The 57,671-nt window shown below is 55.1% G+C and carries 41 protein-coding genes, 3 tRNA genes and 1 pseudogene (2 of these 45 running past the window's edge); 21 read left to right on the top strand and 24 right to left on the bottom strand.

The window, feature by feature from the left end:
• A protein-coding gene (locus tag EDF81_RS05515) for a cation-transporting P-type ATPase (RefSeq protein WP_123346995.1) crosses the window boundary here: on the top strand, positions 1–326 show its end. Its footprint begins 2,362 nt before the window's first position; the window shows 326 of its 2,688 coding nt (coding positions 2,363–2,688); the start codon falls outside the window, past its left edge; the stop codon is at positions 324–326.
• A 61-nt stretch (positions 327–387) separates the two neighbouring features.
• Here the strand turns inward: EDF81_RS05515 and EDF81_RS05510 are convergent, their stop codons facing one another.
• The 9 genes from EDF81_RS05510 to EDF81_RS05470 form a co-directional block, all read right to left on the bottom strand.
• Positions 388–1,800, bottom strand: a complete 1,413-nt coding sequence (locus EDF81_RS05510; RefSeq protein ID WP_123346993.1) for a hypothetical protein — start codon at positions 1,798–1,800, stop codon at positions 388–390.
• Positions 1,784–3,697: a hypothetical protein gene (locus EDF81_RS05505; RefSeq protein WP_123346991.1), complete on the bottom strand. Its 1,914-nt coding sequence runs from the start codon at positions 3,695–3,697 to the stop codon at positions 1,784–1,786. The genes EDF81_RS05510 and EDF81_RS05505 overlap by 17 nt, the downstream gene beginning before the upstream one ends.
• The gene (locus tag EDF81_RS05500) at positions 3,690–5,420 is read right to left on the bottom strand and encodes a hypothetical protein (protein WP_123346989.1); all 1,731 of its coding nucleotides are present in this window, start codon (positions 5,418–5,420) and stop codon (positions 3,690–3,692) included. Before EDF81_RS05500 ends, EDF81_RS05505 begins: the two co-directional genes overlap by 8 nt.
• Positions 5,421–5,429: 9 nt before the next feature.
• The gene (locus EDF81_RS05495) at positions 5,430–7,265 is read right to left on the bottom strand and encodes a hypothetical protein (RefSeq protein WP_123346987.1); all 1,836 of its coding nucleotides are present in this window, start codon (positions 7,263–7,265) and stop codon (positions 5,430–5,432) included.
• 67 nt (positions 7,266–7,332) lie between these two features.
• Positions 7,333–9,477: a hypothetical protein gene (locus EDF81_RS05490; protein ID WP_123346985.1), complete on the bottom strand. Its 2,145-nt coding sequence runs from the start codon at positions 9,475–9,477 to the stop codon at positions 7,333–7,335.
• A 21-nt stretch (positions 9,478–9,498) separates the two neighbouring features.
• Positions 9,499–10,932, bottom strand: a complete 1,434-nt coding sequence (locus EDF81_RS05485) for a hypothetical protein (RefSeq protein WP_123346983.1) — start codon at positions 10,930–10,932, stop codon at positions 9,499–9,501.
• A 2-nt stretch (positions 10,933–10,934) separates the two neighbouring features.
• Positions 10,935–12,680 (bottom strand): hypothetical protein, encoded by a 1,746-nt coding sequence (locus EDF81_RS05480; RefSeq protein ID WP_123346981.1) that lies wholly within the window; start codon positions 12,678–12,680, stop codon positions 10,935–10,937.
• A 4-nt stretch (positions 12,681–12,684) separates the two neighbouring features.
• Positions 12,685–14,274, bottom strand: coding sequence for a Hint domain-containing protein (locus EDF81_RS05475; RefSeq protein WP_123346979.1), 1,590 nt, complete (start codon positions 14,272–14,274; stop codon positions 12,685–12,687).
• Positions 14,275–15,083: 809 nt separating this feature from the next.
• Positions 15,084–15,159: transfer RNA gene (locus tag EDF81_RS05470), tRNA-Asn, on the bottom strand.
• Positions 15,160–15,617: 458 nt separating this feature from the next.
• Here EDF81_RS05470 and nac point away from each other — a divergent pair.
• Both nac and cbl read left to right on the top strand, forming a co-directional pair.
• Positions 15,618–16,535, top strand: coding sequence for a nitrogen assimilation transcriptional regulator NAC (gene nac / locus EDF81_RS05465; protein WP_123346977.1), 918 nt, complete (start codon positions 15,618–15,620; stop codon positions 16,533–16,535).
• Between the two features lie 105 nt (positions 16,536–16,640).
• The gene (gene cbl, locus EDF81_RS05460) at positions 16,641–17,591 is read left to right on the top strand and encodes an HTH-type transcriptional regulator Cbl (protein WP_123346975.1); all 951 of its coding nucleotides are present in this window, start codon (positions 16,641–16,643) and stop codon (positions 17,589–17,591) included.
• A 40-nt stretch (positions 17,592–17,631) separates the two neighbouring features.
• Here the strand turns inward: cbl and EDF81_RS05455 are convergent, their stop codons facing one another.
• Complete coding sequence (locus tag EDF81_RS05455; RefSeq protein WP_123346973.1) at positions 17,632–19,830, bottom strand: TonB-dependent siderophore receptor; 2,199 nt, start codon at positions 19,828–19,830, stop codon at positions 17,632–17,634.
• Between the two features lie 204 nt (positions 19,831–20,034).
• Between EDF81_RS05455 and EDF81_RS05450 the strand changes: the two genes are divergently transcribed.
• Entirely contained in the window at positions 20,035–20,928 is an 894-nt protein-coding gene (locus EDF81_RS05450; RefSeq protein WP_123346971.1) for a siderophore-interacting protein, read from the top strand.
• Positions 20,929–20,965: 37 nt separating this feature from the next.
• On the opposite strand, the gene EDF81_RS05445 is transcribed toward EDF81_RS05450, so the two are convergent.
• On the bottom strand, positions 20,966–22,063 hold the full coding sequence (locus EDF81_RS05445) for an NADH:flavin oxidoreductase (RefSeq protein WP_123346969.1): 1,098 nt from the start codon (positions 22,061–22,063) through the stop codon (positions 20,966–20,968).
• Positions 22,064–22,191: 128 nt separating this feature from the next.
• Here EDF81_RS05445 and EDF81_RS05440 point away from each other — a divergent pair, with 128 nt between their 5' ends.
• Positions 22,192–23,067 (top strand): LysR family transcriptional regulator, encoded by an 876-nt coding sequence (locus tag EDF81_RS05440; RefSeq protein ID WP_123346967.1) that lies wholly within the window; start codon positions 22,192–22,194, stop codon positions 23,065–23,067.
• Positions 23,068–23,157: 90 nt separating this feature from the next.
• Here EDF81_RS05440 and EDF81_RS05435 read toward each other — a convergent pair whose 3' ends face one another.
• Positions 23,158–23,415 carry a colicin E3-like toxin immunity protein gene (locus EDF81_RS05435; RefSeq protein WP_123346966.1) on the bottom strand — a complete coding sequence of 86 codons (258 nt, stop codon included), beginning with the start codon at positions 23,413–23,415 and terminating at the stop codon, positions 23,158–23,160.
• Positions 23,416–23,821: 406 nt separating this feature from the next.
• Here EDF81_RS05435 and EDF81_RS05425 point away from each other — a divergent pair, with 406 nt between their 5' ends.
• The gene (locus EDF81_RS05425; protein WP_123346961.1) at positions 23,822–24,304 is read left to right on the top strand and encodes a cold-shock protein; all 483 of its coding nucleotides are present in this window, start codon (positions 23,822–23,824) and stop codon (positions 24,302–24,304) included.
• A gap of 41 nt (positions 24,305–24,345) precedes the next feature.
• Positions 24,346–24,591 carry a YmjA family protein gene (locus EDF81_RS05420; protein ID WP_123346959.1) on the top strand — a complete coding sequence of 82 codons (246 nt, stop codon included), beginning with the start codon at positions 24,346–24,348 and terminating at the stop codon, positions 24,589–24,591.
• A 101-nt stretch (positions 24,592–24,692) separates the two neighbouring features.
• Here the strand turns inward: EDF81_RS05420 and EDF81_RS05415 are convergent.
• Both EDF81_RS05415 and mtfA read right to left on the bottom strand, forming a co-directional pair.
• Positions 24,693–24,768 (bottom strand) — tRNA-Asn (locus tag EDF81_RS05415).
• A 100-nt stretch (positions 24,769–24,868) separates the two neighbouring features.
• The gene (mtfA, locus tag EDF81_RS05410) at positions 24,869–25,666 is read right to left on the bottom strand and encodes a DgsA anti-repressor MtfA (protein ID WP_123346957.1); all 798 of its coding nucleotides are present in this window, start codon (positions 25,664–25,666) and stop codon (positions 24,869–24,871) included.
• A gap of 92 nt (positions 25,667–25,758) precedes the next feature.
• Between mtfA and EDF81_RS05405 the strand changes: the two genes are divergently transcribed.
• From EDF81_RS05405 to EDF81_RS05390, 4 genes are all read left to right on the top strand, one after another.
• Positions 25,759–25,848, top strand: a tRNA-Ser gene (locus EDF81_RS05405).
• 357 nt (positions 25,849–26,205) lie between these two features.
• Positions 26,206–29,421, top strand: a complete 3,216-nt coding sequence (locus tag EDF81_RS05400; RefSeq protein ID WP_123346955.1) for a molybdopterin cofactor-binding domain-containing protein — start codon at positions 26,206–26,208, stop codon at positions 29,419–29,421.
• A 12-nt stretch (positions 29,422–29,433) separates the two neighbouring features.
• Entirely contained in the window at positions 29,434–29,892 is a 459-nt protein-coding gene (locus EDF81_RS05395; protein ID WP_123346953.1) for a (2Fe-2S)-binding protein, read from the top strand.
• Between the two features lie 44 nt (positions 29,893–29,936).
• Positions 29,937–30,527, top strand: coding sequence for an NTP transferase domain-containing protein (locus EDF81_RS05390; RefSeq protein WP_404851473.1), 591 nt, complete (start codon positions 29,937–29,939; stop codon positions 30,525–30,527).
• A gap of 59 nt (positions 30,528–30,586) precedes the next feature.
• Here EDF81_RS05390 and EDF81_RS05385 read toward each other — a convergent pair whose 3' ends face one another.
• Positions 30,587–32,062: a nucleobase:cation symporter-2 family protein gene (locus EDF81_RS05385; RefSeq protein ID WP_123346949.1), complete on the bottom strand. Its 1,476-nt coding sequence runs from the start codon at positions 32,060–32,062 to the stop codon at positions 30,587–30,589.
• Between the two features lie 461 nt (positions 32,063–32,523).
• Here EDF81_RS05385 and ygfT point away from each other — a divergent pair, with 461 nt between their 5' ends.
• Both ygfT and EDF81_RS05375 read left to right on the top strand, forming a co-directional pair.
• Positions 32,524–34,464, top strand: coding sequence for a formate-dependent uric acid utilization protein YgfT (gene ygfT / locus EDF81_RS05380; protein WP_123346946.1), 1,941 nt, complete (start codon positions 32,524–32,526; stop codon positions 34,462–34,464).
• Entirely contained in the window at positions 34,461–34,937 is a 477-nt protein-coding gene (locus tag EDF81_RS05375; protein ID WP_123346944.1) for a 4Fe-4S dicluster domain-containing protein, read from the top strand. Before ygfT ends, EDF81_RS05375 begins: the two co-directional genes overlap by 4 nt.
• 65 nt (positions 34,938–35,002) lie before the next feature.
• On the opposite strand, the gene ssnA is transcribed toward EDF81_RS05375, so the two are convergent.
• Entirely contained in the window at positions 35,003–36,331 is a 1,329-nt protein-coding gene (gene ssnA, locus EDF81_RS05370; protein ID WP_184999483.1) for a putative aminohydrolase SsnA, read from the bottom strand.
• Between the two features lie 2 nt (positions 36,332–36,333).
• Complete coding sequence (gene ygfK, locus EDF81_RS05365; RefSeq protein ID WP_123346940.1) at positions 36,334–39,438, bottom strand: putative selenate reductase subunit YgfK; 3,105 nt, start codon at positions 39,436–39,438, stop codon at positions 36,334–36,336.
• A 522-nt stretch (positions 39,439–39,960) separates the two neighbouring features.
• Here ygfK and EDF81_RS05360 point away from each other — a divergent pair.
• Positions 39,961–40,782: pseudogene (locus tag EDF81_RS05360) on the top strand (XdhC family protein); the annotation flags it as partial.
• A 48-nt stretch (positions 40,783–40,830) separates the two neighbouring features.
• Here the strand turns inward: EDF81_RS05360 and arcC are convergent.
• The 5 genes from arcC to ygeW form a co-directional block, all read right to left on the bottom strand.
• Positions 40,831–41,763: a carbamate kinase gene (gene arcC, locus EDF81_RS05355; RefSeq protein WP_123346938.1), complete on the bottom strand. Its 933-nt coding sequence runs from the start codon at positions 41,761–41,763 to the stop codon at positions 40,831–40,833.
• 12 nt (positions 41,764–41,775) lie between these two features.
• On the bottom strand, positions 41,776–43,182 hold the full coding sequence (gene hydA / locus EDF81_RS05350) for a dihydropyrimidinase (protein WP_123346936.1): 1,407 nt from the start codon (positions 43,180–43,182) through the stop codon (positions 41,776–41,778).
• A 53-nt stretch (positions 43,183–43,235) separates the two neighbouring features.
• Positions 43,236–44,447: a YgeY family selenium metabolism-linked hydrolase gene (locus EDF81_RS05345; RefSeq protein WP_123346934.1), complete on the bottom strand. Its 1,212-nt coding sequence runs from the start codon at positions 44,445–44,447 to the stop codon at positions 43,236–43,238.
• A 31-nt stretch (positions 44,448–44,478) separates the two neighbouring features.
• Positions 44,479–45,678 carry a diaminopropionate ammonia-lyase gene (gene dpaL, locus EDF81_RS05340; protein ID WP_123346931.1) on the bottom strand — a complete coding sequence of 400 codons (1,200 nt, stop codon included), beginning with the start codon at positions 45,676–45,678 and terminating at the stop codon, positions 44,479–44,481.
• Positions 45,679–45,741: 63 nt separating this feature from the next.
• The gene (gene ygeW / locus EDF81_RS05335) at positions 45,742–46,929 is read right to left on the bottom strand and encodes a knotted carbamoyltransferase YgeW (protein WP_123346929.1); all 1,188 of its coding nucleotides are present in this window, start codon (positions 46,927–46,929) and stop codon (positions 45,742–45,744) included.
• Positions 46,930–47,413: 484 nt separating this feature from the next.
• Here ygeW and EDF81_RS05330 point away from each other — a divergent pair, with 484 nt between their 5' ends.
• From EDF81_RS05330 to EDF81_RS05315, 4 genes are all read left to right on the top strand, one after another.
• Positions 47,414–49,189 (top strand): sigma-54-dependent Fis family transcriptional regulator, encoded by a 1,776-nt coding sequence (locus tag EDF81_RS05330; RefSeq protein WP_123346927.1) that lies wholly within the window; start codon positions 47,414–47,416, stop codon positions 49,187–49,189.
• Positions 49,190–49,324: 135 nt separating this feature from the next.
• Positions 49,325–50,422, top strand: a complete 1,098-nt coding sequence (locus tag EDF81_RS05325; protein ID WP_123346925.1) for an ABC transporter substrate-binding protein — start codon at positions 49,325–49,327, stop codon at positions 50,420–50,422.
• Between the two features lie 55 nt (positions 50,423–50,477).
• Positions 50,478–51,533, top strand: a complete 1,056-nt coding sequence (locus EDF81_RS05320; RefSeq protein ID WP_123346923.1) for an iron ABC transporter permease — start codon at positions 50,478–50,480, stop codon at positions 51,531–51,533.
• Positions 51,533–52,336, top strand: a complete 804-nt coding sequence (locus tag EDF81_RS05315; RefSeq protein WP_123346921.1) for an ABC transporter ATP-binding protein — start codon at positions 51,533–51,535, stop codon at positions 52,334–52,336. Before EDF81_RS05320 ends, EDF81_RS05315 begins: the two co-directional genes overlap by 1 nt.
• 87 nt (positions 52,337–52,423) lie before the next feature.
• On the opposite strand, the gene EDF81_RS05310 is transcribed toward EDF81_RS05315, so the two are convergent.
• Entirely contained in the window at positions 52,424–54,208 is a 1,785-nt protein-coding gene (locus EDF81_RS05310; protein WP_123346919.1) for a right-handed parallel beta-helix repeat-containing protein, read from the bottom strand.
• Between the two features lie 2 nt (positions 54,209–54,210).
• Positions 54,211–54,756 carry a YfaZ family outer membrane protein gene (locus EDF81_RS05305; RefSeq protein ID WP_123346917.1) on the bottom strand — a complete coding sequence of 182 codons (546 nt, stop codon included), beginning with the start codon at positions 54,754–54,756 and terminating at the stop codon, positions 54,211–54,213.
• Between the two features lie 358 nt (positions 54,757–55,114).
• Between EDF81_RS05305 and EDF81_RS05300 the strand changes: the two genes are divergently transcribed.
• The 3 genes in view from EDF81_RS05300 to EDF81_RS05290 are tightly spaced (at most 51 nt apart) and all read left to right on the top strand, a layout consistent with a single transcriptional unit that may run on beyond the window.
• Positions 55,115–55,810: a phosphohydrolase gene (locus EDF81_RS05300; protein ID WP_123346915.1), complete on the top strand. Its 696-nt coding sequence runs from the start codon at positions 55,115–55,117 to the stop codon at positions 55,808–55,810.
• A 51-nt stretch (positions 55,811–55,861) separates the two neighbouring features.
• The gene (locus EDF81_RS05295; RefSeq protein WP_123346913.1) at positions 55,862–57,292 is read left to right on the top strand and encodes a DNA cytosine methyltransferase; all 1,431 of its coding nucleotides are present in this window, start codon (positions 55,862–55,864) and stop codon (positions 57,290–57,292) included.
• Positions 57,273–57,671, top strand: the 5' portion of a protein-coding gene (locus EDF81_RS05290; protein WP_123346911.1) for a very short patch repair endonuclease. Its footprint extends 123 nt past the window's final position; only the first 399 of its 522 coding nucleotides appear in the window; its start codon is at positions 57,273–57,275; its stop codon lies off the right edge, out of view. The genes EDF81_RS05295 and EDF81_RS05290 overlap by 20 nt, the downstream gene beginning before the upstream one ends.

Here is a 57,671-nt window from a genome sequence, read left to right as displayed (position 1 = left end):
AGCCGCGCGGCTACTCGCCGGAGTTTATCCGTACCGTGCTGCTCCAGACCCTGGTGACCGCCCAGTGGTTCTATATGCTCAACTGCCGCGTCTCTGACGGCTTCTCGCTTAGCAAAGGCCTGCTGATGAACAAAGGCATCTGGATTGTCAGCGGCGTGCTGCTGGTGCTGCAGCTGCTGATCATCTACGCGCCCTTTATGCAACTGCTGTTCGGCACCGAATCCCTGCCGTTCCGCTACTGGGTTATCACCTTTATTATCGGCTTTGTGATGTTCCTGATTGTGGAAGTGGAAAAACCGCTGACCCGGAGATGGCGTACGGGGTGACGGTGAGTGAGAGCGTAAAAAGCCTGCTTGTGTCAAAGCAGGCTTTTTTACGGGTAGCCCTTCAGGGCACGTAGATAATTTCAAACTGGGTTTTCAGGTGGTCGCGGTTGATCTTGCCGCCATCGGCATAGTGAATTTCCAGACTGTACTCGTAGGTCGGTTGCCAGTTCGGGTCGATAAACCGCTCGATAACCGGCGTTTTCACCTTAACCTCGCGGTTCGGGTTCGCTTCATCCAGCTCAAAAGTTTGTCCGCTGATATTGACCAGTATGCTTGCGACAGGCCGTGGTCCTGAGTGGCTGTAAGTACCCGGGGAGCTTTTGAAGGTCAGCGTAGTGGTAATATTCACTGGTGCAGGCTGGGTAAGAAAATCGAGCGGCTTGTTCTTATACTGGCTATCGAGCGCGATCTTCACCGGCAGTCTGTCCGGCGGGAGGCCAGTGAACTGCACCGCCAGTTCGCCTCTGAGTAACAGGCCGCCGGAAAACAGAGCATCCCAGAGCGTCACAAATTGTCGGGCAGGCAGGGTGAACGAGTCGGCAATGCCGCTTTGCAGGTTGATAATCGCATTTTTCTCGTCGGTCTTGCCTGCAGGCAGCTCTAGTTCCAGCGTCAGCGTACTGGCGCTGGCAAAGGGGACCAGCCTGCCGGCGGGCTGCTCTTTTAAGAATTGATCCCGGGCGCTGGCAATGCGCCCCTGATCGACTTTCGGTACTAAAAAATAGTCAAAGGTGACTCTGACCTCATCCATATTGGTGGCATCTTCCGGAGCGGAGAAGGAATACGAGAGCATCGGTTTACCCTTGTCATCCGCGCCCAGTACAAAGTTGTTGGGCAGATAGTAGAGAGTGTTTTTGAGGTTATAGTCCTGGTAGTAGTTGTAGTAAACATGCTGATATTCGAGCGGTCTGGGCAGCAGCTCCCAGCGCGGCGGCGGTGGCAGGAGACCCCGGTAGATATAGGGATAGTAGTCCTTGGGGAAGAAGAACGTCTTAGGATCGGTGATGGTATTGGTAATGCTGTGGTCGGTGGTAATGGCGACGACCAGCGTTGTTTGCGAATTGAGATCCGACAGGGCACGCAGTAGCGCATCGCGCTGGTCCAGACGATGCAGGTCAAGTACTGCACGATAACGGTTCTCCGTTTCCGTCTGCATCACCTGATCAAACCTCATCTCTTCGGCGTTATCGAGGGTGGAAAAACTGAGCACCACCCAGGGGATCTCAGGCACCGGCTGGCTCAGGGTAAAGAAGAGCTCCAGCGCCCAGCTCGAGCCATCTCCGCTCGTTGCTATCCGGTAGCGCGTCTCTCCCGATACGATTTCGGTGCAGACTTCGGCGAGCAAATCCTCAGCCAGCGTAGCCGGTGCGGCGCGGTAACGCAGCGGTCCGCCTGAAACCTCGGGAAATTGTTCGCTGGCATTCTGGAGAATAACCTGGTTCAGCGTCACCAGATTTTTAAGAAATATATTCATAGCGTTCCTCAGTGTGTTCCGATTGGGCCAGGGTTCTGAAGGCGTTCAGACAGGGCGACGTCCAGAGAAAGCACCCGTCGTGGCGTTGATACAGCGGGCTTTCCTGGCAACGGGCAGGAAGCTGCCAGCGGGCCAGGTCATTGATGACCGGCGAGAGGTCCGGTACACCGCGCCGTCGGGCGTACACCAGGGTGGTGAGCCATTCAGCGGGATGGGCGTAGTAGGGGATAAGCGCGCTGAGCCGGTCATAGCTTTCTCCGCTCCACTGCACCGCCTGGTTCAGCATCTGAATAATGCGCCGATACGCTGGCGGCACGATGCCGCTCTCGGCTGCCAGGATATGAAGCAGAATCAGCGCGTTGGTGTTGACGCAGCAGTCCAGGTGGCGGATGTCGTTGTCTTCCTGCATCCAGGTATAAAAACTCAGGCACTCTGCCCACTGGTGCTGTTCGGCCTTTAAGCGGGGATCGACCCGCTGCAGCCGGTAGCTGTTCATCTGCAAAAGCGTCTCCCTGACCCGGTCCTGTGAAAGGCGGCCAAACCTGTAGAGTTGCTCGGTGATGATGGCGGTGTCATCAATGTCGGACGCGATGCGCTCGCTGCCCATCCAGGCAGGGTGGGCACCAGGCGGCCAAAAACTGAAGTGGTGCGGGCGGTTTTCACAGGTCGTTAAAAAATCGAGAGCTTTCTCAATACAGGGTGCGGTCTGCGGGGTGTGGTCCAGCGTGCGCAATACCTGGGCGGTCACGAACGCGTTTTCATCCCGATGCCAGCGGCCGTCGGGGGTTCTGACATGCGACGGGAAGGCGCCGCTGGCAGACTGCTGCGCCAGTAATGCTTTTAATCCTGGACGTGCAGCCGTCGGGCTTGTCTTTACGGGCACGATTGCAAAAGGACGAGTCTGCGGGCTGAAGGTACAGCTGACCCCCTGCTGGTCCCGCATCGTCGCCGAAAATCCCACTACGTTAAACTGCAGAGGGATCGCCGCATCCATGACCAGGGGCAAGAACGGCAGGGCCTGGCCGCTTTCCTGCAGTAGCGCATCCAGCGCAGGGAAAACGCGTTGATTATCACCAAAGAAGCCGGGAGCCAGGGTAAAAAAGGTCACGCACTCCAGTCCGCCGTCCTCATCGTAGACCAGACTGAAGCCGTAGGTTGTGGCCGGAAAGGTTTCGCCGTTCAGGGTGTGCCGCAGGGCGCGATCCAGGCTTGACCTCAACGCTGGTAGCAGCGCATCACCACCGAAAAAATGCAGCACCGCGGCAATCTCGGCGTGGGTAATCAGTGCGCGGTGCCACTGAAAGTAATATTCCCGCGATGCGCGGGGCTGCGCCGGATAGTAGCCGACCATCAGCAAGGAGAGTCCTGCCTGCCGACAGGCCTCGGTCGAAAATGACTCTGGCGCACCGGGCCATTTGAGGGTGTCAACGGCGTCGGCATGCACTTCCGAATAGACCTTGCTGCTCACCCCGTCTGGCGTATATTTTCGCCCCAGCCAGGAGCCAAAACGCAGGGGCTGCGCGCTCTGACTTTGCAGCCGGTTCACCGAGGCGAAGCAGGTCTCAGCGGCAGGCTGTGGTGACGCGTCGATAATCTGCTGACAGCGACGGGAGAATGCCGCGATCCGGCGATCCTCCGCGTAGAAGGGCAGAAAAGGATCCAGGGTACAGGAGAGCGCCCGTGGCTTTAACGTCGATACGGTAAATTCCAGCGGGCAGCCATTGTAAGCCAGCAGACTGCTGGTAAAGGCCGCAGACAGCGCGCCTGAAGCCAGTCGCGGCTGGCTGAAACGGGTAATCTCCGGGGCCAGGGTGTTCCGTAACCAGGGTGCCTGCTGGCAAAGACCCTCCACCAGGGCGTTCCATGCCACGGGGATTACCGCGCTGTATTCAGCCATGGTTAGTCGCCTGTGCCACGACCGGAATAACAATGGCTGGCGGGTTTTCGCTGCCGTCGAGCGTGAGGGTTTTACCCTCGAATAAAAAGTAGGTGATTTTGTAGTTAACCTTCCAGGGCTTCTCGGTCAGGCAGCGGTACTTAAAGGTCTGGGGATCGGTCTTATCCTGATTAAAGGTGTACTTCTTGTTTTTCAGGCTCTGCTTGTCGTCCCGATAGCTCAGTTCGACCAGCACCTGATTACAATTTTCCCAGGCGAATTTCCGATCGAGCATAATGTCGATCTCGTTAAACGTCAGACTGGCGCCGGGGTCCAGATTCAACAACGTTGAGGCGGAAGCGGATTTGAGCTGATAGCTGGTGCTGCCCTCCCAGCCGGAGGTGGCGGCGGATTTAAAAACAAACTCGCTTTGAATATCAAAGAGCTCGTTGAGATTTTTACTGCGGGAAATCGCCTTGCTCCATTTCTCGTCATCTCTGAGGAAAGGGTCGGCGGTATAGACCTGGTTGTTGTATCTGAGGTTAAAGGTCGCGGCTTTAATTCCGTAATCCTCAAACCCATCCGGCCCCAGCACGGTGAAGTCAATTTTCTGGAAGAAAGGATCGTTGACGTTAACTTCCACAAAGTAAGGCACCTCTTTTTTGGCGCGCAGAATGTCGCTGCCAATAAAGTTTTGCGGCACCGCAGACTGGCTGATGGCCTTTGAGGAGATGTAGTTGAAGTTAAGGGCTTTAGTTTCTTCGATGCGGACCAACTTTATCTCCAGCGAGGCGCACGGGAAAAGGCTGCCTTTCGCCTCTTTCTCGCCTTTTCCGCCGGTTTCTCCCTTGTCATCGTCATCATCGCCGCCACCGTCCGGTTCTTCTTTTTGGTTGCTGGCGATCAGGGCGTCCAGAATGGAGGCGCTGGCGGATTTCGCCTGAGTATTGCCGCTGGCGTTAGGATCCAGCGATGCGGTAAAGAAGCTTTTCAGGATCTCTTCTTTTACGAACTCCAGCGCCCATTCCTTCTCTTTTTCCGCCTGCTCGCCCGGCATACTTTCGGTGACTTTAATCACCAGTTTCTGCTCCTGCTGCAGCTTTTTGATCACGCTGTCAAAACCTAACCAGAAGCTGGCCGGTGTCTCGACCGGAATCGGAATATTGGCGCCGAATTTAAGGTCAAACTCCTTGTAGAGGCTGTCAAATTTGGCTTCGACTTCCACTTTTAACGCCGGAGTGATGCCGGTAAAGGTGAGGTTATAGGCCACGGCGGCCGGTGCCTGGGCCTTATTAAAGGCGGCCTCGAGTATCGCTGCCTGCACCGGGGTGAGCTTCGCGCTGAAAATAGCGCTGTTCTTGCCAAACAGGCTGGGGCTCTGGGCACTGATCAGCGCGCTGTCTGTGCCTTCGGCGCCGAGGACAAAAAAGTTCACCGTGCCGGTGTCAAACGGCACCTGGGTTTTACGGGGTTGTTTGGGCGCAGGCTTAATTTTTTTCAGATACTCTACGAATGCCCGATCCAGCGTCTCTTTATCAATGAGCGTGTTGACCTCGAAATTGATATAGCCTCCCTGCTGGTCGCTGCCGTCACCGGTATATTTAATCAATGAAAATACCGGCTTGCCCTTATCTTCAGCGATATGGATATCACCGGGTAAATACCAGAACTGGTCGTCATCGCTGTCATCCGCAAAGAAGGTAATGTTGTCGATGGTCTGTGTTCTTTCTCTGAGTAGTAACATGGCGTTTCCTTAATGAAGGGTGGCGATATCGATACTGTCGTGAACGGTTGCGGTCTGGAGATAGTCCGGCCTGCCTCCGCCTTTGCCCGGCCTCCAGGTCAACCAGATTTCAAGGTTGACGGTAAGCCGCGCCGGGTCGGGCTGGTCGGCGCTAAAACGCTGAAGGGTGGGTCCGGACTCGGTAAAGGTAAAAACTTGCTGCAGGATGGCGTCGCTATCGGTGGGCGACCAGGGATAGCTGGCGGATACGATGGCCTGCTCGACGTCCTCCCACGCCAGACTCGCGGAAATCGTGACTATCCGCTGTGGATAGAGGGTGGAGAACAGAGCGATATCCTGGCTGGTGGGTTCGTTCAGTACCGCCGGCAGATGAGGCGAATTGACGGCGCTGCTGTACTCCTTCGTTACGTCAAACAGGTAAAGGTCCGGGTTGGGCAGCATGACCGGGTAATCCGCCTGCGGTGATGTCTCGCTAATCTGAAAACGTCTCGAGACACTGGAAGCCGGCAGCAGCATATGCCGGCAGCGGAGGGTGACCAGCACCGACTGATACCAGCCCCAGTCAAACTGGCTGGCCGCCTTGATCGCAAAATCATAGCGGCCATAGACGGAGTCCAGATCCAGATAGATTGCATCCATCTCCGTCTGCAGGCTGCCAGAGCTGACGGAGGTGATGCCGCCAAAGGCCTGGTTAAAATAGACGGTAAAATCATATTCAACGGGCCAGAGCATCTTCCCGGTTTTCGGATCGAGCAGGCTCGGCATTCGGAATGTTTTTGGCTGAATGTCGCCCTTGCGAAAGGTAAACGGCTGGCTGTTTTCGCCATAGCGCAGACGTGCCACCACCAGCTGAATATTGCTGTCCAGATCGCTGGTCAGCAGGTTGATGTGGACCACGCGATGGGCAAAGAAATCATCCTGCAGATCGCTTTCAATGATGACATTTTCGGGTCGATAGTCCGTGCCCTTGACCAGCTCAGGGAACAGGGCCTGCGGATAGAGCGAACGCCTGACCACGGTGGTTTCGCTCAGCCTGCCGCTTAAACGCCGCTGTTCGATGTCCTTAACATCGAGCCGCTGTAGATAAAACCCTGCCTTTGGCTTCGATTGTGTCGAAACATCGCCAAACGCCGGGGTAAAGAACTCGCTCAGTAAGATCTGCGTCAGCTCGGCACCGGCCTGTTTAATATGGCTGTTGGGGTCCGTTTCCCTGACCTTGATGGTGACGATTTTTTCGCTGATAAGCCGCGCCGAGGTCTCTTCAATATCGACGGAAAAAATCAGCAGGTTAAAGCCGAACGACTGCTGCAGAAATTGATAGACCCTGTCCCAGCGGGCTTCCAGCTCGAAGGTTGAGGGAGGGAGCTGCTGCAGGTAGTCGATTTTGTAGCTGACGGCTATCGGGGTGGTTGCCGGCGTCGCCATCAGCGCCGCCAGCAGGGCAATATTGTCTGGCGCGGAGAGTCTGGTGAACAGATAACAATTTTGCTCGTCGTTAAGCGCAGTTTTGCTGGTCTGGCTGGCGATCAGGCCGGGAATATCCAGCGTTGCGCTACAGGCAATAGCCTGCAACGGCATTAATATCGCATCGCGCGGGATATCCGGGCTGGCATTTGCCGCAGCCTGTGCAGCCTCATGGCTGCTGACCAGCAGGGTCTGCAATGACAGCGTGGCATAATAGACGGTTTCGGGATCGCGGTCGTTGCGAAAGATCTGCAGCTGGACCGCAGGTTGATTGCTGTCGGTCACCCGGATGACCGGCGCAGCGGCGCAATAGAAGTAAAGGGGTCTGTCCGGATCGGCACGGATAAAGCAGATATCTTGTACGACAATCTGGCTATTCATTGGCGCTCTCTCGCGTGACGAAGGGAAAAGTGGGGCAGCCTAAGCTGCCCCGGGAGATCTCAGCCCATCAGAAGCTGACGACCACAATGGTCCCCGTTACCGGTTTGGTAACGGTTTTCTCTTCTCCTTTGTCACCGAAATAGACCGTTGCGACATAGCTAATTTCCGGCGTGTTACCGCTTTCCGCCTGCATCAGGTCGAAGGTCAGATACTGGGTCATGGATTTACTATCAAACTCGGTCACGACAAGGCTCTGCGACTGCCTGAAATCCCATTTCGGGTATTTAACCGTCATTTCATAGGTGATCAGCGTGACGTCTTTTTGGGTCGGCTTGAAGATGATGGTGTACTTCTGCTGTTTCGGGAGGGCGTTGGCGATCAGGATCTGATGGCCGTTAATCAGCCCATAGCCCGGCAGTTGCGGGCTGGTTTCAACGCCGCTCGGAATATAGGTCAGGCCATCGCCGTCTTTCGCGTAGTAATCGGCGGAGTAATAAATGGGCTTATCCACTGTGGTGCCAATGGGGTAAATAAAGGGCTTCGGCGGGTTCGAGGCGCTGATCACCTGGCTGGTGGTTTTCAGTTCCACGCCCTTATCCGGATCGGAATAGCGCGTTTTCACCACCACCTGGCTGAAAGTATTCCATCCCAGGGGGTCGAGCAGGGTGGAGATATCCGCATAGACGACGCCACACTGCGCTGCGTTAATGGTAATAATCAGCTCGCCGTCGCTCTTAATTTCGCCCGAATGATAGGGTTTGGACTGGATGCCGCTAAAGTTGACGGTATAGGCGTATTTGAAGGCGCGACCCAGCTCAGGCTTGATAAACCATCTTCCCGTTTTCTTCGGGGTCATATCACCGGGGCTAAATTGCAGGGTGCTCTGATTATCTTTGTCGTAGATGGCGGTGACGACAATATTGGCGATGTTATAGGTCGCCAGATCCTGGGTGACAAAAAATTCAGGCTGCAGATACTGGTAGAAGGGATCGTTCAGGTCGTACTCTTTGAAATAGTCCTTCAGGTTGCTTTCCCCGACGATGGACTGGATCGATGGCAGCTGGGCCTGCGGGGCGATGGCAAAAGAGACCACCGAGTTTTCTTCATAAACGCGGGTAAAACTTTTTGTTTCCGAGAGGCTTTCTTTGAATTTGCCAAAGCTACCGGCGTCATTAAGCATATCGAGGCTCATATCCAGCCCGGTCTGACTACTCAGGATTTGTTCAACCTGCTTCTGTCCCCATGCCGTCAGGCCTTCTTTCCATTTAATATATTGATCGTCCGTCATCCCCATTTCTTTTGGGGTCAGCCCGACCTGGACATCCACTTTGATAGCGCCTTTTTCGATATATTCACGCTCAATTTTTTTCTCATCCGCCGACCAGGTGTGGTAGGTGATGCTCTGGGTGACGGATTTGGTGATCTCACTGTCGTAGCTGACCGTCACTTTGGCCGCCGGCAGAGAGGCATCCAGGCTGAAGTTAAAACGCACCCCGACGCTTGAGTTTTTATCCGTGCCTTTCAGCACTTTTTCAAACAGGGTGGCGCCTTCGCCCGTTAAGGTCAGACCGAAAACGGTCGTGTTATCGCCCAGGCCCGATGGCGACAGCGGCGTCGGGATCTGGCGGTAGAATTTGGCATTGTCATCAAGGATCAGCGTGGCCTGCGCCGAGGTGTAGTTGGGCTGCAGAAGCTTGATTTTTTGCGCATCTTCCGGCATCAGTTCGGGAAGAAACTGATCGGGGCCTTTGTTGCTATCGTACAGAGAGACAAAGCGGCTGGCCGCATCGGCATCCAGGCCGGTGTTCTTCAGCGCCGTCTCTGCTTTCTCTTTCTTGCTCTGATTTGAAGGGTCCGCTTCGGCGTCCTGTTCCGCCTGAACATACTTGACGATAAGCACAGATTTTGCGCTCAGCTGCTCTTTAATGTTGCCAAACAGGGAGGCGCGGATTTTGGCCTGCAGCGCTTCCGGAGGAAGCGGCAGCATCACGGTGAACTGGCTATAGCCGCCGAGCATATCTTCGCTGCGATACTTGTAGAACATAAAGCTGGGGCTCTTATCGTCCCTGGCAACAAATACCGGGATTTCAGGCACCACGTAATACGTATTCTTATCCAGGCTGTCGCCATAGCAGGTACAGGCATACTCTTTGTTGCCGAGAAAAATATCCGTAGGGATTTTGACCGATTGCTGCAAAGCGGTGGTTAACATGGGGTATTCCTCTTGTTTATATCACTTTTTGTATTGCAGTTTGATGGGGCTGACGGTGGCCTGCAGGCGGCCAGAGTCATAGGTTTTCGGGAGCAACGTTTTAAGGCTTCCGCTCCAGCTGTACTCGATCCGGCCGTTGAGCTCGGCGGACTGGGCGTTTATCCACCAGCTGACCAGCCACTGCTGGTCGGAAAATGCGAAACGAAATGACTGTTTTTTGGCCTGACCGGCGGGCAGAAATGTGGCCGTACCCTCGATCGATTTAAAGCTGGACTTCAGGTGTTCGGCTTCAAACAGGACGCTAAAGAGGCCAAGATCCTGGGGGGTGAGTACAATTGCGTCCTGCCACTGAAGCCGTTTTTCATAGCTGCTGTAGTCGGCAAAGGTCACCTTGAGCGTGATTTCGTTACTCGTAGAGGTGGTCTTTAAGGTGACCGGCGAGAAAGTGGGCCACGGCATTGGCGTCTGTACTCCCCCATAGCCGAGTTCGATCGACATGATTTTGAACACTGATGGGCTAAAACCCAGGCTTACCACGCATTCGCGCGGCGGTACCGGCTTATCCGGTCTGTCAGGTTCCGGCAGCGGCGCTGGGCTAAAGGTGATGATGCTGCCGGGAGAAAGCCCTTTCAGCAGAACGGCAATATCCTGCTGCTGCGTAAGCAGATAGCGCTGGGGGACGCTATTGCTGTAGCGGATGTCATAGTCGATATCATCGGGGATCTCATCCGGGGAGTGGATACGACTCAGCGTCTTCGCAATCAGCAGCGAGGCGGTGTTGACCAGCGACGCTCTCACCTGCTCGCGCGTCTGTTCTGAGGGGGTATTTTCGAACTGTTCCGGCATCGTGAGCGCCCCGGCATCAATTTGCTGATTGAGCAGCAGGGCGATAGCGTCCGGCTGGCGTATATTCTCGCTCATGGCCAGCGTCAGAAAAGCGCCCCAGTCACCTTCAAGACGCGCCGTGACGCGACTGCTAACGATGAACTCGCTACTTGCCAGCAGATAAACCTTGTTTTTGTCTCCACGAATGGCGCTGTCCAGCAGCGTACTTTCGCTGTGGGTGAGGGGGATGGCGGGGTTGTCAAACGCCACGTCATAGCTGGCCGATTCCGGCTGGCGGATAAAATGCAGAAATAACGACTGGCGAACGTCCCACTGTACCAGGTTAATATCGCCCGGCGACGGGATGAAATGCTGCCTGATATATGACTCTAACGCCGGGGTATCGACAGGCATGTTCGGGGCAATAAAGGTCGCCACGCCGCCAGCCGGGCTGGTCAGCAAATGCAGCGCACTGATGCGACCTGCAGGCGTGTCCTGTACGGCCTGCGGAGCCGCGCTGCCATAGGTATAATCTGCCTGCGGCCGGGTCTGGTCGTGAAAGGCAAAGGCCCGTTCCAGCAGGAAGAAGTGCTCTAAGGTGTCTTGAGGATTCAGGCTGTCAGTATTCATTTTTAACCTTCCAGATTAATGGTTTGATCGCCGGTTACCCAGGCGGACCACTGCCCGCCAGCCACTCTGTAGCGAAATCCGCTCGCAAAAATCGATGTGACCGTCCAGCCGTAGTCGAAGGTGTTATGTGTGTGCGTAAAGGTTTTGGTGGTGCTGCGGGCTGGGCTTTGCGGTTCAAACTCCAGAGTTACGTCGCGGGTGTCAGCCCCCAGGTTGACAACGATATGCGCCTGTTGGGAGCCAAACTGCGGGAAGCTCCAGGCGCCTATTGTGGTGGACTGAGACATTGGCTGCGGCAGCGGGACGACGATGTCATCCGAAAGCGCGTGGGCTTCTGCCCAGGCAAAAGTGTTATCGCCGAGGGCGGGTGCGCTGAAATTGGGGGCTTCTGCGGTAAGCCCGAACGCTTGCAGCCACTCTTGTGACTGGTAAGTTCCCGTTATGTGGCTTTGCCGGGCCAGACCGGCGTCCAGGCTGAACGTCAGAAACGGGCAGGGCCACATCGCAGGGGTCAGCACCAGCACGGGCGCAGTGCAGGTCTGCGGTTCAGTACACTGGTTAAGCCAACGGCCATCCTGCAAATAATTGATGCGCAGCTGATAGTTGAAAGGAATGGCTTCCACCGCGCTATTCTGGAAGTGGAAGGTCAGCTGAGTTTGCCCCGCGCTGAGCTCCAGGGTTTGGGTCTGCGGCCAGGAGTAGATATTCCCGCCGGGCAGCGTGAGCTTGATGTCCAGCGCCACATGACTGCATAGCCCCTCAGGGAAGGAATAAAAAACGTCGATATCCCGTCTATCCGCTGGCAGCGGTGGCGCGGTTGTGCGGTGGATGATCGCGTCGGGCGTCCTGCTGGCGATTTGCTGCGCGGCGGTGAAGGGATCGAGTATAAAACAGAGCGGCCTTTGGCTTAGCGTGACGCTATTCAGTTCGAAAATCACCCGACCATGCTGCGCTGGCATTGCCAGAAAGATCATCGCCACATTGTTCGACGCCGCGCCTGCACAGGGTGAGCCAGACAGATTATAGAGCCGGTCCAGAAATGCTTCACAGAAGAGCCTGACGGCGGAAGGGTCGTTTTCCGGGAGCGCAGGCGCGGGGCTCAACGGCAGCGTGGTGATATTTTTGTACAGATACTGCGTCAGCGCGTCATAGGGAAATGCGACCCGGCTGTCGTCAGCAGGCTGCGCACCCGGAACATTGGCGGCGAGGTTGAGCATAAGCTCACGGGGATCGAAAACTACGGTATAGGGCAGCCGCGGCGAGACGCCCTGAACAAAGCCATCCACACGGGCATTAAAGCCGATGGTTTTATCGAGCAGGGTTTTCTCGATAAGCTGCGTGGCCGCTGAATTGAGCAAAATAATAAACTGGATACACTGGGCCGAATAGCCGCTGGCGTCGTAGCGTTTCCCGTGGAGATCGCTGTGATACTCAATCGGCACGTCGAAGCCCAGGCTGCCAGGAAGCACGGGCAGACTGTTCACTGCGCTATCCGGGTGCTGCTTTTTAAACTCTGCCAGCTGCTGTTGATCGGCGAAGTGCAGCTCGGTGGTGAAGTTCAGCCAGCCATAAACGGTTTCTGTGCTACTGCTGCGAATAATGTCCAGGCTGAACGGTAGCGGGTCCGCGGCCTGAATACTCAGGCCGTCCGGGCACAGGAAAACGGTGTTATCCTGCTGCCAGGTGCCGATAAATCGCAGCCCCGCGCTGCTGATAATCCGCTGAAAGTCCGGATATCCCTCATACATGAGCTTATTCTCCGGTCGCTTTCAGATGCTGCTGGAAGTCTTCGTGCCACTCAGCCGGAAGCTGGCTCAGGATATTGTCGGGGCGCTGATAATACTCATCCTCCAGGAAACGCTGCATCTGGATATCACCGACCAGAATGTTATTGGCATACATGCAGTTGGCGTCGGTTTCTGTTGCCGATAATTGCAGGTTATAAACTGTGATTTCGTCGGCGCGGTGCTCGATATTGCTGATTTCACCTTCACCTTCCAGGGTGAGCACTTTTCCTGCGACCCTGAGCTCCCGGGCTATCACGATCCCGGACGGCGTGATAAAGGGATGCCCGGGGCTTGCGATCGTGCTGGTTAGCGTGTTGTTCCGGTCCCGTACGCTGATGTTGAGACAATGCTGTTCCTGTCCGCTGGTAACATGTTCCACGTTCAACACGCCGTTATTTCGCGTGCGTACGCTGTCGCCAGGCCGAATCGCGGAGATGGCTTTTTCACTGCCGTCCGCCATGCGTATTTTAGTATTTTCGCCGAGGCATCCGTAAACGATTTTCATCGGCTTAATTTGTACGGTATTCAGGAAAAGCTGGCCCGGCACAATATTTTTAGGCGCGTTGGTAATAAAGGCGACGATACTTTTGCCTGAGACACTCATCACCAGTTTAAAGACGTAGTAGACCATTTCACCGGAATCAAAATCGACTTTATTAAACTTGAGCCAGTTCAAATCCCATGAGATGGTATTCCCGGTGATGGTACAGTTCTTTTTATCGAAAAAATCAAAGCCATCGTAGGGTCTAATAGGGTCGCCACCGGCGCGAGTGCGAATTAAATAAATACTGCTCATCGCATTCACCGGTCGGCTGCCGCTCATATCAATATCACCGTTGTAGATGATTTGACCTTTTATAGGCACGTCAACAATACCGCCACCGGCGTAGGTTTGACGGTAGTCACAGTCGGGTTCGTCGCGGGTTAAACAAATTTTTATTTCGTTAGGGTTTTTGATGGTGCTCGGTTTTTCGTTATAGATACCTTTCGGGTAATTTCGGGTGGTAATAATTTCCGCACCGTAAAAGGTATTATTATCGATGGTCTGTGCGAAGGTATAAATCACCGTTACCGGAAATTCCTTCACCTTCTGGCTGGCCGGATATATGCCATTAGCACTGATGGCGCAATCGGAGGCATAAACATAAGATCGTTTATTATTCACCGCACCGACGTTGGTCGCATCCCCGTCAAACAGCCCCAGCGTTTGCGTCACATTACTGGCGGAGACGGGAAGGGAGCCTATGGCATCTGCGCTCCAGGATTGTCCATCGCTGGAGTCGATGCCCACAATACTGTACACCGGCCTGACGGAGCCGCTGGCCGCCTGGCTGAGCAGGCCCGTGCTTAGCCTGCTCTGTTTTGCCTGTTGCCAGCCTCGGGTAAACTGCGGCGCGGAACCGGAGACCAGACCGGCAAGCTTAAGCTGGATATCGTAAAAACTGACCAGCAGAGGATCGTTGGGCTCAATATTAAAAACTCCTGTGTTCGCATATTTACTGATAACACTTTTAATAATGCTTTTTTCGTCTGCGGTATAGCCTTGCGTTGTCATAAAATTAGCACCTAATAAATCGTCGGCATAAGCCGGCAAGGATGGCAATAAATATATTGCCGTCTTGAGTACCAGGGCGATAAAGGGTGAGCTGCATATAATGCAAGTGAAATAATATGTTCACGCAGCATTCATAGATGCAGGTCATTGATGTGGCTTAAAGATATATTTTATGGGGTTGCTTTTCCCATTGTTAAATTGCTGTGGTGTCGGCAAGGTGCCGTTATTAACATAGCTTCAACAATAGCAACATCGGGCGGGAAAGCAACCGAGTGGCAAAAATAAATTAAGAATTGTCCTGAAAAGATCAAAGGGACATAGCCCATGGCAACTTAATGAAATGTAAGTCTTTCATCCAGCAGGTTAACGCGCTTCTCTGAGGGTGACGAAAAATCCATAGCCTCTAACTCTATGAAAGAATTATTCAAAGGCAGGGCTTCATTATTTTCAAAAAATAGCATTTTTTGAAATGGCGATGATAAATTTTGATGAAACAAGAAAGAGTATTTCACCTGGGCTAAATAAAGAGTGTATTTGTACTTTATTAATATGCGCCGTGAATTATTCAGTGCATGATATATAAAATGATAGAGGATATATTTTCAACGGACTGCGGGGCGTCTGAATTCGTTGTCAGGGGAAGCTGTATTCCTACGGTGCAGAGCGGATTCGAAAACAGGAACAACGGGTGTGGTTCGCTGCGACCAGCCAGGAACGATTGATATAGACTCCCGAAGGGCACGTGCTGTATCGAAGGGTACAAAAGCAAAAAGCCCGCTTAAGTTTCCTTAAGCAGGCTTCTCTAAATATGGCTCCTCTGACTGGACTCGAACCAGTGACATACGGATTAACAGTCCGCCGTTCTACCGACTGAACTACAGAGGAATCGTGTGAACGGGCGGCATACTAACGGGGGTGGATGGCTTTGTCAAAGGTCGAATCGCCGGGAGTGAATCGTTTGCTGAGAAAATCGCCATCTTCGCCATTTTTCCATCTTCTTCGCTGGCTTAGCTTGTCATTGACGCTACTTATTACTTATCCCGCTTAGCATTTTGACCCTGTAAGCATTTTTTCCCGCCATTGCTGGAATGTTGCCGTGATTGCCGCACAGCCGTCATTACAAATGCTGATTGATACGCACCATTCTGGTGCGCTGCTACCCCTTATGGGGCAAAACTGAACAGGCGTTTCATTAATATTGCAGCAGAGTCTAATTAGTTTCTCTTATTATCCAGCCGCTTACGCGCGTTTTCACGCCTTATCTAAAACTGGCAAGTATCTTGCAATTCCAGCTCAGACACCCAGACCTGCACGGGTACTGGCATACCGCATCAGGAGGCAAAATGAACTTTAGACGGCTGAAATACTTCGTAAAAATCGTCGACATTGGTAGTTTGACCCAGGCCGCGGAAGTCCTGCATATTGCACAGCCCGCGCTGAGCCAGCAGGTTGCCACGCTGGAAGGTGAACTGGATCAGCAGTTACTGATCCGTACAAAACGCGGCGTGACGCCAACTGAAGCGGGTAAGGTACTTTATACTCACGCCCGGACGATTTTACGTCAGTGCGAGCAGGCTCAGCTGGCGGTATGCAATGTCGGGCAGACGCTCAGCGGCCAGGTCTCTATCGGTCTGGCTCCGGGAACCGCCGCGTCGGCTATCACCATGCCTCTGCTGCAGGCGGTGCGCAACGAATTGCCGGACGTGCTGGTCTATCTGCACGAAAACAGCGGTACGCTGCTGAATGACAAGTTGCTGAACGGTCAGCTGGATATGGCGGTGCTCTATGAGCGTGCGCCGATCGCAGGCATCACCAGCCAGCCGCTGTTGAAAGAAGATCTCTACCTGGTGGGCACCCGTGATTGCCCGGGTCAGAGCGTTGACCTCGCCGCCGTGGCGGAGATGAATCTGTTCCTGCCGCGCGACTACAGCGCCGTGCGCGCCCGCGTTGACGAGGCGTTCACCCTGCGCCGTCTGACCGCCAAAATTATTGGCGAGATTGAATCTATTGCGACCTTAACAGCGGCGATTGCCAGCGGAATGGGCGTGACCGTACTGCCCGAATCGGCGGCGCGTTCCCTGTGCAGCTCGGCCAATGGCTGGATGGCGCGCATCACCACGCCGTCCATGAGTCTGCCGCTCTCCCTGAATATGTCGGCGCGCGGCTCTCTGTCGCCGCAGGCGCAGGCGGTGAAAGAGATCCTGATGTCGCTGGTCAGTCGTCCGACGCTCGAAAACCGCGAGCTGTCGCTGGTCAGTTAATATATATTCCAGAAAGGAATAAGTTGCTGGTTTTTATTATTTGTTCTCCTGGTACGCAGACCTTAACAATAGTGTCATGACGTATGAAGCACCCCGGAGGACAGGTTGAATTTCCAGCAACTCAAAATTATTCGTGAAGCGGCCCGGCGGGATTACAACCTGACGGAAGTGGCCAATATGCTCTACACCTCCCAGTCGGGCGTCAGTCGCCATATCCGCGAACTGGAAGAAGAGCTGGGCATTGAAATCTTTATTCGCCGCGGCAAACGCCTGCTCGGAATGACAGAACCGGGCAAGGCGCTGCTGGTGATTGCCGAGCGTATTCTTAACGAGGCCAGTAACGTTCGTCGGCTGGCCGACCTCTTTACTAACGATGCCAGCGGCGTGCTGACCATCGCCACCACCCACACCCAGGCGCGCTACAGTCTGCCGCCGGTCATCAAAGCTTTCCGGGAGTTGTTCAGCGATGTGCGGCTGGAGCTAATCCAGGGCACGCCCCAGGAGATCGAAACCCTGCTGCACAACGGCGGAGCCGATATCGGTATCGCCAGTGAGCGACTGAGCAACGATCCGACGCTGGTCGCTTTCCCCTGGTTCCGCTGGCATCACAGCCTGCTGCTGCCCGTTGACCATCCCTTAACTCAGACCAACCCGCTGACGCTGGAGGAGATCGCCCGCTGGCCGATTATTACCTACCGTCAGGGGATCACCGGCCGTTCGCGTATTGATGAAGCCTTTATGCGTAAAGGGCTGGCGGCGGATGTGGTGCTAAGCGCTCAGGACTCGGATGTGATCCGTACCTACGTTGAGCTGGGACTGGGTATCGGCCTGGTGGCAGAGCAGTCGGGTGGCGAGCTGGAAACCGGCGGCCTGGTCCGTCTGGATACCCGACATTTGTTTGATGCTAATACGGTCTGGCTGGGACTTAAACGCGGTCAGCTTCAGCGCAACTACGTCTGGCGCTTTATTGAACTCTGTAATGCCGGGCTCTCCCTTGAGGAGATCAAACGCCAGGCGATGGAGCCGGATGAAGTGGTGATTGATTATCAGATTTAAAGGAAGCAGCCCGACGGAGGTCGGGCTGACGGGTTAGGGCTTAGAAGAGAACAGAATAGTTCAGACCAAAGGTGCGTCCGCGACCTTTAAAATCATAGAGCGATTGAGGGCCAAGATCCGGGCTATAGAGGAGCTGAGCGCGTTTACCCCATACGGTGGTGTAATCCGTGTCGAACAGGTTTTCAACGCTAAAGCTTAGCGTGCCGACCGGCAGGGAATAACTGCCGATCAGGTCAACCGTGTTATAGCCGTCGATTTTCCTCCCGGCCGCATCGCTGATATCGAAGGACTGGGTGGTCTGTACCCGCAGGTTCCAGGGATCCGGTGCCCAGCCAACATAGGCGATGGCTTTTGACGGGCTGGCGTTGCTCACATCCCATTTTTTCCATTGCCCGCTGGCTTTCGTCTCGGATTTCACAAGATTAAAGTTAACCCCGGTGCTCCAGTCCGTCTGCGGAATAAAGTAATCCACCGCGCCTTCCAGGCCATAGATACGACGCTTATCGTCGTTAACCTCGATGGTTAACACGCCGGGGACGACTCTGATGTTCTTATCTGACCGGGAGTAGTACGCCGCCAGCTGGGTACGCAGCGCGTCGCCGGTATAGCGCCAGCCCAGTTCAAAGGAGTTGACCTTGATCCCCTGCAGTTTTGACTGGCCGACATTGACGCTTCTTACCAGCTGGTAGTGACCGTTGGTCAGACTGTAGGTGCCATTGCCGTAATATTTCCCCGGGTCCGGCAGCTCAACGCCCTGAGTAAAGTTAAACCAGGTCTGCTGGCGGTCGGTAAGATGCATTAGCACGCCGGCGTTAAACAGAAAATTGTCATAGTCGGTTGAGCCGCCCGGGATCGTATCCGCCGAGCGGGCCGTGCCGTTGGCAATGGCACGCTGCTGCGCGTAGCCAACAAAATCTTCAACGCTGTTGCGGGTGTACTGATAACGCACGCCGCCACCGAGCGTGAAAATATCGTTAATGTCATAGCTGGACTGCAGGAAGGCCGCCATATTGGTAATGTCATAGCCCGGATAGCGCCCGATGGTGTAGATGCTCTGATTATTCAGACCGCCGGATGCGGAGGATTTCGCCAGATCGAAGAACATCTGGTTAGCGCTAAAGGTTTCGTGGTCGGCATCCAGACCCCAGGTCAGCTGCAGCCCGTCCAGCGGCTTGCTGTTCAGCGTCAGCTTTGCCCCGTACTGGTCCGTATCCTGCTTTGAAGAGGAGAGGGCGGTCACCTTACCGCCGGAGACGGTCGGGAAGGGGTAAAATTGCAGGGACTCATTGCGATAGTAGATCTGGCTTACCAGCTCCTGGCCGAGGAAGTCCGTATTTGAGTATTGCATACTGATCAGATGGCGTTCGGTACCCGGAATACGATCCGAGTTGAGGCCTTTGCTGGCATAGGCCTGAGTGGAGCCTCTGACCGCTGAGAAGTTCTCTCCCAGGTTCAGACCATAGTCTTCATCGCCCTGACTCTTGTAGTACTGGGTGACCAGCTGCAGTTGCTGGTGGTCATCAATGTCCAGCGTGCCTGTGCCCATGACGTCCAGACGATCGGAGTACTGTAAGCCGGTCTGGGTATTATCCAGCAGCGTGGCATTACCTTTACCGTCATACCAGCCGCCAAACTTCTGATACGCCACGGACATACGGCCTGAGATATGGTCATTACCGCCGGAGACGGCGCTGGCAACCCGCCCGTCACGATCCCGATGGCTGTTAAACCCGCTCTTGATACCGGTTTCCAGTTCGACCTGGGTTTCCGGCTGTCCTTTCTTGGTGACGATATTGATCAGGCCACCGGTACTGCCGCCGCCGTACAGGGCGGAAGCACCGGAGATCACTTCGATATGGGCAATATTAAAGGGATCGATGGAATCCAGCTGGCGGCTGTCGGTACGGGACGAGTTCATACGCACTCCGTCAATCAGCACCACAATCGCGCGGCCACGCATATTCATTCCGTAGTTGGTACGACCCTGGCTGCTGACGTCGAGACCGGGGATCAGCTGCGCGAGGGCGTCTTTCAGCTCCTTCCCGCCCTGAACCTGCTGCTGTAGCTCCTGGCCCTCGATCACCCAGGTGGTTTGCGCCATCTCGGCGACGGTCCGGTGCGTTCGGCTGGCGGAGACCACCATATTTTCTTCGCTGCTTTGCTGTGCAAACGCCGGGGCGATCATCGCCAGCAGCAGAGGATTGAGCGCCCAGAGCGTCTTTTTGCGGCTAATCATCATCATTCCTTACTTTTTATTGGGAAATAGCACGGTCAGCAGACGAGCGCCTGACTGGAATTTATTCAATAAAATCAGTGTGAAAGTGAGTGTTTATTCTATGAGAATAAGAATTCTGCCGATAACGCTTCTCATTAGCAACGTTAATTGTTAAATTTCAGGCAATAAATTTTACAAATCTTATGCAAATAGAGGGTCAGAAAGGCTATGGCTGGCGTTCCGGGTTATCGCATTTTTAACGTTCAACTGGCGCGGAAAACCGCCGTTTCCCCCTCGCTGTTAAGCCTGGTGTTTACCGGCCCGGACGTGGCGCAGATGAAATCTGACTCGCCGGATCAGCGCATCAAAATCCTGCTTGCCGCTGAAGATGGCACGCTGCCCGCGATGCCCACCGAAGGGGAGTGGTATCCGCAGTTTCTCGCCATGCCCAAAGAACAACGTCCGACAATGCGCACCTATACCCTGCGTCATGTCGATGCACTGCGTCAGGAAGCCACGATTGAGTTTGTCTGCCACGGCACCGAAGGCCCGGCCTCGGCCTGGGCGATTAACGCCGTGCCGGGCGACGCACTCCAGTTGGTGGCGCCCAATGCCGCTTGTAAAGAGGACAGCGGCGGCTATGAATGGACGCCGCCTGATGGCCTGCTGAATGCGCTGATTGTTGCCGATGAAACCGCGCTGCCCGCCGCACGCGGTATCCTGGAGCAGCTTGCCGGGCTGGAACATCCGCCGAAAGTTCAGGCCTTTTTTGAAGTGCCTGAGGCCGGTGACTGCATCGATCTCAGCGTCTTTACCTTCGCCGATATCATCTGGCTGCCGCGTGCAACAACGGGTGCCGTGCACGGGGAGTGCCTGATTGAGGCGGTCAAAGAGCGCGTCCGCGTACCGGAAAACAGCCCTCAGGAAGCGCTGCCGGATATCGATGAGGGGGAAATGATGTGGGAGAAAGCCACCACCACCAGCCAGGCCTTTTTTGGCTGGGTCGCGGCGGAATCCACGGTGGTGAAACATCTGCGTCGCTATCTTACCGGTGAGCGCGGCGTGGACCCGACTACGGTCAGCTTTATGGCCTACTGGGCGAAGCGTAAGCGGGGCGCTTAGCACAGAGAAACCGGGAGGACGCTCCCGGTTTCAGGGATCAGAGCGGAAGTTCTGAATCTTTGATATCGGCGATGGGGCCGAGAATAGCGCTGTCAAATACACGCCCGGCTTCACCTGCTGCAATACGTTTGGGCCAGTCATGGTTGGCGAGGGCGCCACGTCCCAGCGCAATAAAATCTGCTCCCATATCCATAACCTGCCTGGCTCGCGAGGTATCGTGCAGGCTACCGTTAGCCATAATGGTTAACTGCGGCGCATATTTACGTGCCAGCTCCACCAGTGATAATGGATTGCCCGGGAATGCCGGCTGCCAGGCTTCAAACTCAGTCAGGTGCAGATAATCGATGCCTGACTGGGCGAGAAGCGTAAACACCACGCTGACATCCTCTTCGCCACTGGCCCATTTATGGAAAAAGTCATTCACTTTTCCCTGGGATATCCGAATACCGACGGGTATCTCCTGACCGACACGCTGTCTTACCGCCTGAATCACCGCGAGGCTCAGTTGCAGGCGGTCGGCAATATTCCCGCCCCAGCGATCCGTTCTCTGGTTAGTGTAATCCGTGAGGAATTGATCGAGAAGGTAGCCATTGGCACCGTGGATTTCCACGCCATCAAAGCCCGCTTCAAAAACTGCACAGAATGCGGCATCCGCAAAGCTGCTGATAATATCCTGGATTTCGGCGTCGTTGAGTTCACGTGGAACAGGGTATTCGCCCTCGCCACGATAAAACGTCATCTGCTGGCCCGTCGGGCGAACGGCACTGGGTGCCACGCTGCCGTTAAGGAAATAGTTGCCCTGAGACAGCGCGCCGGAATGCTGGATTTGGGCAAAGATGCGCCCATCCTGCTGGTGGACGGCGTCAGTAACCTTACGCCAACCCGCAGCTTGCTCAGCAGAGGTTAATCCGGCCTGGAAGGCGTAAGTTTGTGACCACTTCCTGTCAATATAAATGCCTTCGGAGATCGTCAGACCAAACCCGCCGCGGGCGAAATCTGCGTAATAGGCCTGCATACGGTCGCCTGCGATCCCCTCTTCAGAGGCCGTCACGCGGGTCATTGGTGCGACAGCAAGGCGATTTTTTAAGGCGACTTTCCCAATATTACCTGAGGTGAATAGGGGCTGTGTCTTCATGGGTTTTCCTCATCGGTTTAAATCATGAATGCACTATAATCACTGTTGTTCAGGCCTTAAACTGGGCGAGCTGATATGTCGGTATAACGGTTTGAGTTATAATCGACACTTCAGATAACGGAGTCGCTATGAATCTGCAGGATGTTTCACTCTTTCTGGTTATCACGGAAACGCGCAGCCTGACGCAGGCGGCTAGCCGACTGAATATTTCCCCCATGGCGGTTTCAAGACGACTCGCCTCTCTTGAGCAGGAACTTGGCACGCGGCTTATGCAGCGCACAACCCGGTCCGTTTCGTTAACCCAGGAAGGGATGGAGTTTATGCCTTATGCCCGCGCGCTTCTCGACGCGGAGGCCGGGGCCAGAGCGCTCTTTTCGCCCTCCACGCAGGGTGCCGCAGGATTGCTGAGAATAACGGCACCCTCAGGATTTGGGCGGCGTAATATTTTGCCTCTGGTCCCGCAACTGTTATCCGATAATCCAGCGCTCAGTATCGACCTTCAGCTAAGTGAAGACGTGGTCGATATTGTCGGTAAAGGAATTGACGTGGCCATCCGGATTGCACCTTTAAAGGACTCCACGCTGATCGCCCGTAAAATTACCGACAATCCACGGGTTATCTGTGCTTCACCGGCTTATCTGCAGGCTTATGGCAAACCCCAATGCCTTGACGATTTGACGCGGCATCATTGCCTGCGGCTTAGCAGCGTGCCGCAATGGATCTTTGAACGTGATAACGACCCCTTCAGAGTCGGTGTTGAGGGCCGTTTTATCTCGGATAACGTCGAAGGTGTAAGAGAGTTGTGTATTCAGGGGCTGGGGATTGCGCAGCTCACCCGCTGGGATGTTATAAAAGAAATTCGCGAAGGCACGCTTGTTGAGCTCGCGCTGGCCGACGCCTGGTCTCAGGCATTGTCAATCTGGGCTGTGCTACCCACCACGCGTTATCTGCCTCTCCGCGTGAATACGTTTATTGAGAAACTAAAATCCTCGCTTTCTTCCTGACGTGCCAGTACGTTTTGTTTCTGGAGAGTCTGGCTCTCATCCCTGTAGCCAGACTCGGTTAGATCGACTATTCATCCATGAATCAAAAAATCACCAGTTTCCATCTCGGTAGTCAAAAGAAATCTGATACCAGTATTTCTCTACTTCAATCTTGTCTTTAAAATAAGGTTGCAATAAAGGCACCCATGATTTCTCAACATCGAAACCACCGTTATTGATATTGTCTTCTAATGGCATGCCTAAGCTTACGATGACAGAGCCATCATCACCAAAATCTTTTGAATACTCTTCGCTAATAAACTCTTCACTTTTACGTTCAAACCATTCAAGCCTTAATTTCAGTCCCATAATGTCCTCTCAAAGATATTCTGGGTTTCCCTCATCATCGTTAACATATTCTCCGCATCCCTGATGTCTTCTTCTTGTGCTTTACGGCTCTCCAGAGGCAGAAAGCCGTAAAGCACCACACCCCATAGACTAAACTTACACGGACCCTTTAGTAACGCGAAAACTTCAGCAATAGCAGCGAACAGCGCATCGCCAGAAGGCCAGTAACGCCAGGTCCGAACAGTGGCGTAATTCAAGGGATAGGGCGAGGGTGTGTAGACTTTTCCTGGGCGGTTGGGTGCTTTTCTACTCGCACAGCTGAAATTTATCGTCCAGACTTAAGCCAAAGGCATAGTCTGCGTGGGCATTGTGCTTTACACTGCGCGCTGCAAAAATTTGAGTAGATAAAACGATTAGGTGGGCGGTTATGGCGATGAACGGAACGATCACAACATGGTTTGCAGATAAAGGTTTTGGCTTTATCAAAGATGAAAATGGCGATAACCGCTATTTTCATGTGATTAAGGTCGCCAACCCCGATCTGATCAAGAAAGATGCGGCGGTGACGTTTGAACCCACCACCAATAACAAGGGCCTGTCGGCCTATGCGGTAAAAGTCGCGCCGGAAAGCAAATATATCTTTATCGCGGGCGAGCGAATTAAGCTGACGTCCATCAAATCTTACCTGGTGTACAGTGAAGAAGTGCCTGCCGATACCGGTATCGACAAAGAGAACGCGGTGCTCTCTGTCGGGCTGCTGATGGGCAATATCAGACCGAAATCTGCCGCTAAGCCGGGTGAAATGCGCTCGCTGAAAAAGCTGGCGATCACCACGTTCCAGGGCTCGACGTTAATCTTCTCGGAAGATGAGATTGACGTGGAAGCAACGGTGAAAATGCTTAAGGTTTGACGGTGATAGTCAGGCAGAAATTTAATCTTTGGGGATAAATAATGAACAACGACGTACCGCTTAAATTTTATGATATCGCAGATGAGTACGCGACAGAGACTGAAAAGCCTGTAAGCGAGTCAGAGCGCGACGCGCTGGCGCACTATTTCCAGCTGCTGATCACGCGTTTAATGAATAACGAAGAGATCAGCGAAGCGTCGCAGAAAGAGATGGCTACCGAAGCCGGTATTGAAGAGCAGCGTATCGATGAGATCGCCATGTTCCTCAACCAGTGGGGCAACGAGTAGATTCGAAAGGGCACAACACGCATGTCGCTGTGCCCACTCTTTTTTACCGCCCGCAAAAGCAAGAAGCCCGCTTAAGTTTCCTTAAGCGGGCTTCTTAAATATGGCTCCTCTGACTGGACTCGAACCAGTGACATACGGATTAACAGTCCGCCGTTCTACCGACTGAACTACAGAGGAATCGTGTGAACGGGGCGAATACTACTGGCCCCGCATTTTTGTGTCAACACTAAATTTAACTTGCTGATTCGATTGATTAACTTTAATGCATAACGCTGTTTTAGTGTACGCGCGGCGGTTCTTCATCCCGGAGGCCATCATTTTCACGTAACCGCTGCAGCGGATCCTGCTGGTAAAAATGGCAGAAACGCTGCCATAACGCCGGGAAGCGCGGGGCAAACAGCTCCGGGGCGCTAAAGAAGTATTCTGACAGCACGGCAAAGCATTCTGCCGGGTCGGTTGCCGCGTAGGCGTCAATGCTGGCGGTGTTTTCGCCGACCAGATCGATTTCATCCTGAATATTATCCATGGCCGCATGCAGGTCGTGCTCCCAGCCGGCGACGTCGCGCAGGGGGATAAGCGGAATGCCGCTGGCGCGATCGCCGTTGCGGGTGTCCAGCTTATGGGCCACTTCGTGAATAATCAGGTTAAAACCGGAGGCGTCAAAGGAGTCCTGAATATCGAGCCAGTTCAGCACGATGGGGCCCTGCTGCCAGCTTTGACCGGACTGGACGATGCGCTGGTTATGCACCAGGCCAATATCGTCTTCCCATTCGTCGTCTACCACAAAGGGTGCGGGATAGATCAGCACTTCATGGAAGCCGTCGAGCCACTCAATCCCCAGTTCCAGCACCGGCAGACAGAAGAGCAGGGCGATACGAGCGCTCTGCAGGGCATCAAGTTCAAGCCCCTGCAGGACGACCAGGCGTTTTTGCTGCAAAAAGCGCTCGCCCATTTGCACGAGTCGGGTTTGTTCGTCGGCAGAGAGATTCGCCAGAACGGGAATGGCCAGCGCTTTTTCCCACGGTATCTCGGGAGTACGCTGGCTTTCATTTGCTTTCCAGGGCCACTTTATCATCGTTTTGCTCGCAAACTCGTCACTTGAACAAAATAGAGGAGACGGGGACTGTTAAAATGCCAAAGAACCCGGCATCATGGCAACCACATTACGGAGAGATGCCGGAGCGGCTGAACGGACTAGTCTCGAAAACTAGAGTAGGGGCAACTCTACCGGGGGTTCAAATCCCCCTCTCTCCGCCACTCTTTTTTATCTTCTTAAACGCTTTGAGGCCAGCCTGGTACAATCCCGGTCATATCGGCCTTAAATTCAGCCCACACGTTATCACTTCGCCCGCCGGATAGGGTAGCGCTTTGCGACTATGTCCTTCATTTTGTGAACTAAGTCGTGACGTTATCCGGCTGCGCTATTTCTCAGAGTGATACACAACATCTCTTTTTGATAATCGCGCAAAACATAAGACGGCCCGGTTTACGTTATCCTGACCCCTTTTCTGGATTTACCTCACATATCCAGCCTCCTTTTTACTCCTCCCTGCTAAATGGCACAGCCATTGCTTTCAACCGGTTATCTTTTCTGGTTGCTGGAGCATAAATAAGATGGATACAGTGCTGGTGGGCAAGGAAGTACCCCGCGTAGACGGGCTTGCTAAAGTCACGGGTAAAGCGATTTACGGCGATGATATCAGGATGAAAGGCATGCTATTTGGCGTATGCCGCTATGTTGATATCGCCGCCGGACGCGTTGATTCTGTTGATTTTTCCGATGCTGAAAACGTACCCGGCGTCGTCAAAATTGCGACATGGAAGGATGTTCCTGGCCAGCGCAAACTCGGGGCCATTATTCCAGATTATCCGCCTCTGATTGAAAATGAAATTGCCTATCGGGGCGATGTGATCGCCGTGGTCGCGGCTGAAACCTATGAGGCGGCCTGCATTGCCGTCGATAAGATCAAGGTTAGCTACACGCCCTGGGTGCCGATTACTTCTCCTGAAGAAGCCATGAAGCCGGGTGCTCGTTTGATTCACAGCGAGCTGGACAGCAACATTATTAATCACCATCACACGGTTAAAGGCGATATCGACGCCGGTTTTGCCGCATCCACGCATATTTTCGAACGCGAGTACGAGGTCGGTTTTCAGGAGCATGGCTATATTGAGCCTGAATCAGTCACGGCGTATCTGGATGATAATGAACAGATTATGACCATTGCCGGGTCGATTCAAAACGCGCACCGTACCCGCACTATTGTCGCCACGTATCTCAACCTTCCTCAGGCTAAGGTCAACGTCAGGCGCTCGGTGCTGGGCGGTTCGTTTGGCGGGAAAGATGACATCATTGATAACCTGTCCTGTCGCGCATCGCTGCTGGTGCATCTGACCGGGCGTCCGGTGAAAATTTCATACAACCGCGAACAGTCCATGCGTGAGAGCTACAAACGCCATCCTTACAAAATGAAGTATCGCATTGGTCTGGATGATGATGCCCGTATTCAGGCGATAAAAATCGACATTATTGCCGATGGCGGTAGCTACTCGGGCCAGACGATGTTCGTGACCTGGCGTAGCTCCGTTCAGGCGGCAGGCCCTTACAATATCCCCAACGTGCGCGTCGATGTGACCGGGGTCTACACCAACAATAACTATACCTCGGCCTACCGGGGCTATGGTGCGCCACAGGTGATCTTTGCCAACGAATCCCTGATGGATGAAGTGGCTGAGCTGATGGGGCTCTCTCCCGTCGAACTGCGTCTGCGTAATGTTCTCAAGCAGGGCGATACCAGCATGGCGGGACAGGTGTTCAGTGAACATACCGTCTCCGCGCAGCAGGTGCTGGAGACGTCGCTGCGTAAAGCCGAGTACGAGGCGAAACGGGCTCACTACCAGCAGCTTAACGCAAAAGGTGGGCCGATCCGCTACGGCATTGGCTTTGCGTTAAGCCATCGCGGCTGCTCTCTTGGGGCCGAAGGTCTTGACGCCTCTTCCGCGTTAATTCAGGTCAACGCCGACGGCAGTATTAATATTTCCACCTCCGTGTCTGAGAACGGACAGGGATTACAGACCACCATGTCGCTGCTGGCGGCGGAGGCCTTTGGCATCGGGCTGGAACGCGTGATGTTTACCGAGCCTGCGACGGCCATGATAGCCGATGGCGGTTCCACGGTGGCTTCCCGCGGAACGCTGATGGGCGGGCAGGCGATTCTCAGCGCGGCCAATAAAATTAAGAAACGCATGGCGGCGGCGATCAAAGAGACGCTACAGGCAGAGGGGATTGACGATCTTGTCTGGCAGGAGGGAAAAGTCTTCCATCGGGCGCATCCTGAACGAAGTCTCAGCTTCCAGCAGGTTGTGGATATGACCAAAGCCACGGGCGAAAACTTATCCTCTTACGGCTGGCACGTTGCACCTCCCATCCACTGGGATGAAGAAAAAGGCAGCGGGAGTCCCTATTTTACCTGGGTCTACGGCTGCCAGCTCGCCGACGTCGCGGTCGATATCCGCACGGGTAAAGTGACGGTCAATAACGTTGTGGCGACGCACGACGTGGGCAAAGTTATCAACCCGGTGGGTTTTGTCGGCCAGGTATACGGTGGCGTTATGCAGGGCATGATTGGTTACGGCATGCTTGAGGACTTCAATACCGAACACGGTATCGTCAAGTCGGAAAACTTTGACACCTATCTGCTACCCACCATTAAAGATATGCCGAACATAAACGTTGTCGCCGTTGAAAATTACGACAAAGCGGGGCCAATGGGCGGTAAGGTCATTGGCGAGCCGGTGCTGGAGCTTGGCGCAGCGGCGTTAAATAATGCCGTCAGCTTTGCCATCGAACGCCGCAACCGCGTGCTGCCGCTGACGCTTGAACAGGTACGACTGGGATATAACCTGAAGAAACCCGAGCGTCAGAGCGAACAGATGCTGGATTCCGGTGATAAAAAGCAGGTGCAGCGCCTCAATTCCCTGTCGCTGATCGTGCCAAAAACGTTGCAGGAAGCGTTAACGCTGCTGGCGGAAAATAACGCCATGCCGATTGCTGGTGGTACGGATGTTCTGGTGCAGGCCCGTTTTCGCTCTGACAGCGTGCCGCTGGTGAATATTGCCGCACTGCCTGAATTAAAAGCGATCCTTGACGTTGATGGCGGTATTTCCATCGGTGCCGGGGTTTGCTTTACCGATCTGGTGAACCATCCGTTGATCCAGCAGCGCTATCCTCTGCTGGTGACCGCCTGTAAAACCGTGGGTTCGCTGCAGCTGCGCAACCGGGCCACCGTCGGCGGGAATATTGTCAACGCCGCGCCCTGCGCCGACTCAATGCCACCCCTGATTATCTACGACGCGGAAGTTGAGCTGCACAGCGTGCGGGGCATGCGGCGTATGCCGGTCAGCGAGTTTGTGACCGGCGGATACCGCACCGTTCTTGAAACTGGTGAACTTCTGACGCGCTTTATCATCCCGGCGCCGATGAAACAGCCCCTGTTAAACCGCTACTTACAGCTTGGTCGTCGCAATGCGCTGAATATCACCCGTCAGAGCCTGACCGGCCAGTTCAGCCTGGACGCCACTGGCATTGTTCAGGTCTGTCGACTGGTGGACGGGGCGCTGATGAGTAAACCGCAGCGGTTAGCCGACGTCGAGCAGGCGCTGGTTGGTCAGCCCCTGAATACAGAAACGATTGAACGCGCTGCGGCCGTTCTGAGCGATCTGATAGAAAAAGCCATCGGTGGGCGCTGGTCTGCACCTTACAAAATTCCCGTATTTATCGATATGTTCCGGCAGATGCTGCTGGAAGTCATGTCCGAGCAGAAACAATAAGGAGCCATGAACATGAACCGTATTGAGCTTAAAGTGAATGGTATCCGCGTTGTTCGCGATGTTGAAGATAACCTGCGACTGATCGATTTTCTGCGTGAAGATCTGCAGCTGACCGGCACCAAAGAAGGCTGTTCTGTCGGGGAGTGTGGTGCCTGCACCGTGATTATGGACGGGAAATCCGTCTGCTCATGCCTGCTCCTTGCTGCGCAGTGTCAGGGGGCTGAGGTGACCACGGTTGAGGCACTTTACGAGGATCCGGTAGGCAGACGTCTGCAGAATGCTTTTATCCGCCACGGCGGCGTCCAGTGCGGTTTTTGCACGCCCGGCGTGTTAATGAGCACGAAAGCGCTACTGGATGTAAACCCGTCCCCGAGCGATGAGGAACTCAAGGAAGCGCTTGAGGGTAATCTCTGCCGCTGCACGGGATATCAGCCCATCATTACGTCCATTAAAGCCGTTCTGAAGGCGTAACGATCAACGCACGCCGCCGCGATAAGCGGCGGTGGCGTGGAGGGATCCTGATGAAGAATACGAAGGAGTGCATTATTCTGGCGGCGGGCCTTTCCCGGCGTATGGGCAAATGGAAAATGATGATGCCGTGGGGAGCGGGAACCATTCTGGATAGCGCCCTGGACAGTGCATTATCATTTTGCGATCGGGTTGTGCTCGTTACCGGATTCCGGGGAGATGAGCTGAGAAGTTATTACCAGGAACATCCGAAAATCGATGTGGTTTTCAATCCGGACTACAGGGCCGGAATGTTCTCGTCTATCCAGCGTGGCGTGGCGTCAATAACATCGTCGCGCTTTTTTCTTGCCCTGGGAGATATGCCTGAGGTCAAACCCAGCGTCTACAGGACGCTATGGCAGCATCGTGAGGAAGGCATTTGTCTTATTCCTGGATACGATCGGGGTAAAGGCCATCCCGTCCTGTTGCCTGAGGAAGCGATAGCCATGATCAAGCATGCACCGGAAGGCGAAACGCTTAAAGATATTATCCATCAATTGGGGACGCATGTGGTCCCCGTTAGCGAGCAGGGTATCCACTGGGACGTCGATACCCCGGCACAGTATGAGGCGCTCGCGCAGCTTACGTTTCTGCAATGAAAAATGACAGGGGTTGAATCCCCTGTCATTACCCGCGCATCCCCAACCTGTCGTTCGTATTACTCCTCCTGCGCCGGCTGCGACAATTGCCGATCCTTTTGAACCTTACGCAGCAGCAGCCACATTCTGACGGTCCTGACGGCCATATTGCGGGCCGCAGTGCTGGGGGGTAGCGGATCGGGGACGAGGGCATCGTGAGACACCTTGAAGGGCACGCTACCGTTAAGCGTCAGGTTAGCGACGATAGCGGTCAGCGTACCAATGGTGATACCGCTATGCAGAAAGAGCTGCACCATCGGCGGGAACTGGTGAAACAGATTAGGCACCAGCACCGGTAGCATGCCAATGCCGAGGGTCAGTGCGACCACCATACCGTTATTATTATTTCGATAATTGACCTGGCCCAGGGTACGAATGCCGGAGACGGCAACCATGCCAAACATCACAATACCGGCACCGCCCAGAACCGGTTTGGGTATCAATACCACCAGCGCCGCCATCTTGGCGAACAGGCCCATCACAATCAGGATGACGCCGGACACCGAAACCACAAAGCGGCTGCGTACCCCGGTAAGGCCAATCAGCCCGACGTTTTGTGCAAAGGCGGCATAGGGGAACAGATTGAAAAATCCGCAAATCGTGGTTGCCAGCCCGCAGGTATTCAGACCGTTGCGTAACATTCTGGCATCGACTTTCTTGCCCACGATATCGCCGGTCGCCATCATGGATGACATGGTTTCAACCATCACCACCACCATGACCATCGACAGCAACGCGACGGGAATAAGGTGAAATTCAGGCCTGGCAAACTGCATCACCCTTGGCAGATGGAACCAGGGCGTCGCGTTGACAAGGTTAAAATCCAGCGGTTTAAAAAAACACCACAGGACGGTACACAGGATCAGCCCTATCAGTACCGAGGTATTTTTAAGCACCCCGGAGGCGAAGGTGTAGATATTGAGAATAATGACCAGCGTGATGGCCGCCATTAACAGGGCGAACGGCTGGCCGAAACCGTGCATTTCGCTGTTACCTCCGCCAATCCACCCGCCTGCAACCGGTAAAATCGACAGGCCGATCAGCGTCACGATGCCGCCCATCACGACCTTCGGGAAAAAGCGGATCAGTTTACTGATCCAGGGCGCGCAGCAGAGGATGAAAATCCCCGAAACCACCACGGCCCCGGAAATGCCGCCTATGCCGTACTCCTTACCAATCAGTACCATCGGGATCAGGGCGGCAAAGGTACAGCCCTGTATCAGCGGTAGCTTACAGCCCAGCCACTGCGTGACGCCCAGAGACTGCACGATGGTGGCGAAGCCGCAGATGAACAGGTCGGCGCTGATCAGTAAAATAATATGTTCTGCGGGCAAACCCACCGCGTTACCCACCACCAACGGAACGGCCACCGCACCGGCATACATCACCAGCACATGTTGAAGGCCATAGAGAACCATTTGTGTGAAGGGGAGAACCTCATCAACCGGCGCGGTTGATGTCGTGGAGCCTGAGGCCGGAGTGGCAATATCTTTCATGACGTTGTTATCTCCTGTACGACTTCGCTCTGGTATGGATGAACCGAGACGAAGTTACGATTCGAAGGTCGCTGCCTCCCTGAGCTGATGCCATCATCAGCGTGCGGTGCGCACTGAGTCTGATATGCGCAAGCTGTGCCAGGAAATGCACGTACTGGCTATCGAAATGTATATTTGTGAAATAAATCACGAGTCGCTAAATAGAGTGGCGGAAGAAAAAGGGAGAAGGACGTTTTTATCAGGGGAACAGAAATAACAAGTATCACATTGAGATAAAAGCGCTCTCATTTTGGTATTGAATGCTGCGTGGAAAGTTATATCCCCTGCATCCGGCGGCGCAGGGGATATTTTCTTTGAGGTGGCTCGCAACAATGATTCCCGCATAAATAAAAAGAGAAAAAACGCCTGATTATTGCATCGCGATCCAGGTGTGAGTTTTTAAAATAATAAAAGGGAAGCCAATGAATAACTTTATCGTTGCCGATGCCGAGAATTGTATTGGTTGCCATGCCTGTGAGGTAGCCTGTGTCACGTCGCACAATCAGGACGACTGGCCCCGGCAGCGTACTGATTTTCTCCCGCGCATTCGCGTTTTCTTCCACCGTCACGCCAGCAGCGCCACGACCTGCCATCACTGTCACGACGCGCCCTGCGTCTCATCCTGTCCGACCCAGGCCTTGTGCTATGCCAGTAACAGCGTTCAGTTTAACGAATCTCTGTGCATTGGCTGTAAGAACTGTGTTGTTGCCTGCCCATTTGGCGCCATTGAAATGGCTGCCAGAGATGAGGATGCGCCGCTGCTGGCACAAAAGTGCGATCTCTGCCGCCAGCATCCCTCCGGGGAACAGGCCTGCGTCGCCGCCTGTCCCACCCGGGCGCTGCGGCTGATGGATGAAACCGGCCTGAATCAACTGCGTCGTGAACGCCAGATCCGTTCGGCGACAGGGCAGCCGCTGCCGTCCACGCGTGGCGCGCAGCGTAAGGCTATCCTCGATAAAGCCCCGCGCATTGGGGCGAAAAAAGTGGACGCCGCGGTCAGAAAAACGCACTTCGAAGAGATTTATCAACGGCTGGGTGAATGTGATGCCGACTATGAGAGCGAGCGCTGTCTCTACTGTTCCCGTAAAGCGTGGTGTAACTGGACCTGCCCGCTGCACAACCATATCCCTGATTTTATCCGCCTTGTTAAAGAAGGCCGTGTTATTGAGGCGGCGGAACTGTGTCATCAAAGTAGCTCTCTGCCGGAAATTTGCGGCCGCGTTTGTCCTCAGGACCGGCTCTGTGAAGGGGCCTGCACCCTCAAAAACGAAGGGGGTTCGGTCGCGATTGGCAATCTTGAACGGTACATCACCGATACCGCGCTGGCGATGGGCTGGCGACCTGCGGTGGGAGAGGTGACGCCGCGTAAAGAGCGGGTGGCGGTTATCGGTGCCGGTCCCGCCGGGCTGGGCTGTGCGGATATTCTGGCGCGTGCAGGGGTGCAGGTTGACGTTTTTGACCGTCATCCGGAAATTGGCGGCCTTCTGACCTTCGGCATTCCGCCGTTTAAGCTGGATAAACATGTGCTCGCCGTGCGCCGCGAAATCTTTAGCAATATGGGCATTCAGTTCCATCTTAATCAGGAGGTTGGGCGTGATGTTGCCTTCAACGAGCTGGTAGAAAAATACGATGCCGTTTTCCTGGGCGTGGGGACCTACGGCCTGATGGCGGCCGGCCTGGAAGGCGAGGAGGCACCCGGCGTGATTCAGGCGCTGCCGTTCCTGATCGCCAGCACCCGTCAGGTGATGGGGCTTGAGGAGGACGCCGGGTCGCCGCTAACGGAGATAAAGGGCAAGCGTGTCGTGGTACTTGGCGGTGGCGATACGGCGATGGACTGCCTGCGCACCGCCGTGCGGCGCGGGGCGGAAAGTGTCACCTGCGCATACCGTCGCGATGAACTGAGTATGCCAGGCTCGAAAAAAGAGGTGGTGAACGCCAGGGAAGAGGGCGTTGAGTTTCAGTTCAACGTCCAGCCGCAGTATATCCAGCGCAGTCGCAAAGGCCAGGTGACCGCCGTCGGCATGATCCGCACGGCAATGGGGGAACCCGGGCCGGACGGTCGCCGTCGTCCGCAGCCGGTTGCCGGGTCTGAATTTGAACTGCCTGCCGATGTGCTGATCATGGCTTTTGGTTTCCAGGCTCACGATATGCCGTGGCTGCGTGGTCACGACATCCGGCTGGATCGCTGGGGGCAAATTTGTACCGGGGGCAAAGGGCGTGGCACCACCCAAACCAGCAACGACAAGATCTTCGCCGGAGGCGATGCGGTCACGGGGGCGGATCTGGTTGTGACCGCCATGATGGCCGGACGCCGTGCCGCTGATGAGATGCTGACCCTGTTTAAACGCAAGGAGGGAGTATGACCAGCTTTATTGTCGCCAGCGCGCAGGCCTGTATTGGCTGTCGGACCTGTGAAGTTGCCTGCGCTCTGGAGCATGTGACCGCAGGCGCGGAGTTTCACCCGCGCCTGAAGGTCATGCGCCTTAATACGCTCAGCGTTCCGGTGATGTGTCATCAATGTGAGAATGCGCCCTGCGTGAGGGCGTGTCCGACCGGGGCGTTAACCATCGGGCCAGAGAGAGTCGAAGCCAGCGCCGGGCGCTGCATCGGCTGCCAGAGCTGTGTGACGGCCTGTCCGTTTGGGGCGATCGCCATTGAGGTCAGCGCCGGGCACGCTCCGGTGATTGTGAAATGCGATCTCTGCACCGGGCGGCAGAGCGGCCCGGCCTGCGTCGCCGTTTGCCCGACGGCGGCCCTGAATAAAATGACCGAGCCTCAGCTGACCGCGCTGCAAAAGCAGCGCAATATCGCCACCGCAGCGCTGCTCACCCTCTAGAACTCTCTGGATAAAAAAGCCCGGACCTGGTGGACCGGGCTGGGGCTATTGACCAGAAGGACGCATCAGGGCAGAGCGTCCATTCGCTCCCACATTTTTTTCGCCACCTTCTGCGCTTCTTTGAAGATGGCCGCACAGTCGAACGTAAACCGGCGGTCCTCGTAGATCATTTTTCCGTTAACCATCACGCTATGCACGCTGCCCGCACCCAGGCCGAAAGCGATATGGCCCGCGATATTGTCAGCGATAAGCGGCGTGGGTGGCAGATAGTCACAGATGGTGAGATCGGCCTTATAGCCCACTTCAAGACGGCCAAAGCGGGCATCAAAGTTGCGACTCAGCAATTCATTCCCGTTGCTCAGCGCGCGGGCAAAGCTGTCCGGCCACAGCGGTCCGCCGGCATCACGATGTTTGAAGAAGGCAAATTTCATCTCTTCAAACATATCAGAGCCAATACCGTCCGTGCCCAGCGCCAGATTGCGGATCTGCGGCAACCGGGGGTTGTAGCCAACGTGATTATTCATATTTGAACGGGCGTTATGTACCAGGAAGCCGTCCCGGGCGTTGAGCAGTTCGATATCCGCGTCGGAAAGGTACAAGCCGTGCGCAATCAGCGTTTTACTGTCGATAAGGTCAAACTCTGCCAGCCTGATCAGCAGGTCTTTACCGTAGTGATGATGGCTATGGGAAACATCATAGCGGTCTTCGGCAGCGTGAATATGCAGTCCGCGACCGGTCGCCTTCAGCCCTTCGCTAAGCATAGAGAGCCCGTCATCGGAAACGGTGAAGGGCGCGTGGGCGCCAATATGGGCCTCGACCAGATATGGCTCGTTGCCTTTCTGCCGTGCGGCGTCGATCTCTCGGGCGAAGCGGATATTCTCCTCGACGCCCGCCTGCAGTTCACTGAGACCGTCGTTACGGTCGGTGGTTTCGTAGCAGGTCATACCGCGCAGTCCGACCCTGAGGAAGGCGTTACGCAGCTGGCTCAGAGAGCCGGCGATATAGCCCGGAGACGCGTGATGGTCGATCACGGAGGTACAGCCACTGCGCACGGCCTCCAGGGCGCAAATCAGCCCGCTATAGTACAGAGACTCCTCGTCCAGCGCCCGGTCGAGGCGCCACCACAGATTTTTCAGCGTTGAGATAAAGTCCGGGCTGGGGGCGATATTGGCCTGAATACCGCGCGACAGGCCAGAGTAGAAATGGTTGTGAGAACACACCATGCCGGGCATGACCAGCCGACCGTGCATCTCTTTTGTGTGCGCCTGTGGATAGCGCTCTACCAGCCCCGGGCCGATATCCAGGATATGTTCATTTTCGACGGCAATATCAACCTTTTCCCATACTTTCGCCGGATAAATTTGCACGGCCGTCGCGTTTCTCAGAATGACGATACTCATCGTTCAACCTCCCCCAGTAGCGCGTTATGGTGCTGATGGACATGGCTGATAATGCGACAAATCGCATTCAGCTGCGGTGGAATGTCCCTGAACTGACCCCCGTCGTTAATGTCGAGCTGCCAGGTACGATCGTCCTGACGGACGTGAACGCGATGGCCATCGACGAAGAACCCGGGATTGCTGCTGTTGATAAAATCCTGCTCCAGACTGAAGACGGTGGTTTTGTCTTTGTAGGGTTTCCCCTGCCACGGACAGAACTGAGCGCAGTTTCCGCATTCATTGCAGTACGCATCAAGGTGCAACGTCTGATAGCGATTCTGAAAGCCCGGTACCGCCACAGAGACGTTGGCGCGGTTAGGGCACACGTCGACGCACTTGCTGCAGATGTAATTGCACTCCAGACAGCGGCTGACCTCCTGGGCAACAAAGGCGTCGCGATCGTCTTTATCGACGCGATCGATGGCGATAAGACCTTTGCGCAGATAGATATCGGCGGGGTCGACATTGCTCCAGGCCTTATTGCCGTGATGGCTGGCGATATTTTCCCGCGCCAGAATGATATCCGTGGCGCGTCGGGCGTTGCCGATAGCCGAGACGATAGAAGAGGGGCCTCGCTGCACGTCGCCAATCAGGAAGACGCCTGCCTGACGGGTTTCACCATCGGGGCTTACCTCCGGCCAGCCCTGCGCATCCAGTGGAATGCCCATTGCCGCCAGCGCCTCGCAGTCCTGCTGTTCGCCTATGGCCGTGATCAGCATATCGATATGCAGGGTGCGGGTTTCATCGGTTGCAACCGGACGACGACGACCTTTTTCATCGGGCTCGCCCAGTGCCATAACCCGCACGATCAGCGTGCCGTCAGCGTTGAACTGCTCCGGGTTACTGAGCCACTGGAACTGCACGCCGTCCTGCAGGGCTTCTTCGTACTCTTCACGCCAGGCCGGCATCTCCTGCCGCGAGCGACGATAGATAATGGTGGCCGTTTCCACTCCGGGAATACGAAGTGCCGCACGGGCGCAGTCCATGGCGGTATTACCCGCACCCACGATGGCGACGTGCCTGCCCGGTTGCAGGCTGTCGCCGCGATTGAACTCGCGCAGGAACTGCAGCGAGGTGTAGATATTCTGGTTGTCACCGGACAGCGTCACGCCGCTGTTTTTTTCCGTGCCGGTTCCCACCAGCACATAGCGAAAGCCCTGCCGCTGCAGTTTCTCAACGGTCAGATGCGGGTCGCAGCCGTACTCAATCTTCACGCCATGATTGACCACGAAATCAATATCCTGCTGAATCAGCTCGCCGGGGATACGGAATGCGGGAATGACGTTTTTCACCACGCCACCGGCACTGGCCTCACGTTCAAACAGCGTCACCGAATGACCCGCCCGGGCAAGGAAATAGCCCGCAGCCAGTCCCGCCGGGCCGGCACCAATGACCGCGACCGGATGCATAGCGCCGGATCCCGCCGGTTTATGCCAGCGCTTCTGGTACTCCTCCCAGCCCTTCTCAAGCGCCACTTTTTTCAGTTCGCGGATATTCAGGGCGCTGTCGTAGTCCAGGCGGGTGCAGTTGTACTGACACTGATGATCGCAGATATGGCCGGTGATCGCCGGTAGCGCATTCCGTTGATAGATCAGCTCCAGCGCGTCGGCGTAGCGATGCTCGCCCAGCAGGCGAATATATTCCGGGATATCCTGCTTGATGGCGCAGGCGGTGACGCAGGGAGCGACATAGCAGTCGGTCATCGGCAGCGGCCTGGCAACGTCAATACGGTCTTCTGGTTTCCATTGCTTCTGGGTGTAAGCCATGCTGACGGCTTTTTCCGCCAGCGCGTTCAGACGTGCGACATCGACCTGCGTCATATCCCAGCCGTCGGCGTTTTCCAGTTCGCGCATGCAGGCGCTCAGGCGCAGATAGCCGCCGGGTTTTAGCAGGTCGGTTGCCATGGTGATCGGGCGGATACCCGTTTCAAAAATGTCGCGAATATTCAGCTGGCTGGCACCGCCGGAATAGGAGATAGGCAGCTTGCCGTCGAATTCACGAGAGAGCAGGGCGGCGACGTTAATCGACAGCGGGAACAGGGCCCGGCCGGACATATACATCTCGTTTCCCGGCAGCGCGCCTTTATGGTTGATCGTGCCCAGCGTGTTCGTCAGCTTGACGCCGAAGCCAAGATTGCGCGTTTGTGCCAGCGCAAGCAGACGGGTAAGCATCTCCAGAGCCTGACCTAACTTGAGATCGTGTGCGAAGGACTCTTCGCTAAGGCCAATATAGCCAAAGCCGCAGGTGTCGAGAATTTGACGCACGCGTGGATAGCCCAGCAGGGTCGGGTTGAGCTTGACGAAGGTATTAAGATCCTTCTCCTCCAGCATATAGCGGCAGATGGCTTCAATTTCGTCCGGCGGGCAGCCGTGCATTGTGGAAAGGGTCACGCCATGAACCAGCGTAGCGGGCACCCGCTGGGCCAGGCCCTCCAGCCGCGAGCGGCGCGTTTCCAGTTTGAGACGGGTAATGAACGTTTCGTCATGCACCCAGCGGTTGAGGGTATCCCGGTACTGAGCAAATTTAGGATGGGCGGACGCATCCATCATGCTGTCGATAAATTCCTGCATCGGCGGCTGTTTTATACCGTCGAGGTTGTAGCCAACGCTCATATTGAAAATAAATGATCTGCCGTTCTTATCGGGCGTCAGCGGGAACACCTCTTCCAGGAGATGGAGAATAAACCAGGCCTTAAGGTATTCGTCCCAGGCTTTCTTCAGGGTGAACTCCGTTGACCACTCGGTGTTAAAGCATTCATCTTCTGCGTCGATGCAGGGCTTTTCCAGCTCAAGGCGATCGAGGATCTGCACGGTTTTCAGTTCGATAAACCGTCCGCCGGTGAGCCAGGAGGTGATAATGTTCTGTGCCAGTTGAGTGTGCGGCCCCGCAGCCGGGCCGACAGGCGTTGCGCAATTCTCGCCAAATACGTTGACCTGCTGCGGCGTGTCGGGCGAATAAAACTGCCGTTCGGGGATACCGAATATCGAACCTTGATTCTGATATTCATCGAAAATGCGCGTCAAAAGTTCCTCAAACGGGACGGGACGCATAATGTCTCCCATAACCCTCTCCTTAGATTAATTAGTGGTATCGACATTGCCGGTCTGTTCATCATTCCGACGGAGCGGGAGAGGAGGAGCAACAATCACACCAGTTATTTAATTAAGGCCTTGCCATCTGCTGAAGTTGTGAAGTAAGTCGAAGGTAAGGGGAGCGCGGGGAATAATTTCACGATGGCTTAATGAGAATTAAAATCACTCCTTTTGGCAAGGATGGGTTATTTCTCAAAACTACAGAGAAAATATCACAATGATAATGTGCGGCCTTTTTTATCACGCCGCCTTGTTATATTTGCAATCTGACAAGGCTATCTGGTGCACGTCTTGTCGATATTTGGGGCCGGTAAGATGATGGCGTTCACGCTTTAACGTTGAATCCCGCTAACGTGCACGGATATTGCATTGTGCATAAGATGTTGACGTTATGACTCTCCTTTTGTCCCTGGCTTTTCTCAAACTGAGAATATGCGTAAGGGCAAAGGTGATGCAGGGATGAATCAGAATAACAAACTGGCTGAGGTTGTTATGAATATCTTCGCAGAAGCAGCAAAGCTTGAGGAACAGAACCGTCCATTTGCACTGGCGCAGATTGTAGACAGTCGGGGGTCCACGCCCCGGCATTCAGCGCAGATGCTGGTGCGCAGCGACGGCTCCATAGTGGGCACCATCGGCGGCGGTATGGTTGAGCGCAAGGTCATTGATGAGGCGCTTGAGGCACTAAGCGAAAAGGCGTCGAGAATGTTTCACGGACGAATGGCGCGTAGCGGGAGTGATGCGGTAGGCTCCGACTGTGGCGGTGCAATGACGGTGTACATCAGCGTCCACGGGCTGCGGACGCGTCTGGTGCTGATTGGTGCGGGCCATGTCAATCGCGCCGTTGCCCGGGCGGCAGCGCTGCTGGATTTTGATATTTATGTCGGTGATATTTATGAAGAGAGTCTGAATCCGGACTGTTTTCCTGCATCGGCCAACTTAATCGCGGCAAAAACCTTTGCTGACGTTGTCGATAAAATGGCAGTCCGTGCGGAGGATTTTGTGCTTATCGCGACCAATAATCAGGATCGCGCCGCGCTGGATAAACTGATTGTTCAGCCGGTCGCCTGGCTGGGCCTGCTGGCCAGCCAGCGCAAAGTTCAGGTCTTTTTAAAGCAGATACGCGAGAGCGGCGTTGCGGAGGCTGACATCGCCCGATTGCACGCGCCGGTGGGGTATAACATTGGTGCCGAGACGCCGGAGGAAATTGCCATCAGCGTCCTGGCTGAGCTTCTGCAGGTGAAGAACCATGCCGCTGGTGGCCTGATGATGCAGGACAACCCGCCGCTGCACAGGCTGAAAATTATCGCCGGGGAAGAGTGCCAGTAGGCTAACGTGCCGGGTGAAAACCCGGCACGGCTTTCACTGGCTGATAATCGTCCCCGTTTTTCCTTCAATTCCCTCTTTCGCTTTGCTCAATACGGTAATTAACGCCTTGCGGCCGGGGCGCGAGCGGGCAAAAGCGGCGGCGGCTTCCACTTTCGGCAGCATAGAGCCTTTGGCGAAATGACCCTCGGCGATAAAGCGCTCGGCATCGCTGAGAGAGAGCTTTTCGAGCCACTGTTCATTGGGTTTACCGAAGTTAATGGCGACCTTTTCAACGGCGGTGAGGATAATCAGCATATCGGCATCGATCATCTCCGCCAGCCTGGCGCTGGCCCAGTCCTTATCGACGACCGCACTGGCACCGCGCAGATGTTTGCCCTCGCGAATCACCGGGATCCCGCCGCCACCCACGGTGATGACTACATGGCCGGCATTCATCAGCGTTTTGACCGTCTCTTTTTCGATAATGTCCACGGGCTTCGGTGAGGCGACCACGCGACGATAGCCGCGACCGGCATCCTCGATCATGCTATTGCCCTGCTGAGCCAGCTTTTCAGCCTCTTCTTTACTGAAATAAGAGCCGATAGGTTTCGTCGGATTGCGGAAAGCCTCATCGTTGGCGTCAACTTCGACCTGGGTAATAAGCGTCGCGACCGGCGTATCAAGATTGCGGGAGAGTAGCGCTTCCCGCAGCGCATTTTGCAGATCGTAGCCGATATAGCCCTGGCTCAACGCCACGCACACCGACATCGGCAGCATCGGCGTATGCGCTTCGGTATGGGCGGCAGCTTCGAAGGCGAGATTAATCATCCCCACCTGCGGGCCGTTACCGTGCGTTACCACGACCTGGTGACCCTGGGCAATCAAATCCACAATGGCCTGGGAGGTCTGCTGCACCGCCTGCATTTGCCCGGCAAGATCTTCACCAAGCGCATTCCCGCCCAGGGCGAGAACAATTTTTTTACTCATAGACTCCTCTCTTTAATACTCTGCGTGACTGAGGGAAAGGTAAGCGTCGGAAAAGGGGTTGCGGCGTAAAAAACGGCCCTGACCGGGGCGGCCGGTAAAGACGCCGTTATCGAAAATCACCCGACCACGGGACAGGGTCTGACGGATGGCACCCTGACAGATAAAGCCTTCCCACGGGGAGTAGTCGGCGTTGTCGTGCAGCATCTCGTGGCGAATGGTGGTGGTGAGCTGCGGATCGATAATGACCACATCGGCGTCAGAACCGGGTGTCAGCTGGCCTTTATGCGGCCACAGGCCAAACAGTTTCGCCGGGTTGGTACTGGTCAGCGCCACGAAACGTTCAGGTGAAATACGTCCGCTCATCACGCCGTGAGAGAACAGCAGCAGCAGGCGGTTTTCCACCCCCGGTAAGCCGTTCGGGCAGCGGCTGAAGTCACCCTCGGAGATCTGCTGGCGCTGCGCCATCGAGAAGGTGCAGTGGTCGGTGGCAACCGTATCAATTGAACCGTCAGCAATACCGCACCACAGGGCATCGTTGTGGCTCGCATTGCGCAGGGGTGGACTAAGCAGGTATTTGAGCGCATCTTCCCGTTCGTAGCAGCGGTCATCGAGCAGCAGATATTGCGGGCAGGTCTCAACCCAGACGGGTTGATTCCGGGCTCTGGCGAGGCGCAGATAATCCAGCCCCAGGCCGTTAGAGAGATGCACGATATAGAGCGGCGCATTCCCGGCGAGCCGGGCGAGGTTAATCATGCGGGCAATTGCTTCGGCCTCGCACTCCAGCGGACGGCTCAGGGCGTGGTAGCGCGGTGCCGTCTTCCCGGCGGTAATAAACTCGGCGCGCCTCTGGGCAATGGCGGCGTCATTTTCCGGATGCACCGTGGTCAGCGCACCGGCACGATGCAGATGGCGCATGGCCTGCAGCACGTCGTTATCATTGAGTTTGTACTGATAAGTCAGGTAGAGCTTGAAGCTGCTAATGCCCGCCTCGACCATCATCGGGATTTCATCGAGAATGGCGGGGTTAACGTGCTGGATCACGCCGTGAAAGCTGTAATCGATAACGGCCTTGTAGGCGGCGTATCCGTGGTACACCTCCAACTGATGACGCAGGTGACAGCCCGGCGGACCGAAGCCCATATGGTCAACAATGGTGGTCGTCCCGCCGCAGGCGGCGGCACGGGTGCCGGTGAAGAAGTCATCGCAGCTGCGGGCAAGACCGGTATCAATATTGAAATGGGTATGAACATCGACCCCGCCGGGCATCACGTAACATCCGGCGGCATCAATGATGTCGCAGGGCTGCTCAACGTCAATGTTGTCGGCAAGACGTTTGACCAGGCCCTCTTCGATCAGCAGATCCTGTTTCGCCCGTCCGTCAGCGTTAACGATGAGGCCATTTTTTATCAGTAAGCGCATAGAATACCCCGGAGTGTCCCGCCGCCGAGGGCGGCGGGAACGGTCAAGAACGTTTATTCTGTGGCCAGCCAGCTTAACGGAATGGCGGCATACATCGCGGCGCAGGTCACCAGATGGGATTTCCAGGTTTTCTCGTTCGGAGCATGGGCTTCCGGCTCTTTACCCGGACCAAAGCCGATAACCGGAATGCCGTGGCGGCCCATAATGGAAACCCCGTTCGTGGAGAAGGTCCATTTATCGACGACCGGCGCTTTACCAAACAGACCCTCATAGGCATTGCTCAGGGCGCGGACGGTGTGATGGTCCTCTTCTACTTTCCAGGTCGGGAAATAGCATTCTGTGGGGTAAACCAGGCCGGTCCAGGAGGGACGATCATAGTGGTACATGGAGACCGCCGCCCCGACGTTCTGCACGGCGGGCAGGGCGCGGATCTCTTCCAGTGCGCCTTCCCAGGTCTCGCCCCAGGTCAGGCGACGGTCGATAGAGACGGCGCAGCTGTCGGCCACGGCACAGCGGCTTGGGGAGGTAAAGAATATTTCAGAAACGGTGAGCGTGCCTTTGCCCAGGAATTCGTCGTTACCGAGATTCTGCGAAAGCTGCTGCAGTTCGCCCAGAATGGGCCCCATTTTGAAAATGGCGTTATCACCGCGTTCAGGCGCAGAGCCGTGGCAGCTAATGCCCTGGACGTCGATACGGATCTCCATCCGCCCTCGCTGGCCGCGATAAATCTGACAGTCTGTGGGCTCCGTGCTTACCACGAACTCCGGGCGGATGCCGGACTGCTCGATGATGTACTGCCAGCACAGACCGTCACAGTCCTCTTCCTGAACGGTGCCGGTGATCAGCAGGGTGTACTCATCTTCCAGACCGAGGTCTTTAATGATTTTTCCCGCATAGACCATTGAGGCCATTCCCCCTTCCTGGTCCGAGGTGCCACGGCCACCGATCAGCTCATCGGTCTCCATGCCCTCATAGGGGTCAAAGTCCCAGTTTTTGATGTTACCGATCCCGACAGTATCGATATGGGCATCCATTGCGATCAGGCGCGGGCCGTGGCCGATATAGCCGAGGATATTACCCATCGGGTCAATTTCAACTTTATCGAAACCGACTTTTTCCATCTCTTCTTTAATGCGGTGCACGACGCGCTTTTCGTCGCTGCTTTCGCTGGGGATGGCGACCATATCGCGCAGGAAGCGGGTCATTTCTTTCTGATAGTGGTTTGCTTTTTCAACGATGAGGTTGAAAGGGATCTGTTTAGCCATGAATACGTTCTCCTGTCCTTAGATGGGGTAATTACTGTGCTGCCGGATGCTTGCCTTCCCAGACCACTTCCCGATAGTGCTTCACGTCGGTGTCGCCTTCGGTGCTGATGATCAGTACGACAGAATCGCTATCCAGCTTCAGTTTCTGCATCAGCGCCTCGCGCTGTGGGTTGAAATGTACGGCGGCCAGCAGGCCCGCGCCGACGGCGCCGGACTCACCGGAAATGACGCGTGGATCGTTGTTGAGCGGATTGCCGAGTACCCGCATACCAAGCGCTGCCACGGCATCCGGGCAGGAGACGAACTGCGTGGCGCAGTTGCGCAGAATATCCCAGCCCAGCGGATTGGGTTCACCGCAGGCCAGGCCAGCCATAATGGTGGCCATATCGCCGCCGACGTTAACGATCTCACCCTCTATGCCCGAGCGATAAATGCAGTTCGCCAGTTCAGGTTCAACGATAACCGTATGCAGATTTTTTGCGCCGTAGACGTCAGCCAGATAGCCCAGCACGCCGCCGGCCATCGCACCGACTCCCGCCTGCAGGAAGACGTGCGTCGGACGGGCGATACCCATCGAGGCGATCTGCTCGACGGCCTCGTCGGCAAGCGTGGCGTAGCCCTGCATAATCCAGGTCGGGATGCGGGTATAGCCTTCCCAGGCCGTATCCTGCACGACCTCCCAGCCGTTTTTCTCCGCCGTCTGCCGGGTAAAACGCACCGTGTCGTCGTAGTTCATGTCGGTTACGATACATTCCGCTCCCAGGCGCAGAATGACGTCGACACGCTCCTGAGCCGAGCCTTTGGGCATATAGATGACCGCGTTTTGCCCCAGCTGCTGCGCAGCCCATGCCACGCCGCGCCCGTGGTTGCCATCGGTTGTGGTGGCGAAGGTCATTTTCTCCGGAATGCTGGATTTCAGCGTTTCGAACGAGAATGCGTTGATATCCAGTCGGTATTTTTCGCACAGCAGCCGGGCGATGGCGTAAGCGCCACCCAGCATCTTGAAGGCGTTAAGGCCAAATCGCCGGGATTCATCTTTCACCAGAATTTTTTGCACGCCGACAAGACTCGCCAGTGCGTTGAGGGCATATAGCGGGGTGGGTTGATAACCCGCGATTTTTTGATGGAAATGGCGCGCCTGTTGCGCTTGCTGACGGGAAAACAGCGCTGACGTTTCCCCGGTAAAAAAACGGTTTTCGGCAATATCCATTTTCAGTGAGAAAGCAGACATACTCGATCCTTATTCGTCATGATAAGAGCAGAGGGGCTGGCCCGCAGGCCAGCCGCGGGGAGATTACTTGATACGTTTCTGTGCTTCCTTAAGCAGCTGTTCCAGCACCTGGCCCGGTTTCGCGTATTTGCGGCACATAATCATCGCGGCGATGATGTAGGGCTTCCAGCTGGCTTCTTTGTAGGTCGCAATACGGTATTTCTCGAATACGCTTTCGGCGACCTCGCCCTCTTCGCAGGAGACGCCCGTGATATCCGCGGGCAGACAGTGCATGTACAGGGCTTCGCCGTCGCGGGTCTCCTGCATCATCGCTTCGGTGCAGTGCCAGTCCGTATGTTTCGCGTTTTGCGCCAGGCATGCTTTTTCCAGCGCTTTCAGACCCTCTCGATCCTCGGCACGCAGCAGTTCGGTGCGTTTTTCCATGACTTTGTACGGTGCCCAGGACTTCGGATAGACAATGTCTGCGTCCTGGAACGCCTCTTCCATGGTGTTGACCTGACGGAAGCTACCGCCGCTCGCTTTTGCGTTGTTCTTCGCTACTTCAATCACGTCCGGGATCAGGTCGTAGCCTTCCGGATGTGCCAGGGTGACGTCCATCCCGAAGCGCGTCATCAGGCCGATAATGCCCTGCGGTACGGAGAGCGGCTTGCCGTAGCTTGGTGAGTAGGCCCAGGTCATGGCAATCTTTTTGCCCTTCAGGTTTTCCAGCGAGCCAAAGTGCTCGCGCAGCCAGGCAAGGTCGGCCATCGACTGTGTCGGGTGGTCAATATCACACTGCAGGTTGATCAGGGCCGGGCGCTGGGGCAATACACCCTGCTTATGCCCGTCGTCCAGCGCCTCGCCCACTTCACGCATATAGGCATTGCCCGCGCCGAGGTACATATCATCGCGAATGCCGATGGCGTCAGCGCAGAAGGCGATCATATTGGCGGTTTCACGCACCGTTTCGCCGTGGGCAATCTGTGATTTCCCTTCATCAAGGTCTTGCTGGGCAAGGCCCAAAAGATTCAGGGCAGACGCATAAGAGAAGCGGGTGCGGGTTGAGTTATCGCGGAAAACCGAAATCCCCAGACCGCTGTTAAAGACGTTGGTGGCAATGTTTTCAGCCCGTAGCGTTTTCAGGGCTGCCGCGACATCCAATACCTGTTTCAGCTCATCCGGTGATTGCTCCCACGTCAGCAAAAAATCTTTCTCGCTGAGATGAGAGTCGAGGTTATTGATATCCTTAATCAGTTCGTTAACAGTTTTCATTATTAGATCCTGGTCGTGAATGACGGGCTTTTTGATGGCTGTGCGGTCGGGTAGGTGGAGTGCCGGAATAGCGACTGCCAGCGCTGAAGAATGACTAACAATAAGTGTGCCAGTTCCTTTTTCGGCGAGAGGAAGTACATCCAATGGCGATAAATATGAGAGCTTTGTCACGAACTAAATCAACACGAGGTGGGGTTCAGACAGAAATTTTATGCGACAAGAGATATTTTTCAGGGAAGTGGGCTCTGGATGATGAGAAATAGACTGATTATCGTTTTATCTCTCTTCAATATGATAATTATGCGGCCGAAATTATCATATTGATAGGGAAGTGCGATGGCTATCGCATATTTTCGCTAAGGGGTAGGTAAGGGCATCATCTTTATCACCGATTACGGTGGGGCTGAGTGATATCATTATGGAAAGGAAATAAATCTGATGCTTACTGGTATGTTCTTCGCTGTGTAATTTAAAGAGGCCGATTATGATCCCGTCCCCGACACCCTCTGTGCTAATGCAGAATCAGATTACCATTCAGAAGTTTGCAAGGATGCTTTCCAGTGTGCTCCAGCTGGAGGTAGAGATAGTGGATAACACCCTGTGCCGGGTGGCCGGAACCGGGCTATTCAGCAAGCAGCTTGGGCGCAAGTTAAATACAAATTCCAGACTTTTGCGCTACATCATAGAAACAAAAAAGGAGAAAGTCGTTACGCATTCGCGTTTCGATCCTCTGTGTGAAGACTGTATTAATAAAGAAGAGTGTAAAGAGAAAGCCTTTATTGGTACGCCTGTCATCTATCAGGGTAGCTGCGTTGGGGTGATTAGCCTCGTTGCCGTTACCCGCGAACAGCAGGAACGTATTAATGATAACATCCAGGAATTCTCTGACTATGTTTGCCATGTTTCTAACATATTTGTTTCACGCTTTTTGCAGAACCAGAGCGGTGGCGACAGTATTCACAAAATATTTTTAACCACAATAGAAAATATGGATCAGGGTGTGCTGGTGGTCGGTCAGGACCAAAAGGTTAAATTTGCCAACCCGGTCGCGCTGAAAATAATGGCCGCCACCCGTGGTGGGATGCTGGGCAAAACGCTTCATTTCCAGCCGTTGACCTTTGAAGATAATTTTAAACAGGGTCATATGCAGCATGTGATCACCGTCGATGATAAAAAAACGCTGATTATCGGGCAGCTGCATGCGGTTCAGGATCAGTGGCTTTTTTTAATGGCCTTTCACCAGTCGCACTCATCCGCAGGCCTGAGTACCGTCCAGGAGGGCCCGCAAATTGAGGCGATGATCGGCGAATGCCATCCGATGCGCCAGCTGAAAAAGCTCATTAGCCGGGTGGCGCCAGGCCCGTCCAGCATCCTGATCGCCGGAGAGAGTGGAACCGGTAAAGAGGTGGTTGCCCGGTCCATTCATAAGCTCAGCGACCGCCATGCAAAGCCTTTTATCGCGATTAACTGCGCGGCAATCCCGGAACAACTGCTGGAAAGCGAACTTTTTGGCTACGTGAAGGGCGCTTTCACCGGGGCGTCGACGAGCGGGAAAACCGGTCTGGTTCAGGCCGCAAATCAGGGCACGCTATTTCTTGATGAGATAGGCGATATGCCGATAACCCTCCAGGCCAAGCTGCTGCGGGTTATCGAATCGCGTGAAATCCAGCCCGTCGGTGCCAGCAGCCCGATACCCGTCGATATCCGCATTATTTCGGCGACGAATCAGAATCTTGAGCAGTACATTGCCGACGGTAAATTCCGGGAAGATCTCTACTATCGCCTCAACGTGATCCCGCTAAGGCTGCCGCCGCTGCGCGAGCGTGGGGAGGATATTGAACTGCTGATCCACTACTTTTTGCATCTGCATACCCGTCGTCTCGACCTGGTCTATCCCGGCGTTTCCCCTGAGGTTATTGCGTTTCTCAGGCGCTACCGCTGGCCTGGAAATATTCGCGAGCTGAGTAATTTGATGGAGTATCTGGTTAACGTTGTGCCGTCCGGTGAAATTATCGACATGACGCTACTGCCGCCGAATTTAGTTAGCCGCAGCAAAGTGATGGTGCAGGCACCGCCGGAATTCTTCGCCGCGTCGGAGCCTCAGGAAGAGAGCGTCACGGCCCTGGAAGAGATGGAGAGACAGATGATTCGCGATGCGCTTACCCGATACAGTAATAAAAAACAGGCGGCGGATGAGCTGGGGATTGGTATCGCCACGCTGTATCGAAAAATTAAAAAGTACGATCTTGTCGGAGGCTAATGCTTACGGAGTTCCTTAAAAAATATCACCTGCGGCCCCTATTGCTTTTCTTTAAAATTAAATGATAATCATTCACGTTTTTATAGATTTCAAATAATAAATAATCGTGATAGTTACATAAAGGGTAGGGGCAACATGCGTAAACTTGCGCAGGCATTAGGGTTAAGTGTTCTGGTGATGGCGAGCCTGTCGGCTCAGGCAGAAGTGAAAACCATTACCGATGTGATTGGTCGTGAAGTGAAGGTCGATCTACCCGCGAAACGCGTGGTGCTGGGCTTCTACTTCGAAGATTATCTGGCCGTGGGGACTGAGAAAGCGTTTGATTCGGTGGTCGGCATTTCCCGCGAGGCCTGGGAGGGCTGGGTGCCTGCCAACTGGGAAATGTATCTTAAGCATCGTCCGTCCCTGAACAGCATTCCTGACGTCGGAGAAGTGGAAGCGCAGACCTTCTCCGTGGAAAAAGTCCTCAGCCTGAAGCCGGACCTGGTGGTGCTGGCCGACTGGCAGTATAAGGCTCTGGGCCTTGATGCACAGCGTATTGAGAAAGAGGGCATTCCGGTTGTGGTCGTGGACTATAACGAACAGACGGTAGCCCGCCATACGGCGTCAACGCGCTTGCTGGGCACCCTGACGGGCCAGCAGAAGCGCGCCGACGAACTGGCCGATTTCTATGCTAACGCCATGGCGGATGTCACCCGTCGCGTGGCCGACGCTAAGGCGGCTAAACCGAAGGTCTACGTTGAATTCGGCAATAAAGGTCCGGCGGAATACTCCTTCACCTACGGTAAAAATATGTGGGGCGCGATGATCGCCGCTGCGGGCGGAGACAACATCGCAGCGCCGTTCGTGGAGTGGTGGGGGCCGATTAACCCTGAACAGGTGCTGGCCTCTAAGCCGGATGTGATCCTGATTTCCGGCCGTGAGAACAATAAAGCGGCCACCGCGCTGCCGATGGGTCAGGGCGTCGCCGAAGCCGAGGCGCGCACGAAGCTGGCTGCCTTTGCCGGTCGCCAGGGCTGGAGCGAGCTGCCTGCTATCAAAAAGAACCGCCTGTATGGTGTCTATCAGGGCGCTTCCCGCACTCTGTCTGACTTCGCTATGGTCCAGTACATCGCGAAGCAGCTCTATCCGGCGCAGTTTACCGATATGGATCCGGTCGCTAACTACCTGAACTACTACGCGAAGTATCTGCCGGTTAAGCCGCAGGGCACCTTTGCCGTTTCGGTAAAATAACGCTATCGATGTATCAGACGGGAGCCCACGGGCTCCCGTTTTTTGTGGATATCCTATGACTGTTCATGTAAACGACAGCCAGCAGGCCATCACCCGGTTTCGCCTTCGCGAGCGCCGTCGGTGGCAGTGGCTGGTCTTTTTTACGCTGCTGACGCTGCTCAGCTTTATTCTTGATGTGGCCACCGGGCCTTCGCTGCTGTCGCCGCTGGAGGTGCTGCGCTCCCTGCTGGATTACGGCGAAAGGGAGTCGATGACCGACGCTATCGTGCGCGGGCTGCGCCTGCCCATCGCCCTGATGGCGCTGGTGGTTGGCGCCTCCCTCGGCGCGGGCGGTGCCCAGATGCAGACCCTGTTGAATAACCCGATGGCCAGCCCTTATACCCTGGGGATGGCCGCCGCAGCAGGATTTGGCGCGGCGGCGATGCTGGCCCTGGGCGGACTGGGGCTACACGATCTGATTGCCGTTCCGCTGGGCGCGTTTGTCTTTTCGATGATCGCCGCAGCTTTTCTCTTTTTCCTCGCGTCCATGCGGCGGATGAATATCGAGTCGATTATTCTCGGCGGGATTGCGCTGTTGTTTCTCTTCCAGTCGCTGATTTCCCTGATCCAGTTTATTGCCTCGCCTGAGTTGTCCCAGCAAATTCTGTTCTGGCTGTTTGGCAGCCTGAGCAAAACCACCTGGACCACGCTGGCGGTGACCTTCGTGGTGACGGTGATCTGCTGCATTTTGCTGTGGCTGGACTCCTGGAAACTGGCGGCCCTGCGGATGGGTGAAATGCGTGCCGCCAGTCTCGGGGTTAACGTTCGACGCCTGCGGATCAAGGTGCTGGTGATTGTCGCCGTGATGACCGCGACCGCCACCAGTTTTGTCGGGGTGATTGGCTTTATTGGCCTGGTCGCGCCGCATCTGGCACGCGTTAGCGTCGGTGAAGATCAGCGGTTCTATTTGCCCATGTCGATGCTCAGCGGGGCGCTGATGCTCTCCGCCGCCTCGGTGATGTCGAAATCCATTATTCCCGGCTCCCTGTTCCCGGTTGGCATTGTCACCGCGATTGTGGGGGTGCCATTCCTGCTGTGGCTGATCTTCTCCCCACGGAGGCGAGCGAAATAATGTTAACGATAACCGACCTCAGTATGGCCCACGGCCAGCAGACCATTATGGCGGGGATCAACGCCACCCTCGCCGCAGGGCAGATGCATGTGATTATCGGCCCGAACGGCACGGGAAAATCGACCCTGCTACGTACTCTGTTTGCCGATCATGCCTTTACGGCGGGCAGCGTGCAGTGGCATGAACGAAGACTGAATCCCGGCCATCATCGCTCCCGGGAGTTACAGCGCTGGCGGCAGGATATTGCCTATATGCCGCAGGACACCACGATTGATATCTCGCTAAGCGTACTGGAAATTGTCGTGCTCGGCGGACTCGATGCCCTGACGCTGCATATCGATCCTTCGATTCTGGAGCAGGCGATGGCCTGCCTGCAGGCCGCGGGGATTGCGGAGCTTGCGCACCGGGATATCACCAGCCTGAGCGGCGGGCAGCGGCAGATGGCGCTCTTTGCACAGGTATTGATGCGTAATGCCAGAATGATGCTGCTGGATGAGCCGGTCAGTGCCCTGGATCTTCGCCATCAGATAGCGATGCTAGACCTGGTTCGCGAGCAGACCCGCGCCCGTGGTCTGGTGACGGTGATCGTGCTGCACGATCTCAATCTGGCCTGCCAGTATGCCGACAACCTGCTGATCTTTGCCGATGGGGCGCTGAAAGCCAGCGGTGCGCCGGGGGATATCGTCACCCGTGATTTGCTGGCGCAAACCTATGATGTGGCGCTGGAGATCCTGCATGACAGGGCTGGTCTGCCGATGGTGCAGCCGTTGAGTCGGCACCATCCGCTGTTGATGCGGGAGTAAGAATACGGGGGGATTCTCCCTCGTTTACCACTCCGGCCCCGGATTTTTCCGGGGCCGCGATAATTTACCGTTAAGTACGCTGACCCACTAAACTTCTACAAATTCAACAGGATAAGCAGCGCTGATAATCGTCATATCCGCCGTCGCGGTGAGAATCGGTGTATCAATATCTATGGTATATGCGCCGTTTAAAACATACGTCGCTCTGATGATGGTCGCCCTCAAATCTGCGCCGCCCCCACCAGCACCCGGAATAATGATCCGGCATCCCGCTGATTTCGTGCCATAGCCGGCCGACCACACGATCATATTCGACTGTATATATGTCTGCCCGACGGCGGTCGCCTTAATGTGCTCGACATAGGTTCCCGTCGTTTTGATATATGCCCCGGCCGTCGTGACCAGGAAATACCCGCCCGATTTTTTATACAGCACGGTCCCCTGCGGGAACTCGCGGCCGCCGGGAAACAGGTCGTCCTCCAGAAGATACTGCTCGATGTTGCGTTTGAGACGCGCCCCACGTCGCCCCGGAGCCTCTTCATCGGCGGGGACAAAAAAATTGTTGCCGGACTCATCAATCCGGTCACAATACATTTTACTGACAGACACGTTAATGTTGACGTCATCGAGACAAATCACGTTATTCCAGTTTGAGTATGTGTAATGCGAGCGCGCATATTTACCACCCCCGGGCCCCTCGCTGGCGGCATGCTGACCAATACAGTCAATCTGCCGGGCATAAATCGTGCTGAAAACGGACGATGACGGTAGCCCCCGCCATTTAAAAATCTGACAGCGGCAATTTGCAACAATCGTGGAATTCGTCCAGTCATTCGCTCCACTGGTGGCGATCTCAATATCACCATTCATTGTGGCAATATTTCTGAGCGAGAAATTCTGCGGAGGTCCGGCATAGGTATTATTATTGACTCCCCAGTCAAGCAGGATGAATCTGTTGACTGTCCCCGACGGTTCCCCGGTTATATTTTCTACTGTAAATCGTTTGCTACCGTATACCGCGACGCCAGCAACGTACAACCCGCTACCAATAGATTTCGTAGAATCCGGATTACAGTAATTATCACTAATAACAAAATCCCGCCCCATTTCAACGTGGATACACTGGCGACACGCTGAGATACGGTTATTTCGAATAATGAAATTGGCAACATACTGCGAATCGTCAGCATTGACGCCGTAGGGCCCCGCTCCTGCGATACCTATCCCGATCCCCCAAAACTGTCCCGCGCCCGTGCCATCGACATTATGAATTCGATTACCTTCAACGATCAGGCCATCAGCATAATGTGAATTAACAACGTTTAATTCAATGCCGTCACCTCGGATATCGTGAATGTTATTGCAGGAAAAACGTGCGTACCGCATTTTTTCGCCGCTGGCTTGCTGCAATATTCCGAAGTAACAGGCTGTAAATTCATTGTCAGTGCAATCCAGTGTTCCTGAGGTTGTCATTCCGCTGATAAAAAATGCGGCAGTGAACTTCTGGTTTTTAAAAACATTATTGCGGACCCGGCAATCTCCGCCCAGCATATGCAGATAAACTCCATTCAGTGTCATATCGAATATATGACAGCTGAGAATGGTTGCCGCAATCGCCCCAGGGCCATTAAACGTACCTCCGCGCCATTGCAGGGAATCCAGCGTAACGGCTCCGGCCAGATGATAAACCCCCGTGGCGATAACCGGCAGCTGGCGCGCCTTTGCCGCGTCAGCACAGGCCTGGATCATCTCTGTATCTGAGGCTGTGGTGGCCTTAAACATTTCAGGCGTTAAAAACCGAACGGCGTCATCAAATTCCAGCTGTTGGCAATGGATGTCCGTCTTTGAGACCGGGGCGATAGAAGGGTCCATAATCAGAAGATGACGCCGCCGCCAACATAAAGGCCGTCAACCAGGGTGTGGCTCGGGCGGCCATTTTTACCATCGACGCCCGCATAGCGGTAACCGGCTTTCAGCGTGACCGGTGTGATCGGCGTCCAGCTAATACCGCCGTTGGCTTCAACATAGTTTTTAACGCTGTTAGTCAGGCTTTTCGGTGCGGAGTAGCCTTCGCCGTACAGTTTCAGGCTGTCGGTCAGTGCGTAAGAGATACCGCCACCCACCGGGAAGGCGACGCCGTTGTCGCCTTTTTTCGGCTCAAGCCAGGTGGCTTTTGCGCCCGCGTTAACCATCACCGGGCCAAGCGCGAAGTTATAGCCTGCGCCCGCGCCGCCAAGTTGAATGCCGTCCTGGGTGTTTTTCAGCCAGTTGCCTTCAAGATAAACGCCGGATGAGTCTTTACCGAGTTCCGCATTGAGGTTGGTGAAGTTTTTACCCTGTTCAGCCGTCACGCCCATCGCGAAGGAGGAGGCCGAAGCGGCAATCAGTGAAGCAAATAAAACAACGTTAATCTTTTTCATCAGTATGTCCTTAGTCATAAAAGCCTGCGGACGTTACCGGGTGGGGCTTCTGAGGACAAGCCGGAGAATGTTGCAAAGATTATCTTCAGAAAAACTGCCAAAATGTTATCTGGATTTTGATACCCGGCGTTTATTTTGTTAAAGCAATAAAATAAATTCCGCCGTTTATTCCCGGTTTGGTGAGTAAATTGAATCAGAAATCAACCCCGGACATTTTTAGCCATGTCGCCCTCTGGCCGGTGGATAAGGACGGGCTGAGGTTTTTTGCATTTTGTCTTCTCTTTTTTCTCCCTGTTACATGTTATGGGCGCAGAGCTACGCTAAAATGCCGTAGCCCCCGTACGTGACAGGAGAATTTATGGATCTTTCCCACTGGCAAGAGCGCTTTGAAGCCTGGCTACGCCAGCACTATCAGCATCAGGATGCGGCGCACGATATCGGTCACTTTCGTCGGGTCTGGCTGACCGCCGGGCGCTTATCGGCCGGTGAACCGGTTGACCTGCTGGTGGTGCTCACCGCCTGCTATTTTCACGATATTGTCAGCCTCGCGAAAAACCATCCTGAGCGTCATCTGTCGTCGCAAAGGGCGGCCGAGAAAACCCGGCAGATCCTGACGGAGGATTTTCCGGACTTCCCGGCGCAGCAGATCCCGTCCGTGATGCATGCCGTTGCCGCCCATAGCTACAGCGCAGGTATTGCTCCCCAAACCCCTGAGGCGAAGATTGTCCAGGATGCCGACCGGCTGGAGGCGCTTGGCGCTATTGGTCTGGCCCGCGTGTTTGCCGTTGGCGGCGCCCTTAATGTGGCGCTATTTGACCCCGATGACCCTTTTGCGGAGCATCGCGCGCTGGACGATCGGCGCTATTCCCTGGACCATTTTCAGCGCAAGCTGCTGCGGCTCCCGGAAAGTATGCAAACGGTCGAAGGCCGCCGGATGGCCAATGACAGCGCCCGTTTTCTGGTGCAGTTTATGGCCCGCCTGAGCGCGGAGCTTGGCGGGGATTACAGCGGAAGCGATGAGCGGATCGCCCAGCGCTTCGCACCGCAGCCCTGACGGCGTAAATTGTGTTACTCTGTCGCCACTTTGTCTGGTCTGGTTAATTGTATGGAAAACTCTTCACTCAGCGCCCCTGAATACCAGATGGCGGAGACCGTAACGGCCCAAATCCACGCGTTGCTGAACAGGCTACTGGCGATTTATGACGTCAAAACCCTGGTGGGCGGGCTGATTGCCGTGGGTGACAACCACTGGAGTGCGGCGATCCTCAAACGCATGGCGGTCAGCCCGCGTGCCGGATCGCGGGTTAGTGAAAACGAACGCCTCTGGCTGAACAGCCTGCTGCCTCAGCCGCCGGTCCATCATCCGAATTATGGCTTCCGCTTTGTCGACCTCTTTGCCGGTATCGGCGGTATCCGCCACGGCTTTGAGGCGATCGGCGGCCAGTGCGTCTTTACCAGCGAATGGAATAAACACGCGGTACGTACCTATAAAGCCAACTGGTACTGCGATCCGCAGGAGCACCGTTTTAATGCCGATATTCGCGATATTACCCTGAGCCACAAATCTCAGGTGAGCGATGCCGAGGCGGCGGAGCATATCCGGGCGGCGATCCCTCAGCATGACGTGCTGCTGGCCGGCTTTCCCTGCCAGCCATTCTCACTGGCGGGCGTCTCCAAGAAAAATGCCATGGGCCGCGCCCACGGTTTTGCCTGCGATACGCAGGGCACGCTCTTTTTCGACGTGGTGCGCATTATTGATGCCCGCCGCCCGCCGATTTTTGTGCTGGAGAACGTCAAAAACCTCAAAAGCCACGACGGGGGTAAAACCTTCCGCATCATTATGCAGACCCTCGACGAGCTGGGATACGACGTCTCCGACGCCGGTGATATGGGCCAGGACGATCCGAAAATTATCGACGGTCGCCACTTTCTGCCCCAGCACCGGGAGCGCATTGTGCTGGTCGGTTTTCGTCGCGACCTGAACCTGCATAACGGGTTTAGCCTGCGTGATATTAGCCAGCATTTCCCCGCCAGACGGACTCGCCTGGCCGAGCTACTGGATCCACGGGTGAATGAGAAATTTATCCTGACGCCGGTCCTCTGGCACTACCTCTATCGCTATGCCAAAAAGCATCAGGCTCGCGGGAACGGTTTTGGCTACGGGCTGGTGGATCCGACGCGTGCGGATTGCGTCACCCGCACGCTCTCGGCTCGCTACTATAAAGACGGGGCGGAAATCCTGATCGACCGGGGCTGGGACATGGCGCTGGGCGAGAAAGATTTTAACGATCCGCAGAACCAGCTGCACCGGCCGCGACGTCTGACGCCGCGTGAATGTGCGCGACTCATGGGGTTTGAAACGCCTCAGGGCGAAGGCTTCCGCATCCCGGTATCGGATACTCAGGCCTACCGCCAGTTCGGCAATTCGGTGGTGGTGCCGGTCTTTGCCGCGGTGGCGAAGCTGCTGAAATCCCGGATCCAGCAGGCGGTTGCGCTGCGGGAAACAGGCCAGGACAGTGGCGGACGTTCACGATAAGGCCACGCGCAGCAAAAATATGCGCGCTATCGGCACCCGCGATACAGCGATTGAAAAGCGCCTGGGCGGGTTGCTGACCGGGACCGGATTTGACTGGCATGCCCAGGACGCCACTCTGCCGGGGCGGCCGGATTTCGTGGTCGCGCAGTACCGCTGCGTTATCTTCACCCACGGCTGTTTCTGGCATCATCACGACTGCTATCTCTTTAAGGTGCCGGCCACCCGCACCGAATTCTGGCTGGGTAAGATCGGTAAGAATGTCGAACGTGACCGTCGGGATATCGGGCTGCTGCTACAGCAGGGCTGGCGGGTGCTGATTGTCTGGGAGTGCGCCCTGCGCGGACGGGAAAAACTGTCGGATGAACAACTCGGCGACCGG

The sequence above is a fragment of the Enterobacter sp. BIGb0383 genome (assembly GCF_003751845.1).
Lineage (GTDB): Bacteria > Pseudomonadota > Gammaproteobacteria > Enterobacterales > Enterobacteriaceae > BIGb0383.
The sequence above is the reverse complement of the archived record's forward strand: the minus strand, read 5'-3'. Positions and strand labels throughout refer to the sequence as shown.

Bases quoted from the DNA above. Each gene is read 5' to 3' on its own strand.
- EDF81_RS05510 (WP_123346993.1), bottom strand. From the start codon at position 1,800: ATGAATATATTTCTTAAAAATCTGGTGACGCTGAACCAGGTTATTCTC.
- EDF81_RS05505 (WP_123346991.1), bottom strand. From the start codon at position 3,697: ATGGCTGAATACAGCGCGGTAATCCCCGTGGCATGGAACGCCCTGGTG.
- EDF81_RS05500 (WP_123346989.1), bottom strand. From the start codon at position 5,420: ATGTTACTACTCAGAGAAAGAACACAGACCATCGACAACATTACCTTC.
- EDF81_RS05495 (WP_123346987.1), bottom strand. From the start codon at position 7,265: ATGAATAGCCAGATTGTCGTACAAGATATCTGCTTTATCCGTGCCGAT.
- EDF81_RS05490 (WP_123346985.1), bottom strand. From the start codon at position 9,477: ATGTTAACCACCGCTTTGCAGCAATCGGTCAAAATCCCTACGGATATT.
- EDF81_RS05485 (WP_123346983.1), bottom strand. From the start codon at position 10,932: ATGAATACTGACAGCCTGAATCCTCAAGACACCTTAGAGCACTTCTTC.
- EDF81_RS05480 (WP_123346981.1), bottom strand. From the start codon at position 12,680: ATGTATGAGGGATATCCGGACTTTCAGCGGATTATCAGCAGCGCGGGG.
- EDF81_RS05475 (WP_123346979.1), bottom strand. From the start codon at position 14,274: ATGACAACGCAAGGCTATACCGCAGACGAAAAAAGCATTATTAAAAGT.
- nac (WP_123346977.1), top strand. From the start codon at position 15,618: ATGAACTTTAGACGGCTGAAATACTTCGTAAAAATCGTCGACATTGGT.
- EDF81_RS05455 (WP_123346973.1), bottom strand. From the start codon at position 19,830: ATGATGATTAGCCGCAAAAAGACGCTCTGGGCGCTCAATCCTCTGCTG.
- EDF81_RS05450 (WP_123346971.1), top strand. From the start codon at position 20,035: ATGGCTGGCGTTCCGGGTTATCGCATTTTTAACGTTCAACTGGCGCGG.
- EDF81_RS05445 (WP_123346969.1), bottom strand. From the start codon at position 22,063: ATGAAGACACAGCCCCTATTCACCTCAGGTAATATTGGGAAAGTCGCC.
- EDF81_RS05440 (WP_123346967.1), top strand. From the start codon at position 22,192: ATGAATCTGCAGGATGTTTCACTCTTTCTGGTTATCACGGAAACGCGC.
- EDF81_RS05435 (WP_123346966.1), bottom strand. From the start codon at position 23,415: ATGGGACTGAAATTAAGGCTTGAATGGTTTGAACGTAAAAGTGAAGAG.
- EDF81_RS05425 (WP_123346961.1), top strand. From the start codon at position 23,822: ATGGCGATGAACGGAACGATCACAACATGGTTTGCAGATAAAGGTTTT.
- EDF81_RS05420 (WP_123346959.1), top strand. From the start codon at position 24,346: ATGAACAACGACGTACCGCTTAAATTTTATGATATCGCAGATGAGTAC.
- mtfA (WP_123346957.1), bottom strand. From the start codon at position 25,666: ATGATAAAGTGGCCCTGGAAAGCAAATGAAAGCCAGCGTACTCCCGAG.
- EDF81_RS05400 (WP_123346955.1), top strand. From the start codon at position 26,206: ATGGATACAGTGCTGGTGGGCAAGGAAGTACCCCGCGTAGACGGGCTT.
- EDF81_RS05395 (WP_123346953.1), top strand. From the start codon at position 29,434: ATGAACCGTATTGAGCTTAAAGTGAATGGTATCCGCGTTGTTCGCGAT.
- EDF81_RS05385 (WP_123346949.1), bottom strand. From the start codon at position 32,062: ATGAAAGATATTGCCACTCCGGCCTCAGGCTCCACGACATCAACCGCG.
- ygfT (WP_123346946.1), top strand. From the start codon at position 32,524: ATGAATAACTTTATCGTTGCCGATGCCGAGAATTGTATTGGTTGCCAT.
- EDF81_RS05375 (WP_123346944.1), top strand. From the start codon at position 34,461: ATGACCAGCTTTATTGTCGCCAGCGCGCAGGCCTGTATTGGCTGTCGG.
- ygfK (WP_123346940.1), bottom strand. From the start codon at position 39,438: ATGGGAGACATTATGCGTCCCGTCCCGTTTGAGGAACTTTTGACGCGC.
- arcC (WP_123346938.1), bottom strand. From the start codon at position 41,763: ATGAGTAAAAAAATTGTTCTCGCCCTGGGCGGGAATGCGCTTGGTGAA.
- hydA (WP_123346936.1), bottom strand. From the start codon at position 43,182: ATGCGCTTACTGATAAAAAATGGCCTCATCGTTAACGCTGACGGACGG.
- EDF81_RS05345 (WP_123346934.1), bottom strand. From the start codon at position 44,447: ATGGCTAAACAGATCCCTTTCAACCTCATCGTTGAAAAAGCAAACCAC.
- dpaL (WP_123346931.1), bottom strand. From the start codon at position 45,678: ATGTCTGCTTTCTCACTGAAAATGGATATTGCCGAAAACCGTTTTTTT.
- ygeW (WP_123346929.1), bottom strand. From the start codon at position 46,929: ATGAAAACTGTTAACGAACTGATTAAGGATATCAATAACCTCGACTCT.
- EDF81_RS05330 (WP_123346927.1), top strand. From the start codon at position 47,414: ATGATCCCGTCCCCGACACCCTCTGTGCTAATGCAGAATCAGATTACC.
- EDF81_RS05325 (WP_123346925.1), top strand. From the start codon at position 49,325: ATGCGTAAACTTGCGCAGGCATTAGGGTTAAGTGTTCTGGTGATGGCG.
- EDF81_RS05320 (WP_123346923.1), top strand. From the start codon at position 50,478: ATGACTGTTCATGTAAACGACAGCCAGCAGGCCATCACCCGGTTTCGC.
- EDF81_RS05315 (WP_123346921.1), top strand. From the start codon at position 51,533: ATGTTAACGATAACCGACCTCAGTATGGCCCACGGCCAGCAGACCATT.
- EDF81_RS05310 (WP_123346919.1), bottom strand. From the start codon at position 54,208: ATGGACCCTTCTATCGCCCCGGTCTCAAAGACGGACATCCATTGCCAA.
- EDF81_RS05305 (WP_123346917.1), bottom strand. From the start codon at position 54,756: ATGAAAAAGATTAACGTTGTTTTATTTGCTTCACTGATTGCCGCTTCG.
- EDF81_RS05300 (WP_123346915.1), top strand. From the start codon at position 55,115: ATGGATCTTTCCCACTGGCAAGAGCGCTTTGAAGCCTGGCTACGCCAG.
- EDF81_RS05295 (WP_123346913.1), top strand. From the start codon at position 55,862: ATGGAAAACTCTTCACTCAGCGCCCCTGAATACCAGATGGCGGAGACC.